Annotated in this window: 54 protein-coding genes, 1 tRNA gene and 3 pseudogenes (2 of these 58 cut by a window edge); 21 read left to right on the top strand and 37 right to left on the bottom strand. The window is 60.0% G+C overall.

Annotation, left to right across the window (positions count from 1 at the left end):
* Positions 1-708: the beginning of an aldehyde dehydrogenase family protein gene (locus tag HHJ18_RS03210; RefSeq protein WP_296911453.1), read on the bottom strand. Its footprint begins 765 nt before the window's first position; 708 of the gene's 1,473 nt are visible here — the first part of the coding sequence; its start codon is at positions 706-708; its stop codon lies off the left edge, out of view.
* Positions 709-907: 199 nt separating this feature from the next.
* Here HHJ18_RS03210 and HHJ18_RS03215 point away from each other — a divergent pair.
* The 5 genes and pseudogenes from HHJ18_RS03215 to HHJ18_RS03235 all read left to right on the top strand — a co-directional run bounded on the left by HHJ18_RS03215 (position 908) and on the right by HHJ18_RS03235 (position 2,890).
* A pseudogene (locus tag HHJ18_RS03215) lies at positions 908-1,269 on the top strand (DUF1428 domain-containing protein).
* A 68-nt stretch (positions 1,270-1,337) separates the two neighbouring features.
* Positions 1,338-1,613, top strand: coding sequence for a hypothetical protein (locus HHJ18_RS03220; RefSeq protein WP_296911455.1), 276 nt, complete (start codon positions 1,338-1,340; stop codon positions 1,611-1,613).
* 106 nt (positions 1,614-1,719) lie between these two features.
* Positions 1,720-1,944, top strand: a complete 225-nt coding sequence (locus HHJ18_RS03225; RefSeq protein WP_296911456.1) for an AbrB/MazE/SpoVT family DNA-binding domain-containing protein — start codon at positions 1,720-1,722, stop codon at positions 1,942-1,944.
* On the top strand, positions 1,941-2,390 hold the full coding sequence (locus HHJ18_RS03230) for a type II toxin-antitoxin system death-on-curing family toxin (RefSeq protein WP_296911458.1): 450 nt from the start codon (positions 1,941-1,943) through the stop codon (positions 2,388-2,390). Before HHJ18_RS03225 ends, HHJ18_RS03230 begins: the two co-directional genes overlap by 4 nt.
* The gene (locus HHJ18_RS03235; RefSeq protein ID WP_296911460.1) at positions 2,387-2,890 is read left to right on the top strand and encodes a CreA family protein; all 504 of its coding nucleotides are present in this window, start codon (positions 2,387-2,389) and stop codon (positions 2,888-2,890) included. Before HHJ18_RS03230 ends, HHJ18_RS03235 begins: the two co-directional genes overlap by 4 nt.
* A 47-nt stretch (positions 2,891-2,937) precedes the next feature.
* On the opposite strand, the gene HHJ18_RS03240 is transcribed toward HHJ18_RS03235, so the two are convergent.
* The gene (locus tag HHJ18_RS03240; RefSeq protein WP_296911462.1) at positions 2,938-3,327 is read right to left on the bottom strand and encodes a cupin domain-containing protein; all 390 of its coding nucleotides are present in this window, start codon (positions 3,325-3,327) and stop codon (positions 2,938-2,940) included.
* 322 nt (positions 3,328-3,649) lie between these two features.
* Between HHJ18_RS03240 and HHJ18_RS03245 the strand changes: the two genes are divergently transcribed.
* The 7 genes from HHJ18_RS03245 (at position 3,650) to HHJ18_RS03275 (ending at position 9,071) form a co-directional block, all read left to right on the top strand.
* Entirely contained in the window at positions 3,650-4,564 is a 915-nt protein-coding gene (locus tag HHJ18_RS03245) for a DUF3014 domain-containing protein (protein WP_296911464.1), read from the top strand.
* Between the two features lie 213 nt (positions 4,565-4,777).
* A complete protein-coding gene (locus HHJ18_RS03250; RefSeq protein ID WP_296911466.1) occupies positions 4,778-4,972 on the top strand; it encodes a hypothetical protein in 195 nt (64 codons plus the stop codon).
* Between the two features lie 64 nt (positions 4,973-5,036).
* Positions 5,037-5,663, top strand: a complete 627-nt coding sequence (locus HHJ18_RS03255; RefSeq protein ID WP_296911468.1) for a CAP domain-containing protein — start codon at positions 5,037-5,039, stop codon at positions 5,661-5,663.
* A 172-nt stretch (positions 5,664-5,835) separates the two neighbouring features.
* On the top strand, positions 5,836-6,933 hold the full coding sequence (locus HHJ18_RS03260) for a response regulator (RefSeq protein ID WP_296911470.1): 1,098 nt from the start codon (positions 5,836-5,838) through the stop codon (positions 6,931-6,933).
* Positions 6,934-7,072: 139 nt separating this feature from the next.
* Entirely contained in the window at positions 7,073-8,035 is a 963-nt protein-coding gene (locus HHJ18_RS03265) for a DnaJ C-terminal domain-containing protein (protein ID WP_296911472.1), read from the top strand.
* A complete protein-coding gene (locus tag HHJ18_RS03270) occupies positions 8,032-8,364 on the top strand; it encodes a chaperone modulator CbpM (RefSeq protein ID WP_296911474.1) in 333 nt (110 codons plus the stop codon). Before HHJ18_RS03265 ends, HHJ18_RS03270 begins: the two co-directional genes overlap by 4 nt.
* Before the next feature lie 8 nt (positions 8,365-8,372).
* The gene (locus HHJ18_RS03275) at positions 8,373-9,071 is read left to right on the top strand and encodes a VIT family protein (protein ID WP_296911476.1); all 699 of its coding nucleotides are present in this window, start codon (positions 8,373-8,375) and stop codon (positions 9,069-9,071) included.
* A 299-nt stretch (positions 9,072-9,370) separates the two neighbouring features.
* Here HHJ18_RS03275 and HHJ18_RS03280 read toward each other — a convergent pair.
* Positions 9,371-9,973, bottom strand: a pseudogene (locus tag HHJ18_RS03280) (transposase); the annotation flags it as partial.
* A 282-nt stretch (positions 9,974-10,255) separates the two neighbouring features.
* Between HHJ18_RS03280 and HHJ18_RS03285 the strand changes: the two are divergent.
* From HHJ18_RS03285 to HHJ18_RS03295, 3 genes are all read left to right on the top strand, one after another.
* On the top strand, positions 10,256-11,113 hold the full coding sequence (locus HHJ18_RS03285; protein ID WP_296911478.1) for a carbon-nitrogen hydrolase family protein: 858 nt from the start codon (positions 10,256-10,258) through the stop codon (positions 11,111-11,113).
* Between the two features lie 100 nt (positions 11,114-11,213).
* Entirely contained in the window at positions 11,214-11,570 is a 357-nt protein-coding gene (locus HHJ18_RS03290; RefSeq protein ID WP_296911907.1) for a GFA family protein, read from the top strand.
* Between the two features lie 383 nt (positions 11,571-11,953).
* Positions 11,954-12,466 carry a TolC family protein gene (locus tag HHJ18_RS03295; protein WP_296911479.1) on the top strand — a complete coding sequence of 171 codons (513 nt, stop codon included), beginning with the start codon at positions 11,954-11,956 and terminating at the stop codon, positions 12,464-12,466.
* A gap of 314 nt (positions 12,467-12,780) precedes the next feature.
* Here the strand turns inward: HHJ18_RS03295 and HHJ18_RS03300 are convergent, their stop codons facing one another.
* The 11 genes and pseudogenes from HHJ18_RS03300 to HHJ18_RS03350 all read right to left on the bottom strand — a co-directional run bounded on the left by HHJ18_RS03300 (position 12,781) and on the right by HHJ18_RS03350 (position 24,939).
* Positions 12,781-13,425 (bottom strand): glutathione S-transferase family protein, encoded by a 645-nt coding sequence (locus HHJ18_RS03300; RefSeq protein ID WP_296911481.1) that lies wholly within the window; start codon positions 13,423-13,425, stop codon positions 12,781-12,783.
* Between the two features lie 87 nt (positions 13,426-13,512).
* Positions 13,513-13,992 carry a VOC family protein gene (locus tag HHJ18_RS03305; RefSeq protein WP_296911909.1) on the bottom strand — a complete coding sequence of 160 codons (480 nt, stop codon included), beginning with the start codon at positions 13,990-13,992 and terminating at the stop codon, positions 13,513-13,515.
* A 173-nt stretch (positions 13,993-14,165) separates the two neighbouring features.
* Complete coding sequence (locus HHJ18_RS03310) at positions 14,166-14,540, bottom strand: YciI family protein (RefSeq protein ID WP_296911483.1); 375 nt, start codon at positions 14,538-14,540, stop codon at positions 14,166-14,168.
* 741 nt (positions 14,541-15,281) lie between these two features.
* Positions 15,282-17,885 (bottom strand): ATP-dependent chaperone ClpB, encoded by a 2,604-nt coding sequence (gene clpB, locus HHJ18_RS03315; protein WP_296911485.1) that lies wholly within the window; start codon positions 17,883-17,885, stop codon positions 15,282-15,284.
* 163 nt (positions 17,886-18,048) lie between these two features.
* Positions 18,049-18,597, bottom strand: a complete 549-nt coding sequence (locus tag HHJ18_RS03320) for a molybdenum cofactor biosynthesis protein MoaE (RefSeq protein ID WP_296911487.1) — start codon at positions 18,595-18,597, stop codon at positions 18,049-18,051.
* 1 nt (position 18,598) lies between these two features.
* A complete protein-coding gene (locus tag HHJ18_RS03325) occupies positions 18,599-18,850 on the bottom strand; it encodes a MoaD/ThiS family protein (RefSeq protein WP_296911489.1) in 252 nt (83 codons plus the stop codon).
* Between the two features lie 33 nt (positions 18,851-18,883).
* Positions 18,884-20,158, bottom strand: coding sequence for a gephyrin-like molybdotransferase Glp (glp, locus tag HHJ18_RS03330; RefSeq protein WP_296911491.1), 1,275 nt, complete (start codon positions 20,156-20,158; stop codon positions 18,884-18,886).
* A gap of 68 nt (positions 20,159-20,226) precedes the next feature.
* A pseudogene (gene mobB / locus HHJ18_RS03335) lies at positions 20,227-20,778 on the bottom strand (molybdopterin-guanine dinucleotide biosynthesis protein B); the annotation flags it as partial.
* A gap of 84 nt (positions 20,779-20,862) precedes the next feature.
* Positions 20,863-22,290, bottom strand: coding sequence for a threonine synthase (gene thrC / locus HHJ18_RS03340; RefSeq protein WP_296911493.1), 1,428 nt, complete (start codon positions 22,288-22,290; stop codon positions 20,863-20,865).
* Positions 22,290-23,624, bottom strand: coding sequence for a homoserine dehydrogenase (locus HHJ18_RS03345; RefSeq protein ID WP_296911911.1), 1,335 nt, complete (start codon positions 23,622-23,624; stop codon positions 22,290-22,292). The genes thrC and HHJ18_RS03345 overlap by 1 nt, the downstream gene beginning before the upstream one ends.
* A 49-nt stretch (positions 23,625-23,673) precedes the next feature.
* Positions 23,674-24,939, bottom strand: coding sequence for a pyridoxal phosphate-dependent aminotransferase (locus HHJ18_RS03350; protein WP_296911495.1), 1,266 nt, complete (start codon positions 24,937-24,939; stop codon positions 23,674-23,676).
* Between the two features lie 222 nt (positions 24,940-25,161).
* On the opposite strand from HHJ18_RS03350, the gene HHJ18_RS03355 reads away from it, so the two are divergent.
* From HHJ18_RS03355 to HHJ18_RS03365, 3 genes are all read left to right on the top strand, one after another.
* A complete protein-coding gene (locus HHJ18_RS03355) occupies positions 25,162-25,560 on the top strand; it encodes an Mth938-like domain-containing protein (RefSeq protein WP_296911497.1) in 399 nt (132 codons plus the stop codon).
* A gap of 120 nt (positions 25,561-25,680) precedes the next feature.
* Positions 25,681-26,157 carry a peroxiredoxin gene (locus tag HHJ18_RS03360; protein ID WP_296911499.1) on the top strand — a complete coding sequence of 159 codons (477 nt, stop codon included), beginning with the start codon at positions 25,681-25,683 and terminating at the stop codon, positions 26,155-26,157.
* 164 nt (positions 26,158-26,321) lie between these two features.
* A complete protein-coding gene (locus HHJ18_RS03365; protein WP_296911501.1) occupies positions 26,322-28,007 on the top strand; it encodes a PhoH family protein in 1,686 nt (561 codons plus the stop codon).
* Positions 28,008-28,108: 101 nt separating this feature from the next.
* Here HHJ18_RS03365 and HHJ18_RS03370 read toward each other — a convergent pair.
* From HHJ18_RS03370 to uvrB, 10 genes are all read right to left on the bottom strand, one after another.
* A tRNA-Val gene (locus HHJ18_RS03370) sits at positions 28,109-28,183 on the bottom strand.
* Between the two features lie 17 nt (positions 28,184-28,200).
* A complete protein-coding gene (gene dnaQ, locus HHJ18_RS03375) occupies positions 28,201-28,950 on the bottom strand; it encodes a DNA polymerase III subunit epsilon (RefSeq protein ID WP_296911503.1) in 750 nt (249 codons plus the stop codon).
* A 73-nt stretch (positions 28,951-29,023) separates the two neighbouring features.
* Complete coding sequence (gene fdx / locus HHJ18_RS03380) at positions 29,024-29,362, bottom strand: ISC system 2Fe-2S type ferredoxin (RefSeq protein ID WP_296911505.1); 339 nt, start codon at positions 29,360-29,362, stop codon at positions 29,024-29,026.
* A 39-nt stretch (positions 29,363-29,401) separates the two neighbouring features.
* A complete protein-coding gene (gene hscA / locus HHJ18_RS03385) occupies positions 29,402-31,264 on the bottom strand; it encodes a Fe-S protein assembly chaperone HscA (RefSeq protein WP_296911507.1) in 1,863 nt (620 codons plus the stop codon).
* Between the two features lie 32 nt (positions 31,265-31,296).
* The gene (hscB, locus tag HHJ18_RS03390) at positions 31,297-31,815 is read right to left on the bottom strand and encodes a Fe-S protein assembly co-chaperone HscB (protein WP_296911509.1); all 519 of its coding nucleotides are present in this window, start codon (positions 31,813-31,815) and stop codon (positions 31,297-31,299) included.
* 91 nt (positions 31,816-31,906) lie between these two features.
* Positions 31,907-32,230 (bottom strand): iron-sulfur cluster assembly protein IscA, encoded by a 324-nt coding sequence (gene iscA / locus HHJ18_RS03395; protein WP_296911511.1) that lies wholly within the window; start codon positions 32,228-32,230, stop codon positions 31,907-31,909.
* Positions 32,231-32,288: 58 nt separating this feature from the next.
* On the bottom strand, positions 32,289-32,675 hold the full coding sequence (iscU, locus tag HHJ18_RS03400) for a Fe-S cluster assembly scaffold IscU (protein ID WP_296911513.1): 387 nt from the start codon (positions 32,673-32,675) through the stop codon (positions 32,289-32,291).
* 80 nt (positions 32,676-32,755) lie between these two features.
* Positions 32,756-33,973 carry an IscS subfamily cysteine desulfurase gene (locus tag HHJ18_RS03405; protein WP_296911514.1) on the bottom strand — a complete coding sequence of 406 codons (1,218 nt, stop codon included), beginning with the start codon at positions 33,971-33,973 and terminating at the stop codon, positions 32,756-32,758.
* Positions 33,974-34,057: 84 nt separating this feature from the next.
* The gene (gene iscR / locus HHJ18_RS03410; protein ID WP_296911516.1) at positions 34,058-34,594 is read right to left on the bottom strand and encodes a Fe-S cluster assembly transcriptional regulator IscR; all 537 of its coding nucleotides are present in this window, start codon (positions 34,592-34,594) and stop codon (positions 34,058-34,060) included.
* Positions 34,595-34,797: 203 nt separating this feature from the next.
* Positions 34,798-36,951: an excinuclease ABC subunit UvrB gene (gene uvrB, locus HHJ18_RS03415; RefSeq protein WP_296911518.1), complete on the bottom strand. Its 2,154-nt coding sequence runs from the start codon at positions 36,949-36,951 to the stop codon at positions 34,798-34,800.
* A gap of 194 nt (positions 36,952-37,145) precedes the next feature.
* On the opposite strand from uvrB, the gene HHJ18_RS03420 reads away from it, so the two are divergent.
* Entirely contained in the window at positions 37,146-38,342 is a 1,197-nt protein-coding gene (locus HHJ18_RS03420) for an amino acid aminotransferase (RefSeq protein ID WP_296911912.1), read from the top strand.
* Positions 38,343-38,466: 124 nt separating this feature from the next.
* Here HHJ18_RS03420 and ygiD read toward each other — a convergent pair whose 3' ends face one another.
* Positions 38,467-39,321 (bottom strand): 4,5-DOPA dioxygenase extradiol, encoded by an 855-nt coding sequence (ygiD, locus tag HHJ18_RS03425; protein WP_296911520.1) that lies wholly within the window; start codon positions 39,319-39,321, stop codon positions 38,467-38,469.
* Positions 39,322-39,666: 345 nt separating this feature from the next.
* On the opposite strand from ygiD, the gene phaZ reads away from it, so the two are divergent.
* The gene (gene phaZ / locus HHJ18_RS03430; RefSeq protein WP_296911522.1) at positions 39,667-41,217 is read left to right on the top strand and encodes a polyhydroxyalkanoate depolymerase; all 1,551 of its coding nucleotides are present in this window, start codon (positions 39,667-39,669) and stop codon (positions 41,215-41,217) included.
* Positions 41,218-41,268: 51 nt separating this feature from the next.
* Entirely contained in the window at positions 41,269-41,982 is a 714-nt protein-coding gene (gene rsxB, locus HHJ18_RS03435) for an electron transport complex subunit RsxB (RefSeq protein WP_296911524.1), read from the top strand.
* 23 nt (positions 41,983-42,005) lie between these two features.
* Here rsxB and HHJ18_RS03440 read toward each other — a convergent pair whose 3' ends face one another.
* The 12 genes from HHJ18_RS03440 to scpA form a co-directional block, all read right to left on the bottom strand.
* Positions 42,006-42,446: a CBS domain-containing protein gene (locus tag HHJ18_RS03440; RefSeq protein WP_296911526.1), complete on the bottom strand. Its 441-nt coding sequence runs from the start codon at positions 42,444-42,446 to the stop codon at positions 42,006-42,008.
* Between the two features lie 63 nt (positions 42,447-42,509).
* Entirely contained in the window at positions 42,510-43,565 is a 1,056-nt protein-coding gene (locus HHJ18_RS03445; RefSeq protein WP_296911528.1) for a 2-oxoacid:ferredoxin oxidoreductase subunit beta, read from the bottom strand.
* Positions 43,562-45,412 carry a 2-oxoacid:acceptor oxidoreductase subunit alpha gene (locus tag HHJ18_RS03450; RefSeq protein ID WP_296911530.1) on the bottom strand — a complete coding sequence of 617 codons (1,851 nt, stop codon included), beginning with the start codon at positions 45,410-45,412 and terminating at the stop codon, positions 43,562-43,564. The genes HHJ18_RS03445 and HHJ18_RS03450 overlap by 4 nt, the downstream gene beginning before the upstream one ends.
* Complete coding sequence (locus HHJ18_RS03455) at positions 45,409-47,283, bottom strand: FAD-dependent oxidoreductase (RefSeq protein ID WP_296911532.1); 1,875 nt, start codon at positions 47,281-47,283, stop codon at positions 45,409-45,411. Before HHJ18_RS03455 ends, HHJ18_RS03450 begins: the two co-directional genes overlap by 4 nt.
* 306 nt (positions 47,284-47,589) lie before the next feature.
* Positions 47,590-48,627, bottom strand: a complete 1,038-nt coding sequence (locus HHJ18_RS03460; protein WP_296911534.1) for a D-cysteine desulfhydrase — start codon at positions 48,625-48,627, stop codon at positions 47,590-47,592.
* Between the two features lie 118 nt (positions 48,628-48,745).
* A complete protein-coding gene (locus HHJ18_RS03465) occupies positions 48,746-50,272 on the bottom strand; it encodes a methyl-accepting chemotaxis protein (protein WP_296911543.1) in 1,527 nt (508 codons plus the stop codon).
* A gap of 133 nt (positions 50,273-50,405) precedes the next feature.
* On the bottom strand, positions 50,406-50,894 hold the full coding sequence (locus tag HHJ18_RS03470; protein WP_296911545.1) for a VOC family protein: 489 nt from the start codon (positions 50,892-50,894) through the stop codon (positions 50,406-50,408).
* A 168-nt stretch (positions 50,895-51,062) separates the two neighbouring features.
* The gene (locus tag HHJ18_RS03475) at positions 51,063-53,111 is read right to left on the bottom strand and encodes an acetyl/propionyl/methylcrotonyl-CoA carboxylase subunit alpha (RefSeq protein ID WP_296911547.1); all 2,049 of its coding nucleotides are present in this window, start codon (positions 53,109-53,111) and stop codon (positions 51,063-51,065) included.
* 1 nt (position 53,112) lies between these two features.
* Complete coding sequence (locus tag HHJ18_RS03480) at positions 53,113-53,340, bottom strand: hypothetical protein (protein WP_296911549.1); 228 nt, start codon at positions 53,338-53,340, stop codon at positions 53,113-53,115.
* A 9-nt stretch (positions 53,341-53,349) separates the two neighbouring features.
* The gene (locus tag HHJ18_RS03485; RefSeq protein ID WP_296911551.1) at positions 53,350-54,882 is read right to left on the bottom strand and encodes an acyl-CoA carboxylase subunit beta; all 1,533 of its coding nucleotides are present in this window, start codon (positions 54,880-54,882) and stop codon (positions 53,350-53,352) included.
* A gap of 49 nt (positions 54,883-54,931) precedes the next feature.
* Positions 54,932-55,969: a methylmalonyl Co-A mutase-associated GTPase MeaB gene (meaB, locus tag HHJ18_RS03490; RefSeq protein ID WP_296911552.1), complete on the bottom strand. Its 1,038-nt coding sequence runs from the start codon at positions 55,967-55,969 to the stop codon at positions 54,932-54,934.
* Positions 55,966-56,843: the final stretch of a methylmalonyl-CoA mutase gene (gene scpA, locus HHJ18_RS03495; protein ID WP_296911554.1), read on the bottom strand. It continues 1,291 nt past the right edge of the window; the window shows 878 of its 2,169 coding nt (coding positions 1,292-2,169); its start codon lies off the right edge, out of view — the gene reads right to left on this strand; the stop codon is at positions 55,966-55,968. The genes meaB and scpA overlap by 4 nt, the downstream gene beginning before the upstream one ends.

Consider the following 56,843-nt stretch of genomic DNA (forward strand, 5'->3'; position numbering starts at 1 on the left):
CGGCGCGCACGACGCATCGATGAGGCAAGGCGATTTGCCGCCCAGCTCCAGCGTGGTCGGTGTCAGATTGGCTGCCGCAGCCGCGGCGACTTTTCGGCCCACTGCGGTCGAGCCGGTAAAGAAGAGATGGTCAAACGGCAGGCTGACAAATTCGGCTGAAAAACCGCCGTCGCCCTGCACCACGCACAACTCCTCTGGCGCAAAGACCTTTCCAATCAATTCGGCCAGCAGCGCCGAGGTCTGCGGCGTCAACTCGCTGGGTTTCAGCATCACACGGTTGCCCGCTGCCAGCGCCGTGATGACCGGGCCCAGCGCCAGCTGCAGCGGGTAATTCCAGGGCGACACCACACCCACCACGCCCAGCGGCTGGCGCTGCAGATAGGCGCGCGAAGGCTGAAGATACAGTGGCGTGCGCACCTTCACCGGCTTCATCCATTGGGGAAGCTTTTTAAGCGTGTTCGACAGCAGCGTACGCAGCACAAACAGGTCGGCAATCTCGGTCAGCTGCGCCGAGCGCACGCCAAAATCGGCATGCACAGCCCGCGCCAGCGCGCCGGCGTTGTCATCCAGCAAGGCCTTGACGCGCAGCAAGCGGTCGCGGCGCAAAGCCAGCGGCACTTCTACCTGGGCGCGGCTGGCGCGCTGCTGGGCATCAAACAGCAGACGCAGGCTGGCAAGGGGTGGGATGGCGGGCGTGGAGGAAGTCATCCGGGGATGATAGAGGCCGCGGTGCGCCCTGCGCCAGGCTGCGCTGCCCTGCCCTGCCCTGCTCACAAAGCGATGCATTTTTGTGCCCACCCGCCGGCTTGAACGGGGCTATAAACGGGCTGAACTGGCTGGCAACCATTTCAAGTGCGGCGCAGCCGCCCGTTCCTGTGCAACACCAACGCGCTTAAGGAGACACCGCATGGCCCGCTACATTGATGGATTCGTGCTGCCCGTACCCAAAAAAATGTCGATGCCTACCGCCGTATCGCGCGCAAGGCCGGCAAGGTCTGGCGCGAACATGGCGCACTCGAGTACATCGAATGCCTCGCAGACGATGTGAAGCCGGGGAAGGTCACCTCCTTCCCGCAGAGCGTCAAGCTCAAGGCGGGCGAGACCGTGGTGTTTTCATGGATCGTTTACAAGTCGCGCAAGCACCGCGACAAGGTCAACGCCAAGGTGATGAAAGACCCACGCCTCGCCGCCATGATGAACTCGAAGAAGCTGCCCTTTGACGCCAAGCGCATGTTTTGGGGCGGCTTCAAGACCCTCATCGAACTGTGAGTCGGCCGACCCGCTGGGGCGCCGCAGAAGGCCGCAGAGCGCTATCACTTAAATAGCTACTCGCGCCCGTGTCTATTGGGCTAGAGGCCGATTTAGCTCCTAATCCAGCGACCCAGGCCAGCCTTGACGCCAGCGCCACACTTCAGCCCTGGCCCCATATCCTGCCCGAGCAGGTGCGCGCCCTGGCCCAGATCCTCGCCAGCAGCACCGGCCCGCTGGCCCTGCCAGCCATCGAAGCGCGCTTCAAAAGCAAAGGCCCGTGGAAAAAGGGTTTGCCCCGCATCCTGGATACGCTGGAAGCGCTGGGCCGGGCGCGGCGCGAGAGGGATGGCTGGCGCAGTTGAAAAAGGCTGGGAAAAAGCCCATATGGCCACTTGCAGCTATCAGTCAAACGTTTGACGCAGCCACACCTTCAGTTTAGTATTACATCTGTAATAACGTAAAACCATCATGCACACTCTCAAACTCACCCAAATCGGCAATTCTGTAGGCGCAATTTTTCCCAAGGAACTACTCGCGCAGATGCGGCTGGAGAAAGGCGACGAGTTTTATGTGACCGACACGCCCGACGGTCTGCGCATCACGACGCACAACCCTGACTTTGAAGAGCAGATGCGGGTTGGCCGCGAGATCATGAAGGAACGGCGTGCTGTGCTGCGCGAGTTGGCCAAATGACGGCGGCCTGGCGCTGGATCGACCGCGCAGTATTGATTGCCGTGCATGAGATGCAACTGGCGGAACACGGCGGCGCCGCCGGTTTGCGCGATGAAACCTTGCTCGACTCCGCGCTGGGCCGGCCGCTCAACCTGGCCGCTTATGGCGAACCCGATGCTGCCGCACTGGCTGCAGCCTACGGTTACGGCATTGCCCGCAACCACGCTTTCATTGACGGCAACAAGCGCACCGCGCTGGTGGCGGCCGAGTTGTTTCTTCGCCTTAACGACTGGCGCCTTGTGGTGACTGATGCGGATTACGTGCTCACCATGCTGGCCGTCGCCTCGGGCGACATCACTGAAGAAGAATTCGCCGCCTGGCTGCGCGCGCATGCCAGCGTGCGCCCAAAAGGCTCAGGCCTCCCCCAGCCCCCTGCTGTCCACTCCAAACCCAAGGCCTTCCCATGACCCTCAGTTCCGTTCAACGATTCAAGCCCAGTCACTACGCTTTGGCCGTCGCGCTGCTGCTGACCGCCTGCAGCCGGGCCAGCAGCGAGCAGGTCGGCGCGGTCGACACGGTGTTCAAGTTTCTCGGGCCTGACCACAAGATCGTGGTCGACGCCTACGACGACCCCAAGGTGAGCGGCGTGACCTGCTACGTATCGCGCGCCAAGACCGGCGGCATCAAGGGCGGGCTGGGCCTGGCCGAAGACAAGGCCGAAGCCTCGATTGCCTGCCGGCAAACCGGCCCCATCAGCTTTGGCGCCAAGCCGCTGGACAAGCAGGAAGAGATGTTCAGCGAGCGCATCTCGCTGATCTTCAAGAAGCTGCGCGTGATACGCATGGTTGACAGCAAACGCAACACGCTGGTCTACCTGACTTACTCTGACCGCATCATTGAGGGCTCGCCGCAAAACAGCGTGACGGCCGTGCCGGTGCCTGCGGGGACGGTGATCCCGGTGAAGTGAGGGATGAAGTCATGCGGCGTCAGAATCTGCTCGCACCGCTTTGAGGGCTAGCTTTGCACAGACTCAACTTCCTCAGTCTTGAAATCTGCCGGCATAACGACTTCAAGCAGTTCAAGGTCGGGGCTGTGGCCAACCTCGCGGTGCCGAATCCCGGGCGGTTGGTACACGCAAGAGCCGGCCTCAAGCCGCACCAGGCCTTGCCCTTCGTACTCGAATTCGATCCAGCCCTTCAACACGTAGACCAGCTGAAATCTGGCGCTGTGGCGATGCGGCTGGCTTGAGAAATCGATCCCCGCCGCGGCGCGGATGACGTGGGCATCGACCAGGCCGCCGGTCGCCTGTTTGATGCCGAGATCTCGGTATTCGAAGAAAGAGCGCAGACCGCGCTCAAAGCTGGCACCTTGCGCGTGTGTGGCGACAAAATTTTGACTGGTCATGCTGATCTCGATCCGGTGTGAATAAACCCTGAGCGTCAGGCCAGCATCTTGAGGGCGCGGGCCCGCTCTGCGTGATTGTGCGCAAGTGCAGGCCCGAGTCAAGCAAAGGCGATCACCGCCTGACGCGTCGCCACGCTGATCTGGCATTTTTTAGAGCAAAAACTGGCCATAACCCAATATCGGTGGGTGCAAGCAGCTATCAAAACAAGAGCACCTAACCTGCCGATCATCGCCTCGCCGGCAGGGCTTTTCCGCAGTGTTAGCATGAAAAGCCAGCCACAGCAGCCTCATGGCAGCAGATTGCACACATAGTCAAACGACCATGAAAAAATATGCACCCACCTTGTTCACAACCTTTTACACGGTCTTAGTCATCGCCGTCATCGCCATCAGCGCCGGCGGGTATTACTGGTGGCAACAGCGCGCGCGGCCGGCCGTTATACACATCCCCGTTGCTACCGCGCCGACCGCACCGATTTTGCCCGCGCCATCAGACCAAGCACCCCCCGCAGCATCAGAGTCCGCAGCTTCTGAGCAGGCCATCCAGTACCCGATTGACACCGATGCGGCCGCGTCCAGCCCGCCACTGCCCGCGCTGGCAAAGGCAGACTCTTTTGTGAGCGCAGCCCTGACCGAGTTGCTGGGGCGCAAGAACGTGCTGACCTTTTTTCTGCTCGACGGTTTTGCCCGGCGCGTGGTAGCCACCACCGACAACCTGGCGCGCGAGCACGCGGCGCCTGCCCTCTGGCCAGTGACGCCAACACCGGGGCGCTTCACCACGCTGGCAGCTGGCAGCGCGGCCACCACCACCATCAGCCCGAACAACAGCCAGCGCTACACCCCGTTGGTGCTGTTCATCGAGTCGGTCGATGCCGCGCAGGCCGTCAAGCTGTATGCCCGGCTCTACCCGCTGTTTCAGCAGGCCTACGAAGAGCTCGGCTACCCGCGCCGCTATTTCAACGACCGGCTGGTCGCCGTTATCGATCTGCTGCTGGCCACCCCGGTGCCGGCCGGCCCGCCCGAAGTGAGCCTGGTTGAAGTCAAAGGCCCCGTCCCCTCGGTGCGGCCCTGGGTGCGCTACGAATTCACCGATCCGAAGTTCAGATCGCTGACGGCCGGACAAAAAATGCTGCTGCGCACCGGGCCGGACCATCAGCGGCGCCTGAAGGTCAAGCTGACGGAAATCAGGCGCCTCATCAGCGCTGCCGCGCCGGCGGCGGGCACGGGCCGGCCGTGAGGCGCAGCGGTTGCGCGCCGCCGGCATTCACCGCACCCGGCGTTTCAGCCGGTCGGGGCCGGCCGCCGCCTCACTTCCGTAACTAAATATGCCTCTAGCCCAATAAGGACGGGCGTAAGCAGCTATTAAAACAGGAGCAACCAAGCCCCTGCCGTGCGCTTTGCACGCAGCCGCCGGACCAGCCCGGCAAAGGTGCGCCGCTATCATGAGCCGATGAAAGTTGTTGGCACGATGATGAGCGCACAGAGCGCTTGGCGCCGCGCAGCGGGGTCTTTGGCGCTGGGCATGCTGCTAAGCGTCAGCGCACAGGCACAGGCGAGCGCGACCGACCACCCCGCGCTGCTGCGCGCACTCAACACGCTGCGCCAGCAAGGCTGCAAAGGACGGCCCGGCCGCGCCGCTGCGTGAAAACCCCAGCCTCTCACGCGCCGCCGCACTCGTCGCGGGTGGCAGCAAGTTCGCTGACGCGCTGATGGCTGCCGACTACCGCGCCGTGCGGGCCGCGCAGGTCACGCTGCGCAGCACCACCGTGGGCGCCGCACTGGCGCGCGGTGCGGTCGGCAAGTCATGCAGCGCCATCATGCAGGGCGGGCTGGCCGAGGCCGGTTTTCACCAGCGCGGCAGCCAAACCTGGATAGTGCTGGCCGCGCCCTTCTTGCCGCCCGCCACGGCGCAGGCCGGCAACGCGCAGGCACGGGTGCTGGCCCTGGTGAACCAGGCACGCGCCAGGCCGCGCCGCTGCGGCAACGAGTCTTTCGCGGCGGCCGGCCCGGTCCGGCTCAACACCACGCTGCAGGCCGTCGCCGGCGGCCACGCCGCCGATATGGCGCGCTACGACTACTTCAGCCACACCAGCCGCGACGGCGGCAGCATGGTTGAACGTGCCAGCCGCGCCGGCTACCCACGGCGCGCCCTGGCTGAGAACATCGCCGCCGGCCAGTTGCAGGCCGACACGGCCATGCGAAGCTGGCTAGACAGCCCCGGCCATTGCGCCAACATCATGGCGCCGGCGTTCAACGAGATGGGCGCAGCCTTTGCTGTGAACAGCAAAAGCAGCCTGGGAATTTACTGGGTGCAGCTGTTTGGCGCGGCGCGCTAGGGCTGGTCCCGCAACCAAGCCGCCACCAGTCAGAAAGCGGCGCAAGTCAGCGACCACCTGCGGCCGCGTTGGCGCCCTGTAACATGGTGCCCCCAGGATGCTTGGCCCCGCCCGGACTTCAGGCAGCACACGTCCACCCAAAAAACCATAACAAGCCTCCAAGGAATACCGCATGCCCGTGATTGTCGTGATGGAAGATGACGCCGACATCAGAACCCTGATGGTGCATTTGCTAACCCACGAAGGCTACGAGGTGCTGGCCGCAGGCAACGGCAGCGAGGGGCTTCAATTGGTCGAGAGCCACCATCCCGACCTCATCATCAGCGATGTCCAGATGCCCGGCATGACGGGCTTCCAGGTGCTCGATTCGGTGCGGCAAAGCCCCGCCCTCGCCGCCACCCCGGTGATCCTGCTGACGGCCCTGCAAGACCGGGTTCATGTGCGTCACGGCATGACGGCCGGCGCTGACGACTACATCACCAAACCGTTCGAGCCCAGCGAACTCACTCTGGCGGTTGACGCCCAGCTCACCCGAAGCGCCGGGCAGAGCGCGCGGCAAGACGAGGCCGTCACCACGGCGGTGAAGGTGGCGCTTGAGAGGTTGTACGAGAAGCGCCTGGTGCAAGAACTGGGCGATGGCTGGCCAGCCGCGGAAGGCAGCGCCAGCGACGAAACATTCGCCCACGCGACGGTACTGTTTGTTGACATGGCCAACTACAGCGCGCTGACTGAGCAGTTGAGCGGTGCCGAGCTTAGCGAGCTGGTTAAAACGTTTTACGGTAGCGCCGGCGATACCGTTCACCTTTTCGGCGCACGCCACATGCAGTTTGTCGGCGAAGGACTGCTGGCAGTTTTCGTCGAGAGCAACGACACGCAGTCGGTCAACCATGGCCTGCGCGCCAGCCGGGCCGCGCTCGGACTGATCGACTCGGCGCAGCGCATGCGCCACTATTTGCAGAGCCGGTTTGCGGACCGCCAGCTGCCGCAGTTCCAGGTTTCAGTGGCCTTGCACAGCGGCCCGGTCGTGCTGGCCCGCATGGAAGACCCCCTCAACGGTGCGCCAACCCAGATCCTGCCGGTAGGCGACGCGGTGAGCGCCACCTTGCTGCTGCAAAAGCAGGCGCAGATGCTCGGCTGGGCCATCGTCGCCAGCAAGACCATGCTTGCCAGCGTCCAGGACATGGTCAAGACCGGGCGGCATGCCGCTGTGTCGCTGCCCGGCCGCTTGCTGCCGGTCGAAGCCGCCGAGCTGCTCAAAATCGGTGTTTGAGCATCGGGTGGGAAGTCCCTGCATATCGCTGCGCGTAACAAGAGCGGACATTGGCGCACATTTCCTACACCCTGCACACGGGCTTTCCGTTACCGTCAAGGCAGAGGTGCAATCACTTCGCATCTCCTGAAGGTTTTTCATGGAATTCAAGGACTACTACACAACCATGGGCTTGACGCGCGACGCGGCGCCCGAGGACATCAAGCGGGCCTACCGCAAGCTGGCGCGCAAATACCACCCCGACGTCAGCAAGGAAAAAAACGCCGAGGCGCGCTTTAAGGAAACCGCGGAAGCGTACGAGGTACTTGGCGACCCGGAAAAGCGGGCGGCTTACGACCGGCTGGGCGCCGACTACCGAGCCGGCCAGGAGTTCCGTCCGCCGCCTGAATGGAACGCCCGCCAGCAAGCCGGCGGCGCGGCTTTTAGCGCAGGTGGGGACGCTGACCACAGCGACTTTTTTGAGTCGCTGTTCAAAGGCATGGGCGGGGCGGCTACGGGGCGCGGCGGCCGCGGCGCGTCGTTCGACATGCATGGCCACGACCAGCATGCGCGCATCCAGATCGACATTGAAGATTCCTACCGCAGCGCCAGCCGCACGCTGCAGCTGCGTGTGCCCGAGGCGGACGACAGCGGACAAGTGCGCTTGCAGGAGCGCACGATTGAGTTTGCGATTCCCAAGGGAATACGCGCCGGCCAGCACATCCGCCTGGCCGGACAGGGCGCGCCCGGCATCGGCCAGGGCAGCCCGGGCGACCTGTACCTTGACGTCGAGTTTTTACCGAACCGGCTGTACCGCGCCGACGGCGCCGATGTCTACATGGACCTGCCGGTTGCGCCCTGGGAAGCCGCACTCGGCGCCGAGGTCGAAGCGCCAACGCCGACGGGCCGGGTCGAGGTCAAAATCCCGGCCGGCTCGGCCGCCGGCCGCAAGCTGCGGCTCAAGGGGCGCGGCCTGCCGGGCAAGACCCCCGGTGATTTTTACTTTGTACTGCAGCTGGCCCTGCCGCCGGGCGACAGCGAATCGGCGAAGAAAGTTTATGCAGACATGGCCGTGGCGTTTAAGGCGTTCAAGCCGCGCGCCCACCTGGAGGACCCCACATGACATCCAACGCCACGCAAGCGCAACTCATAGGCTTCATTCTGGAGGAGCAGACCGAGCTGAGCCTGGACGACATCTGCCGCGCCTGCGCCGTGCCGCCCCACCTGATCATCGAACTGGTGCATGAAGGCGTGCTGGCGCCAGCGGGTGATTCCCTGCGTGCCGCACCCGATCAGTGGCACTTTAGCGGCGTGCACCTGCAGCGCGCCAGGGTCGCGCTGCGCTTGCAGAACGACCTTGGCGTGAACCTGGCGGGCGCTGCACTGGCGCTGGAACTGCTGGATGAACTGGAACAGCTGCGCACGCGCCTGCGCAGGCTTGAAGGGAACTAAAAAACGCCATGCCGCGCAGCACGCACCCCGAACTGCATCGCACCGAACGCATAGGCTGGCTGCGCGCCGCCGTGCTGGGGGCCAACGACGGCATTGTGTCAACGGCCAGTCTGATGGTGGGCGTGGCGGCTGCCAGCGCGGGGTCCGGGGCGTTGCTGCTGACAGGCGTGGCCGGGCTGGTAGCCGGCGCCATGTCGATGGCGGCGGGCGAATATGTGTCGGTCAGTTCACAGTCAGACACCGAGCAGGCCGACCTGGTGCGCGAGCGCGCCGAACTGGTGGCCTCGCCCGAATCCGAACATCGGGAGCTGGCCAGCATTTACGTGACGCGCGGCCTGACGCCCGAACTGGCGACGCAGGTGGCGCAGCAGTTGATGGCGCACGACGCCGTGGGCGCCCATGCGCGCGACGAACTCGGAATTTCGGCGGCCGTGAGCGCGCGGCCGGTGCAGGCGGCACTCACCTCGGCAGCCACCTTCGCCGCCGGCGCCGCCCTGCCCTTGCTGACCGCCGTGCTGGCCCCTGCGGCGCAGCTGGTGCCGCTGCTGGCGGGCACCTCGCTGGTGTTTCTGACGGCGCTGGGCGCACTGGCCGCGCGTGCTGGCGGCGCTCCGGTGCTCAAGGCGGCGCTGCGCGTGGCCTTCTGGGGTGCGCTGGCCATGGGCATTACGGCTGGGGTGGGCAGGTTGTTTGGCGCTGTGGTTTGAATTCCTCCGAGAACTCACCTTACGGTGTTTGCAAAATAGTCGGATTCTTCCTCGTAAATATGGCTGTAGCCCAAAGAGTATGGGCGTGAGTAGCTACTTATTTGATAGCACTTTTTCCTTTTTCGAGTGGACTGGCTGGGGTAGCCCGGCAGCTAGTCACTTTTCTTTTGCTTCGCCACAAGAAAAGTAACCCAAAGTTCACGTGGTGGGGGTTCGCTCACTTCGCAATGCGAAGTTATGCGAACACCAAAAGGCCACCCTGCTGACTACGTCCTTCGCTCCGCTACGGGCTGTGGTGGTCAAGTTAATTCGGACACATCAATAGGTAGTGGAGTTGCGTTGGGTGACAAGTTCCCCAGTTTGGAAGGCAGGCGCTCGCAGTTGTAAAAGCCAACGATGTAGTCAGCCACATCGGTCATTACTTCGCTGTGGTTGGCATAGTCTTTTTGCCAGACTCGCTCCATCTTCAGATTCAGAAAGAATCGCTCCATGACGGCGTTGACGGCGTTGACGTTCCTATGTCAAGCAGAAGACGCCGAGTCTTTCAAATCAGCCAGGATGAGTGGGTACAGCTCACGAACGATGTAGCGCTTGAGGCAACGGTATATCTCCTTCTTTGATAGCCCTTCACCCGTGCGTTTTTCGACGTAATCCCGGGTGCGCGCGTCACTTCGCATACGAACCATTGCAATCGTCCACAAGGCGTTGTTTGCTTGGCGATTTCCGCCGCGATTGAGTCGATGACGTTGGACTTTTCCAGATGATGCCTGCAGAGGACTGGTTCCGCAAAGTGCCGCCAACGCTGCTTCGCTGTGCAACCGGGCGGGGTTATCGCCAGCGGTTATCAGCAAGGTGGAGGCCGCTTGCGGACCGACACCGAATCGAGAGAGCAGCCTGGGAGCGGCTTTCTTGGTCAAGCGAGCCAATTCTGCGCGAATGCAAGTTTCAGCCTGGGTGATCCGGATGTACTGGCGAAGCGGCTGTCAGATGCAGGGTTCAAGGATGTCCGCATCGAGCGTGTCGTTGCCCCGGTCCGCTTGGACTCCGCCCTCGATTGCCTTCAGTTTGAGCACGACGGCAGGTTCGAAGGCCCCAGCGAGATGCTCGTCGCTTCGGCGACTAAATAGCATTCAGGCAATCCTGCCGGAGTCATCACCGGTTGATGTTTCAAAAGGAGAAATACCATGCCCAAAATCGCTGTAATTCAAGAACCTCCGGTCTATCTGAATCTGAGTAAATCGATGGACAGAGCGGCCGACTTGATTGCCAATGCCGCGAGCAAGGGGTGTGAGCTGATTGTGTTTCCCGAAGCCTGGCTTGCGGGTTACCCCAACTTCGTCTGGCGTCTTGCGCCGGGCATCGGAATGGGGAAAACCGATGAGCTCTACGCGCGCTTGCGCGCCAACTCGGTTGACCGTAGCAAAGAGGGGTTTAGACCATTGCAGGAGGCCGCAAAGGAGCATAGAGTTGCCATTTTGCTGGGGTATCAAGAGATGGACGGCTTGGGAAGCAGCAGCACGATCTTCAACAGCTGCGCGATTATTGATGCGGACGGGCGACTGGCCAACAATCATCGCAAGTTGATGCCCATCAATCCAGAGAGGATGTTTTGGGGTTTTGGCGACGGCTCTGGCCTGAACGTCGTTGACACCGCGGTGGGCAGGATCTGCACGCTGATTTGCTGGGAAAACTACATGCCGTTGGCGCGGCATATTGCGTGCGAAGGTAGCTGCTGGGTCATTGGATGTGCAACGTCGCTGGAAGCCTCTGACATCCCGGACGGCGTTCCCCATCTGGATGAGCTGTTCCCGAACAAAGACGAATGGGTGAACCCTGGCGATGCGGTGGTTTACAAGCCATTTGGCGGCATTGTGGCCGGCCCCATGCATAAGGAAAAGGGGCTTCTCATTGCAAAGTTGGACGTCGCCGCTGTTCAGGCGTCACGCCGGAAGTTCGATGAGAGCGGGCATTACGCCAGGCCCGATGTTTTCAAGCTGTACGTGAGTCGCACCGCGATGCGGCCAGTCGATTTCACGAATTAGGGCAATCAACAAAAAGGAAATAGCCATGTCAACGAATACATACACAGGCCAGTGCTTCTGCGGTGCGGTCAAGTTATCCGTTGTGGGGACACCCGAAGGAATGGGTTACTGCCACTGTCAGTCCTGCAGATCGTGGTCAGCATCCCCGGTCAATGGTTTTACCCTCTGGCGCCCTGGCGCCGTCGAGATCACACAGGGTGCCGAACATGTCGGAGAGTTCCATAAAACGGCTCAGAGTCACCGAAAGTTCTGCACCAAATGCGGGGGTCACCTTATGACCGATCACCCTGAAATGGGGCTCATCGACGTTTATTCCGCCATGCTTCCTGACATGGAGTTCAAGCCAGGACTTCATGTTCACTATGCCGAAAAAGTTCTTTCGCTAGCTGATGGCCTGCCAAAGTACGCAGACATGCCCGCAGAACTTGGCGGCTCTGGTAAAGAATTGGCGGATTGAAAATGACCGCTGATTCCGTTTCTAAATCATTCGTGAACGCGAAGGCGAAGCGACGACAGTACAAACGTACAGCTAGCGAAGCCGACAAAGTGTACGGATGATTTAGAAATGGAATGACTAGAACTGAATTGCGTAGCCGGAAAGCTGCCGGTTGCCAGGATCCGCTCCCGTTTGCAATGCGGGTACTCATCAAGCGCCCCAGCAACTCTTGAAGTCGCCAGACCGATCATTTGTCTCGGCCGACGGTGCGCGGGTACATGCCGGACACGGCCATCGGCTGGTCGCCGACTACGAAGCGCGCCACCGCGCGGTGTTATCAGCCACCAGCACGCGCCGATGTGGCAGCCGGGGCCGCACAGCTCGGCCTTGGTGACAAGGCAATCTTGGGCTCGACCCTGGGGGTGGATCAGCGCGCAGACCTCGCACTCGCCGCCATCTGGCACAGCGTAGTAGCCGGCCATGCAGCGCTAATGGCAGGCTTTGATTCAAACTGGGGCAAGTACCTGCCGTCCAGTCTGTATCGCCATGCCGAGCGCCATCGCCCTTTTCATGCATCAAATCGGCCTATAGGCCATAAGGGACGGGCGCAAGCAGCTATCAATAGCATAGCAGATGGAGCGCGACCCGCCACCGCGCGCGTGCATTCATCCAGCGTTGGCCGAAGGCTGGGGGGCGCCGAACGCCTGCTGACCGCAGCCACCAGCGCGCAGGAAGCGGCGCAAATGGTGCGCCTGCGTTTCGACTCGGGGGTGACCGACTTTCTGATCGTGCTGGACGCCGAACGCGAAGTGCTGAACAACCGCGACCAGATGGCGCAGGCGCAGGCGCAGACCGACACGGCGACGGCGCTGGTCAGCGTTTACCGGGCGCTGGACGGTGGCTGGGCTGCGCAGTGACCGGGCGGCTGGGCAACTCCAGAGCGGCCAGCCGGTACGCTGCGCAAGTTGTTCTACGTCCTGCTGGGCAAATATTAAATCCGGCTTTTCTCGGTCCGGTTAAGACTGACTCCAAACTGTCGAATATTGAAACTGCCTGCTCCCGACCGGTGACTCAAGGTTACAGGCTTAGGTCAGCTATGCGGCCGCGATTTCGATGGCCCCGGCCCCGGCCATCGACCATTAGCGGACATATGAGTTCTGCGCAAAGGCGGGTGCCGAACCCACCTTGCCAGCGCCTGGAACCCAGCAGGGCGGGTTCTGCGGCGCATGTATCAAGCTGCATCTGCCGCATCAAAGTGGGCCATCTGGTCTGCGTATGCCTTCACGAAGGACGGGCGAGCCGTGGCGCGCGCGACATAGGCATGACAGGCGGGAAATCCCGTCAGCCCATCGAACCGATCAACAAGGCGCAGCACATCCGCCATGAGTATGTCGGCAACGGAGAACGCCCCGGTTAGCCATTCGCGACGTGATAACACGGCTTCCATATGCTGGAGCCGGGCCTTGAGGAACTGGTCAAAGAGCTTTCTTCCCGGTGTCTCGATGGTATCGCCGGTAAACTTGAATAAGGAAAAGGGAAGGCTAGCCATTTCGACTGAGTTGAGCGCTGCGAACAGCCATTGAATAACCTCGCTGCGACCACGCGGATCGACAGGCATCAGCGCGTCACTGCGCTCGGCTAGATGAAGCAGGATCGCGCCGCTCTCGAAGATCGAGATGTCTCCGTCGGTCAACCAGGGCACTTGGCCGAAGGGCTGGTACGAGAAATGCCCGGCATCTCGATTGCGAAATGGCACGCTCTCAACGCGATAAGGCAACCCGGCTTCTTCCAGTCCCCAACGCACCCGTATGTCACGCACGTAGCCGCGCGGCATTTCGGGAACCCAATCGAAAGTGGTGAGAATCAGATCGGTCATTCGGCGCTCCTTAGGAAAATTGATAACTTATCGACGAAGCTTCTCCAGGCTTCCTCGTCACTTTCGCGCGCCTCTTGGTTACATGTGTCAGCCCTGCCGCGCCGCCTCTATCGCGGCAATATCGATTTTTCTCATCGTCATCATTGCTTCGAACGCGCGCTTGGCCACCGCGCGATCGGGGTCAGTCACCGCCGCGATGAGGGCGCGTGGAGTGATCTGCCACGACAGGCCCCATCGATCCTTGCACCAGCCGCACTCGCTTTCCTGCCCGCCATTTTTGACGATCGCGTTCCACAAGCGGTCGGTTTCGGCCTGGTCGCCGGTCGCGATCTGAAACGAGAACGCCTCGCTGTGCTTGAACTGCGGGCCGCCGTTCAACCCGAGGCAGGGGATGCCTGCCACGGTGAACTCAACGGTGAGGACATCGCCTTGCTTGCCGGCGGGATAGTCGCCCGGCGCGCGGTGGATGGCACCCACCGCGCTGTCGGGGAAAGTTTCGGCATAGAAGTTTGCGGCGTCGACGGCAGTGCCGTCGAACCAGAGACAGATCGTATTTTTGCTGGTCACTTCTTTGCTCCTGAAAAGTTGAGAACCTAAAGGCGGGAAGGCGTAAAACAGGGAATCAACCAGTTTCATGCATCAACTAGACTTACAGCCCAATAGACACGAGCGCGAGCAGCTATTAAATGCATAGCAAGTACAGCGCGCTTATCTTCACGCTCACATCAGCAAGCCCGCAACTAGGGTGTGAACTCGGCGCCGAAATCGTCGGCCTCGGACGCGCGGCGAATTTCCATCTCAGAGTCGCCTTCCATCGGGTCGGGGCAGCGCCCTGACCCATTCGACGCCTCTTCCATGGACTGGATTTGCCACAGCCAGAATTTGGCGACGAGTTCCTTGGTCTGCGTGAACGGCCCGTCGATCACGGTCTGCTGCTTGCCTGAGAAGTGCACCCGTTTGCCCTTCGCGCTCGGGTGCAGTCCTTCCCTCGCAAGCATCACGCCGGCCTTGACGAGTTCTTCATTGAAGTTGCCCATTGCTGCAAGCAGCTCCGTGCTGGGCATTTCGCCGGCTTCTGTCTGGCTCGTCGCTTTCACGATGACCATCGCACGCATGGTCTTTCTCCTTGAATCGCTTGTGGGAGCCGCACCGGCTCCGAAGTCATTCGGGATCAACGGGCGGCCCTGACACTACGACGAATTGAAATGCCTGAAATCGACACGCCCTTCGAAAGATTTTGCGCGCAAACACCAAGGCGCTCATGAACACGACGACCCTTTCGCAGCTATTGCGCCCTTATCCCATTGTGTTCTGTGGGATCAGCTCGCGAACCTTGCACTCGCCGCCGTTGGGCACGGCCTAGTGGTCGGCCATGAAGCGCTGACTGCCGGCCTCAATTCAACCTGGAGCAAGTCCCTGCCGTCCATTCTGTACCGCCATGCCGAGCGCTACCGCCTTTTCATGCATAAAACAGGCCTCTAGCCCACAAGGGATGGGCGCAATCAGCTATCAATAGAATAGCAAAATCCGCGCACCAAGCCAACGAGTGCGCGCTCCTGTCAGGGGTTTGGGGCGGGACTCACGCCACATCTTCGTTGCCCGGGCAGTTCGAGCCGCCAGGGTATCCATTGAGCGCAAAACCGATCAGGCGAAAAAGCGACGCGTGTGCAACAGCTGATTTGCCCGCCGCCTGTCAGGTGACCCGATCGCAACCCCTACGGAGCGCGGCGCTGAACTGGTTTGAGCAGTTGCCAATGCACCGCCGCATTCCTGACCTTACGGCATAAAATTATGCCTCTAGCCCAATAAAATCGGGCGCAAGCAGCTATTAATTTCATAGCATCCTGCGAGGCGACTCAAGCCGCCACGGGCGCACCAAAGCTGAACACCCCGGGCGCGCGAATCGGGTCCACTTCCACCGGGATGACGCTCTTGGGCAAAAACCGGCCTTCCAGCAGCAGTTTGGACAGCGGGTTTTCGATGCGCTGCTGAATTGCCCGCTTGAGCGGCCGGGCGCCATACACCGGGTCAAAACCCACCTTGGCCAGCTCGGCAATCGCGGCTTCGGACACTTGCAGCGTGAGCTCCATTTTCTGCAAACGTTCTTCCAGCACCTTGAGCTGGATTCGCGCGATCGATTCGATGTTTTTCGCGTCGAGCGCATGGAACACCACGGTCTCATCAATGCGGTTCAAAAATTCCGGACGGAAATAATTTTTCAGCTCGTCCGTCACGGCGTCCTTGATCTCTTCGGTCGGCCGCCCCACCATCATCTGAATAATCGGCGAGCCGATGTTGCTGGTCATGACGATCACGGTGTTCTTGAAGTCCACCGTGCGGCCCTGGCCATCGGTCAGGCGGCCATCGTCGAGCACCTGCAGCAGCACGTTGAAAACGTCCGGGTGGGCTTTCTCGATCTCGTCGAGCAGCAACACGCTGTAAGGCTTGCGGCGTACCGCTTCGGTCAGGTGGCCGCCCTCTTCGTAGCCGACATAACCGGGCGGCGCGCCTATCAGGCGGGCCACCGAATGCTTTTCCATGAACTCGCTCATGTCGACGCGGATCAGGTGGTCTTCGCTGTCGAACAGAAATCCGGCCAGCGCCTTGCACAGCTCGGTCTTGCCGACGCCCGTGGGGCCCAGAAACAAAAAGGAGCCGGTCGGCCGGTTTGGATCGCTCAGGCCGGAGCGCGAGCGGCGAATCGCGTTGGCGACCGCGCCTATGGCTTCGTCCTGCCCCACCACGCGCTCGTGCAGCTTGCCTTCCATCAGCAACAGCTTGTCGCGCTCGCCTTGCATCAGCTTGCTGACCGGAATGCCGGTGGAGCGTGCCACGACTTCGGCGATTTCTTCGGCGCCTACCTGCGTGCGCAGCAGCTTGGGGGCGCTGCCAATGATCTTTTCGGACTCCACCGCCTGCGCCGCCTTCAAGCGTTTTTCCAGCTCGGGCAGCTTGCCGTATTGCAGTTCGGCGACCTTGTTGAAGTCGCCCTTGCGGGTGAACTCTTCAATCTGGAAGCGAATGCGGTCAATTTCTTCCATGACGTCTTTGGAGCCGAGGGCCTGGGCCTTTTCGGCCTGCCAGATTTCGTCCAGGTCTGAAATTTCCTTTTGCAGCTTGACGATTTCTTCCTCGATCAGGCCAAAGCGCTTTTGCGAAGACTCGTCTTTTTCGCGGCGCACGGCTTCGCGCTCAATTTGCAGTTGAATCAGCCGGCGGTCCAGCCGGTCCATCACCTCGGGTTTTGAATCGCGCTCAATGCTGACCTTGCTGGCCGCTTCGTCAATCAGGTCAATCGCCTTATCGGGCAAAAAGCGGTCGGTGATGTAGCGGTGCGACAGTTCGGCCGCGGCCACGATGGCCGGGTCGGTGATCTGCACGCCGTGATGCAGCTCGTATTTTTCTTTCAGCCCGCGCAGGATGGCAATCGTCGCTTCAACCGATGGCTCGCCGACCAGGATTTTCTGGAAGCGGCGCTCAAGAGCGGCGTCTTTTTCAATGTATTTGCGGTACTCGGCCAAGGTGGTGGCGCCCACGCAGTGCAGCTCGCCACGCGCCAGCGCGGGTTTGAGCATATTGCCGGCGTCCATCGCCCCTTCGGCCTTGCCGGCGCCCACCATGGTGTGCAGCTCGTCGATAAAAACGATGGTCTGGCCTTCCTCTTGCGCCAATTCCTTGAGTACGGTTTTCAGGCGCTCTTCAAATTCGCCCCGGAACTTGGCGCCGGCCACCAGGGCCGCCATGTCGAGCGACAACACGCGTTTGCCTTTCAGCGAATCGGGCACCTCGCCGGCCACGATGCGCTGGGCCAGGCCTTCGACGATGGCGGTCTTGCCGACGCCAGGCTCGCCTATCAGCACTGGGTTGTTCTTAGTGCGGCGCTGCAGCACCTGGATGGCGCGGCGGATTTCATCGTCGCGCCCAATCACCGGGTCGAGCTTGCCGAGGCGGGCGCGCTCGGTCAGGTCCATGCAGTATTTCTTGAGCGCTTCGCGCTGGCCTTCAGCGTCGGCGCTATTCACATTCTGACCGCCGCGCACGGCATCAATCGCGGCTTCCAGCGCCTTGCGGGTCAGGCCATTTTCTTTGGCGATGCGGCCCGCGTCGCTCTTGCTGTCGGTCAGGGCCAGCAAAAACAGCTCGCCGGCAATGAACTGGTCATTGCGCTTGATGGACTCCTTTTCAGTCGCCTGCAGCAGCTTGGCCAGGTCGGGCCCGACCTGAATCTGGTCCTGTCCCTGCACTTGCGGCAGCTTCTTGACGGCGACGTCGGCTGCCTGCATCAAGCCCTTGATGTTGACGCCGGCGCGCTCCAGCAGCGCGCGCGGCCCGTCGTCCTGGCGCAGCATTGCGGCCAGCAGGTGGACGGGCTCGATGTAGCCATTGTCATTGCCGAGCGCCAGCGATTGCGCGTCGCCCAAGGCTTCCTGAAATTTGGTGGTCAGTTTGTCTTGCCGCATGAAGTCACTCCGGGTGGAAATCAAAAAAGGTTTGTCCTTTTCGATCTTGGGGCTTTTCTTCGGCTTTGCAAGGCGCGCCGGGCGGCCGAGCCAACTTGAATCGACCCGATTTGATGAAAATCAAACTCCGGGCGCGCGGCGCTGGCCCAGCTCGAGCCTTGGCTCAGATGTTGCAGGCGCTGATGCCCCATTTGGCCAGCGCCGCGTCGTCGCTAGCGCGGGCATCGACCCAGCGCGCGCCTTCGGGCGTTTGCTCTTTTTTCCAAAACGGCGCCTGGGTTTTCAGGTAGTCCATCAAAAATTCGCAGGCCTGAAAGCTCTGGCCCCGGTGCGCCGACGTCACCGCCACCATGACCACCTGATCAAGCGGCTGCAGCAGCCCGACCCGGTGAATGACGCGGGCGCCAAAAATGTCAAAGCGCGCCATCGCCTCGTCAATCATGGCCTCAATGGCCTTTTCGGTCATGCCGGGGTAGTGCTCGAGTTCCATCGAGAGAACCGTCTCTTTCGCCGCCGGCCCGCCCTCGGGCGAAAGCGCCCCCTCAAGGGGCAGCGCAGTACACGAAGTGACTAGCGCGGGGGCCACACTCCTGTCACGGACGGTGCCGATGAAACTGCAGACCGCCCCCACGCGCTTGTCATTTTTGCGCAGCACTTCAATCTCGGCAGCCAGATCAAAATCTTCGGTCTGAATCACGGCGCGGGCGCTCATCTCAGCCTCCTGTGACCGGCGGGAAAAACGCCACTTCGCAGTCATCAGTCAACGCGGCTGACTCGTCGCTCATGACCTGGTTGAGCGCCATGCGGACGGATTTGCCGCGCGCCAGGCCGGCGGCATGCGCAGGGCTGGCCGCCAGCAGTTCATCACGCAGGGCAGACAGGCTGGTGGCCGAGGTTTCGCGCAACTCGCAGCCCTGGCCTATGGCTTCGCGGATGGAGGCAAAATATTTGACGGTGATTTTCATGGGAACTCATGGGAATTGTTAGGCCAAAACTTTTTAGGCCAGAAATTCTGAAAACGCAATAAACCGCACCAGGTCGCCGTGCGCAATCGCCTGGTCAGGCGGGTTGTCGACCAGCCCGTCTCCCCAGACCGCAGACGTGAGTACGCCTGAGCTCTGGTTGTCGAACAGCGCCAGCCCGCCCGTGGCATCGTGCTTGACGCGCAAGAATTCGCGGCGCTTATCGGCTCTGGCCCAATCAAAATGGGCGGTCAGTGCTATTGATTTAATAGCAAGCCGGGTGCCGCCCTGGAGCTTGAGGAGGAAGGGCCTGACCAGCAGCAGGAAGGTGACAAAGCTGGAAACCGGGTTGCCTGGCAGGCCGATGAAGTGGCTGGCGCCGATTTTTCCATACGCAAACGGCTTGCCCGGCTTCATGGCGATCTGCCAGAGCTTGAGATCGCCCAGCGCCTGCACGGCTGGCTTGATGTGGTCTTCTTCACCGACCGAGACGCCCCCGCTGGTCAGAATCAGGTCGTGCTGCTGGCTGGCGCGCTCCAGTGCGGCCACGGTCGCATCCAGCCGGTCGGGCACGATGCCCAAATCGGTGACTGTGCAGCCCAGCCGTAGCAGCAGCGCCCGCAAAAAGAATCGGTTGGAGTTGTAGATGGCGCCGGGCTTCATGTCAGCAGGTGCCACGTCGCCGGGCATGACCAGTTCGTCGCCGGTAGAAAACAGCGCCACCCGCACGCGCGCAGCCACCTGGAGCTGGTCAAAGCCGATGCTGGCCGCCAGGCCTAGCGCCGCGGGCGTGAGGCGCTCACCGCGGCGCAGCACCGCAGAGCCGCTGGCGACATCTTCACCGCGGCGGCGAATCCACTGGCCAGGTTTGGGGTGCAGCCGGATGCGAACGCCCGGGGATTCTGCAGCGCCGGCGTCCAGCGTTTCACAGTCTTCCTGCATCACCACGGCATCGGCGCCGGGCGGGATGGGCGCGCCGGTGAAGATACGCGCCGCCGAAGCCGGCGCCAGCGGGTGGCCACTGCTGCCGGCGGGAATGCGCTGGTTGACCTGCAAAACGGTGGTGAAATTTTCCCAGTCGGCGCAGCGTACGGCGTAGCCATCCATGGCGCTGTTGTCGTGCGCTGGCACGTCCAGGCTGGACAGCAGGTCTTGCGCCAGCACGCGGCCGTCGGCATCAAAAGTGGAGACGGTTTCAATACCCGGCAGGGGTGCCGCTTGGGCCAGCAGCTCGGCCAGCGCCTCTTCCAGAGGTTTGAGAGACTTGCGGGGCGCACGTTCGGGTGCTGCTGGCATGTCAAATTTAGTCATGGCGGGTGTCGGTATCTGGCGGGCGCAGACTGGAGTGAACCGGACTTGTCTAGCCCGGTGGCTCGGTATTAGCCAAAGCGTTCTTCAAACGAGTATTCAAATCTATCCTGATTGTTGAGCAGGTACTCGGCCACGGCGTCTGGATTGTTCAAATCCAGCACCGGACGCAAGGTTGCTGCGGGCAGGCGCTCGGGCGCATCGGTGGCAATGGCGACGATGAAGTCATCGTCCATGTAGCGGGCCGGCTTGCCGGCATAGTCGGCCGAAGGCGCGCGCCAGACTTCAATCTTTAGCAGGTCGCTGTCCTTGAAGCCCTCGACCAGAACCCAGTCCACGCCCTCGTAAAGCTCGGCAATCAGCTGGTGAACCGTCAGCTGTGAAGGCTTTTCAAACTCGCGCATCAGCGCCAGCCGATGCGGCGAGGCCACCACCACCTCAAAAGCGCCCGCCTCGCGGTGACGAAAGGTATCCTTACCCGGGTGGTCCACGTCAAAGCTGAGGTGTGCGTGCTTGACAACCGACACCCGCAGGCCACGTAGCTTGAGCGCAGGAATCAGCTTTTCGACCAGCGTTGTTTTGCCGGAGCCCGAGTACCCGGCAAATCCGACAACTTTCATGCGGTGACTTTCAGGCGTTGTGTTTTACTATCAATTACATAGCTGCTTGCGCCCGCTGTATATGGGCTAGAGCTCGATTTAATCGATTTATTGGACATGATCGGCAATGTAGCGCTTGATCACCGCCACGTCGGCCGGCAGCAGCCTGACGCGCTTGGGCAGGGCCTCGATGCCTTCAAAGCGGGCCGGCCGATCCGGCGATCTGCCCAGCGCCTCCTCAATCGTGGCGGCAAACTTGATGGGCAACGCGGTTTCCAGCACGATCATGGGCACACCTGCTTGAATCTGCTCGCGCGCCACCTTCACGCCATCGGCGGTGTGCGTGTCAATCATGCTGCCAAAGCGCTGCCAGGTATCTCGAATGGTCGCGAGGCGGTCGGCATGGGTGCTCTTGCCGCTAACAAAACCGTAGCGCTGGGCTGCAGATTTGAAAGCCGCATCAGCGCTCAGATCAAAACTGCCCTGGCTGGCCAGCTGGTCGTAAAACAGCGCCTTGGTTTTGGCGCCGTCGCGGCCCAGCAAGTCAAACACAAAGCGCTCAAAATTCGAGGCCTTGGAAATGTCCATGGACGGACTGGATGTTTCATGCGTGTCGGCGCTGCTGCGGACACGGTAAACGCCGGTGCGGAAGAACTCGTCGAGCACATCGTTCTCGTTGGTTGCGACCACCAGCTTGTCTATCGGCAGGCCCATGCTGCGCGCCACATGGCCGGCGCAGACATTGCCAAAATTGCCCGAGGGAACGGAAAAACTGACCTTTTCGGTGTTCGACTTTGTGGCCTGAAAATAGCCCGAAAAGTAATAAACCACCTGCGCCATCAGCCTCGCCCAGTTGATCGAATTGACCGTGCCTATTTTGTATTGGCGCTTGAAATCCAGATCGTTGGAGACCGCCTTGACGATGTCCTGGCAGTCGTCAAACACGCCATCAATCGCGATGTTGTGGATATTTTCATCCTGCAGGCTGAACATCTGCGCCTGCTGAAACGGGCTCATGCGGCCGTTGGGCGAGATCATGAAGACGCGCACGCCTTTTTTGCCGCGCATGGCGTATTCGGCGGCGCTGCCGGTGTCTCCGCTGGTGGCACCCAGGATATTGAGCTCTTCACCGCGACGCGCCAGTTCGTACTCAAACAGGTTGCCGAGCAGCTGCATGGCCAGGTCCTTGAAGGCCAGCGTCGGGCCGTTGGACAAAGCCTCCAGGTACAGGCCGTCTTCGAGCTTCCTCAAAGGAACGATTTCCTGGGTTCCAAACACGGCTTCTGTATAAGTCTTTGCGCAGATCGCCTTCAGGTCGGTTGGCGGGATGTCGTCGATATACAGCGACAAAATTTCAAACGCCAGATCGGCGTAGGACAGACCGCGCCAGCGGGTCAGCGTCGCCGCGTCAATCTGCGGATAGTGCTCGGGCAGATACAGGCCACCATCGGGCGCCAAGCCTTCCAGCAGGATTTCGCAAAAGCGCTTGCGCTCGGTCGTGTCGGTTGATGTGGCGCGCGTGGAGAGGTAGCGCATCAGGCGAGTTCCTCTTTGCGGATGCGGGTGATGGGCGACAGTACGGTGGGCAGCGCCTGCATCTGCGCCAGGGCTTGGTTCATCTTCGCTTCCACACAGTCGTGCGTGAGGATGATCAGATCGGTTTGCGTGGCGCCTTCGCCGCCCACTTCATCGGCTTCGCGCTGCAACATGGCATCGATGCTGATGCCCAGCGCCGCCAGAATGCCGGTGACTTTGGCCAGCACGCCGGCCTGGTCGGCCACGTTCAGGCGCAGGTAGTAGCTGGTCACCACGTCGCTCATAGGCACGATGGGCAGGTCGCTCATCGCCTGGTTGAAGGTGTCGGGCTGAAACGCCAGGTGGGGCACGCGGTGCCCGGGGTCTGCCGTGTGCAGGCGCGCAATGTCGACCAGGTCGGCAATGACTGCGCTGGCGGTCGGCTCGCTGCCGGCGCCCTTGCCGTAGTACAGCGTGGTGCCGACGGCATCACCCTGCACCACTACCGCGTTCATCGCGCCTTCAACGTTGGCGATCAGTCGTTTGGCCGGCACCAGGCTGGGGTGCACGCGCAACTCTATGCCGCCCGCGGCGCGCTTGGTGATGCCCAGCAGCTTGATGCGGTAGCCGAGTTGCTCGGCGTAGCGGATGTCCTGCGCCGCCAGCGTCGTGATGCCCTCGACATACGCCTTATCGAACTGCACCGGAATGCCAAAGGCGATGGCCGACATCAGCGTGACCTTGTGGCCGGCGTCGACACCCTCGATGTCGAAGGTCGGGTCGGCTTCGGCATAACCCAGGCGTTGCGCTTCCTTGAGTGCCACGTCAAAGTCCAGAGCCTTGTCGCGCATCTCGGACAGGATGAAGTTGGTGGTGCCGTTGATGATGCCGGCGATCCACTGGATACGATTGGCGGTCAGGCCTTCGCGCAGCGCCTTGATGATGGGAATGCCGCCGGCAACGGCCGCTTCGAACGCGACCATGACGCCCTTGCGGTGCGCCGCGGCAAAAATCTCGGTGCCATGCACGGCCAGCAGTGCCTTGTTGGCGGTGACCACATGCTTGCCGGCCTCAATCGCCTCCAGCACCAGGGCCCTGGCAATGCCGTAGCCGCCAATGAGCTCAACCACGATGTCGATGTCGGGGCTGGCGACCACCTGGCGGGCATCGCCCACCACCTGCACGCCCTCACCCACCAGGGCCTGGGCGCGCGCCACGTCAAGGTCGGCGACCATGGTGATCTCGATAGCGCGGCCGGCGCGGCGCAATATTTCCTGCTGGTTGCGCCGCAGCACGTTGAAGGTGCCGCTGCCCACAGTGCCCATGCCCAGAAGGCCGACCCGGATCGGGCTCAAATTCATCGTCGTTGTTTTTAGGGTCACCTGGAAGTCCTGCCTGTCTTGGTTACTGCTTGCTGCCCGCTAAAACGAGCGGGGGAAATTGACGGTCTGATTGCTTGCTGCGGTAATTTTCGAGAAATTGGGCAATGCGCTTGATGGCCTCGCGCAGGTCTTCCTCGTGCGGCAAAAAGACGATGCGAAAATGATCGGGCGACGCCCAGTTAAAGCCGGTTCCCTGCACCAGCATGACCTTGGTCGCCTTCAACAATTCAAGGAAAAACAGCCGGTCGTCCGTTATCGGATAGACCTTTGGATCGAGCCTGGGAAACATGTAAAGCGCAGCGCTGGGCTTGACGCAACTGACCCCGGGAATCGCGGTGATCAGCTGGTACGCCAGGTCGCGTTGCCGACGCAGGCGTCCGCCCTCGCACGTCAGGTCATTAATGCTTTGGTAGCCGCCCAGGGCGGTCTGGATTGCCCACTGACCCGGCACGTTGGAGCACAGCTTCATGTTGGCCAGCATGTTGAGGCCTTCGATGTAGTCCTGTGCCGACTTTTTAGGCCCCGACACCACCAGCCAGCCGGCGCGGTAGCCGCAAGAGCGGTAACTCTTGGACAGTGAATTGAAGGTCAGCGTGAGCACGTCCGTCGACAGGCTGGCGATGGCTGTGTGCTTGACGTCATCGTAAAGCACCTTGTCATAGACCTCGTCCGCCAGAATCACCAGGTCATATTCACGCGCTATCTCGACGATGCCCTTGAGCAGTTCGTCGGAATACAGCGCGCCGGTCGGATTGTTCGGGTTGATGACGACGATGGCTTTGGTTCTTGGCGTGATCTTGGCGCGAATGTCGGACAGGCTGGGCATCCAGCCGTTGTCTTCGTCGCACAGGTAATGCACCGGCGTGCCGCCCGACAGGCTGGCGCTGGCCGTCCACAAGGGATAGTCAGGCGCGGGCAACAACAACTCGTCGCCGTCGTCAAGCAGCGCATTGGTAGCCATCGCGATCAGTTCGCTGGCGCCGTTGCCCAGGTAAATGTCGTCGAGCAGCACTCCTTTGATGCCCTGCTTCTGGGTTTCGTGCATCACCGCCTTGCGCGCCGCAAAAATGCCTTTACTGTCCGAATAGCCGGCCGAGGAAGGCAGGTTGCGGATCATGTCTTGCTGGATTTCCTCGGGCGCATCGAAACCGAACGCCGCCAGGTTGCCCAGGTTGAGTTTGATGAGCTTTTGCCCCTCTTCCTCCATCTGTTTGGCGGCGTCCATGATGGGGCCGCGGATGTCGTAGAGCACATTGGCCAGTTTGGCTGATTTGGTGATCGGTTTCATGAGGCTGTTTTTCTGGATAGTCGGGCAAAGACTGCGGTGGTCGTGGTTCGGGGAATTGTCCCGATTACCATGGCGGTCATTGGGAAGAAACACCGGCACTGCAACAAAAAATTCAGGCGGAATCTATAATTTGACCACATAAAAAGCGCTTTTTCCTGGCAATTGGCCTGCCAAAAGCCTTTGCCCCTTGCCATTTCTGGCCTCTACAACACCTGACTGCCCATGAAACTTCAACCAGACCGTCTCGATGTTCAATCCATCCTGGGTTACGGTCCCGGCTGGATAGGCCTGGGCAGCAACGGCGTGGCTGAAAAAATCGAGCGCAGCATTGTGATTGGCTCACGCGGGGAGAAATTTGACTGGAATTGCGCGCGCTTTGAGGACCTCACCGCGGAGCACTTCGCACAATTGGCGCAGACACAACCCGAACTGGTTATTTTTGGCAGTGGGACGCGCCTGCGCTTTCCTCCGCCCGCCTTGTTGCGCGCACTGATGGAAAAGCGCATCGGTCTTGAAACCATGGATACGCTGGCGGCCTGCCGCACTTACAACATCCTGGCGGGCGAGGGACGGCAGGTGCTGGCCGCCCTGCTGATCGAGCCTGCGGGACATACAGCCTGAAACACTTCGTCTTTCAGAGTAAAATCTAGGGTTGCGCTTGGTAGCAGACCCGGGACACCTATCGGAACGTTGCCAAACGCCCAGGCTAATTACAACTACTTTCGTCAGGGTCCACTCAGTATGGCAGTCGTCGTCAATAAACCACTCCCCGAATTTGAAGCGAACGCCACAGGCGGTATCAAGGTGTCGAACCAGACACATCTGGGCAACGTCGTTGTCCTGTATTTTTATCCCAAAGACAACACCCCCGGTTGTACCACCGAAGCCATGCAGTTTCGCGACCGATACAAGGACTTTGTGAAGGCTGGCGCAACCGTCTTCGGGGTATCGCGCGACAACATGAAGTCCCACGACGAGTTCAAGTCCAAGCTGGAACTCCCGTTCGAGCTGATTGCCGATACCGAGGAAAAAATGTGCCACATGTTCGGCGTGGTCAAAAACAAGATTATGTACGGCAAAAAGGTCAAGGGCATTGAGCGCAGTACCTTTTTGGTCGGCGCCGACGGCCAGCTGAAAGAAGAGTGGCGCGGCCTGAAAGTGCCAGGACATGTCGACGATGTACTGAAGGCCGTCAAGGCCTTGAAAAAGACCGTCTGAACCCTTGCGGGGGCGCATGAGCAACAGCCGGTTGCCCTGTCACTTGAGTTGTGCATAATGAAGTCATGTTGTTGACCTCCGCAACCGCGTTCATAAAAAGCCGCCCTGGTCTCCAGGCGGCTTTTTTACTTCTGAAAGCTTCTTTTTAAAGAGTTTTAAGCACTATGCCCCTGCCTCCTGCCCCGACCAAACGTGCCGCCCTACTCTCCCCCGATGCGCTCGACGCGCCGGCCCGCTCATCCGCCAAGGTGTCACGAAAGACGGACAACTCTGAATTGGCCCAAAAGCCGTCTCCAGTGCTCAATCTGTTTGACAGCCGGCTCTCCGGAAGTGCCGAGCATCCGGCCGCTTTTAAAGGAAAAGAGCCTTCCAGCTTAACAAAGACGGGCGTTGACAGCTACCAAAAAGAGAGCTTATTGCGACGGCAACCAGCCTTACGACCCAAGAAAACCAAACACGCAGGACCGGCCAAGCTGTTTGTGTTGGACACCAATGTGCTGATGCACGACCCGATGTGCTTGTTTCGTTTTGAAGAGCACGACATCTTTCTGCCCATGATCGTGCTCGAGGAGCTCGACGGTCATAAAAAAGGGATGACTGAAGTCGCCCGCAATGCCCGCCAGACCAGCCGCACCCTTGATGCACTGGCTGGTGCCCAGGGTGCCGACATCGCCAAGGGTCTTAAGCTGGACACCACCGGGCACCGTGAAGCCGGCGGCTGCCTGTTTTTCCAGACCAAGCCGCTGGATTACACGCTGCCCATGAGCCTGCCGCAAGGCAAGGCCGACAACCAGATACTCGGCGTGGTGGAGGCGCTGCGCAAGGAATACGCGCCGCGCGAGGTAGTCCTGGTGTCCAAGGACATCAACATGCGCGTCAAGGCGCGTGCTCTCGGCTTGATGACCGACGACTACCAGAACGACAAGGTGCTGGAAGACGGCGACCTGCTGTACTCCGGCTCGCTGGCCCTGCCGACTGACTTCTGGACGCGTCAAAGCAAAACCATTGAGAGCTGGCAGCAAGGCAGCCACACCTTCTACCGCATCACGGGCCCCATCGTGCCCAGCCTGCTGATCAACCAGTTCGTATTTTTTGAAACGCCTGGAGAGCCACCGCTGTATGCCCGCGTCACTGAAATTCAGGCCAAAACGGCCGTTCTGAAAACCTTGAAGGATTACACCCATCTGAAAAACGCCATTTGGGGCGTCACCATGCGCAACCGTGAGCAAAACTTTGCGATGAACCTGCTGATGGACCCGGAAGTAGACTTTGTCACGCTGGCAGGTACGGCCGGCACCGGCAAAACGCTGATGGCGCTGGCCAGCGGCCTTACGCAGGTGCTGGATGACCGCCGTTACACCGAAATCATCATGACACGCGCCACGGTATCGGTAGGCGAGGACATCGGCTTTCTGCCCGGTACCGAAGAGGAAAAAATGGGGCCGTGGATGGGCGCGCTCGACGACAACTTGGAAGTGCTGGGAAAAACCGACGGCGGCTCTGGCGAATGGGGACGCGCCGCGACCAACGAGCTGATCCGTTCACGCATCAAAGTCAAAAGCATGAACTTCATGCGCGGCCGCACTTTCCTGAACAAGTACGTCATCATTGACGAGGCGCAAAACCTGACGCCCAAGCAGATGAAGACCCTGATCACGCGAGCCGGTCCGGGCACCAAGATTGTCTGCATGGGCAACTTGGCGCAAATCGATACACCCTACCTCACCGAAGGCTCTTCAGGAATGACTTTCGCGGTGGACCGCTTCAAGGGCTGGCCGCATGGTGGGCATATCACGCTGGCGCGCGGAGAGCGTTCCCGCTTGGCCGATTTCGCCAGCGAGGTGCTTTGAAACTGATCGGAACTTTCTGCGGCTGAAATGCTGCAGGCAATAAAAAAGGCCAAGTCGAATGACTTGGCCTTTTTTTAATCTCTTTATTTTTTTCGAAATTTTGGTGGGCGGTGCAAGTTTCGAACTTGCGACCCCTGCAGTGTGAATGCAGTGCTCTACCCCTGAGCTAACCGCCCTATCGGTTAGTTCCGCATTATATGCTGTTTAAGGCCATCGTTCCCGATAAAGCACCCGTCGTGTCGCCGTGCACCTTACGCCAAACTGTTTTTCCCTTGCTGGCCTTGTCAATATCAGCCAGTAATTTCTCGTGATCGGCTATTTCCCGGCCGTTGGCCATCAGCAGGGGCAGATCGAACACGCTCAGATCCATAGGCGCTACGATGGCGCCGTCTTGTGTGTTGCCGCCCACTTCCATCATCAGGCTGTTTTGTCCGCGTGTGAGGTTGATGTAGACGTCTGCCAGCAGTTCTGCATCGAGCAAGGCTCCGTGCAAGGTACGACCCGCATTGTCGACCTCCAGTCTGGAGCACAAGGCGTCCAGCGAGTTGCGCTTGCCTGGGAACATCTCCTTGGCCATCATCAGACTGTCGGTGACCTTGGCCACGCAATGCTTGAGGGGCTTGCGGCCGATAAGCTCCAGCTCCTTGTTCAAAAAGCTCACGTCGAAGGGTGCGTTGTGGATGATGAGCTCGGCGTCCTTTAGGTACTCCAGCAGCTCAACCGCCACGGCAGCAAACTTGGGCTTGTCTTTCAGGAACTCATTGCTGATGCCGTGCACCTTGTACGCATCTTCGTGGCTGTCGCGCTCGGGATTGAGATAGAAATGCTTGTTGTTTCCGGTGAGCTTGCGGGCGAAGAGCTCGACACAGCCGATTTCGATGATGCGGTCGCCGTTTTCAGCGGAGAGACCAGTGGTTTCAGTATCCAGAACAATTTGGCGCATAACCCGAATTATCGCTCTGTGCTTTCGCCGCCCGCAGTGAAGAAAAAGGAAAAATCCCAAGTCGCGCGCAAGATCAGTGCTTTTCCTTGGCGTGGTTGATGGAATATTTTGGAATCTCAACCGTCACGTCGGTCTGCGCCAGAAAAGCCTGGCAACTCAGGCGCGATTGGGGTTCCAGCCCCCATGCGCGGTCTAGCAGGTCTTCCTCGCTCTCGTCGAGTTCGTTCAGAGAGTTGAAGCCTTCGCGCACCACCACATGACAGGTCGTGCAGGCGCAACTCATGTCGCAGGCATGTTCGATATTGATCTTGTGATCGAGCAGCGCCTCGCAGATGGAGGTGCCTGCGGGCGCCGTGATTTCAGCGCCCTCGGGGCAGTATTCAGGATGCGGCAGTATTTTGATGATGGGCATGGGTGTCAATCTAACTTTTTTGTGCCTGGTGGTCTTTTCTCAGAGCGCTTCGATGCTTTTCCCGGCCAGGGCCTTCTGGATGCCACGGTTCATGCGCTGCGCGGCAAAAGCTTCAGAGCCTTGAGCCAATGCATGGGAAGACGCTTCAATGGTGGCCGCGTCGCCATGCGCTCGCGCGTCGCCTAGAAGAACTATCAAACTATCGATCTGCGCGCGCTCGTTGGGACTCAGCAGATTCGCGTCGGCAGCCAACGCGCTCCGCGTGGCCAAAATCATGCGGTCCGCATCGACCTGAGCCTCGACCAGCGCGCGCGCCTGCATGTCTTGCTGGGCCGTTGAAAAGCTCTCTTGCAGCATGCGGGATATCTCTTCGTCCGACAGGCCGTAAGAAGGTTTGACGTCGATACGCGCTTCTACCCCACTGCCCTGCTCCCTGGCGTTAACGCTAAGCAATCCATCGGCGTCGACGGTAAACGTCACGCGTATGCGCGCAGCACCGGCAACCATGGGTGGAATGCCGCGCAGCTCGAAGCGGGCTAGACTTCTGCAGTCGGCCACCAGATCGCGCTCACCCTGAAGCACATGCAGGGCCAAGGCAGTCTGACCGTCCTGGTAGGTGGTGAAGTCCTGCGCCATCGCTGTCGGTATGGTCTGGTTGCGCGGCACAATGCGTTCGACCAGCCCGCCCATGGTTTCAATCCCCAGCGAGAGCGGAATCACGTCGAGCAGCAGCAGTTCGGCGCCGGTGTGGTTGCCCGACAGCTGGTTGGCGGAAATCGCCGCACCCAATGCAACTACCTCATCCGGATTGAGGTTGGTCAAGGGCTCACGTCCGAAAAAGCTGCCGACCGCTTTACGCACCTGCGGCATGCGGGTGGAACCACCTACAAGCACCACGCCATCGATGGCATCCTTGGCCAGTTTGGCATCACGCAAGGCCTTGCGCACAGCCTGCAGCGTGCGTTGTGTGAGGTGGGCAGTGGCGCTCTCAAAATCAGCCGCTTTCATTTCAAAATTGACCGACGCCTTGGCCAGTCGAACTGAAAACGGCGCTGACTCTGCCGCCGACAGTGCCTCCTTGCAGGCACGCGCCGCGTGCTGTACAGCGGCCTTGTCCGAGGGCGTCAGGGTGTCCGCCGCCAGACCGGCTTTGGCCAGCACCCACTCCACCAAGGCGCGGTCATAGTCGTCACCACCGAGCGCGGAATCACCGCCGGTAGCAACCACCTCAAACACGCCCTGCGTCAGGCGCAGGATGGAAATATCAAAGGTACCGCCGCCCAGATCGTAGATGGCATAGACGCCTTCGCTGGCATTGTCCAAGCCATAGGCAATGGCTGCCGCGGTGGGCTCATTGATCAAGCGCAGCACATTCAGGCCGGCCAGTTGCGCCGCATCTTTGGTCGCCTGGCGCTGGGCCTCGTCGAAGTACGCGGGAACCGTGATCACGGCCCCATAAATATCATCACTGAAGGTATCTTCAGCACGATGGCGCAACGTGACCAGAATTTCGGCGCTAATCTCTACCGGGCTTTTTTCGCCGGCGACGGTTTGCAGCGTGACCATGCCGGGCTTGTCACTGAATTGGTAGGGCAGCTGAGCGCGGTTGCCGATGTCTTCAATGCCCCGCCCCATCAGGCGCTTGACCGAGGAGATGGTATTGCGCGGGTCCTCAACCTGGGCGGCCAAAGCCGCATAGCCAACCTGGCGCTGATCAGCGTCAAGGTAGCGCACCACGCTTGGCAGAATCACCCGGCCCTCGGCATCGGGCAGGCATTCGGAGACACCATTGCGCACACTGGCTACTAGTGAATGGGTGGTACCGAGGTCAATGCCGACGGCGACGCGTCGCTGGTGCGGGTCTGGCGTCTGGCCGGGTTCGGAGATGTGCAGGAGTGCCATGGCGCTTTGTTTATAGAATTTCTTGTAATGCCCTATTGTCCCAGTTGGTCGATGCGGGCATCCACCTCACTGGAAAAACGCTCGATGAACATAAGGCTTCTAACTTGCTGGGCGGCCGCCGCAAAGTCCTTGTTGATGTCGAGCATCTGCTCTATTTTTGATAGCTGCTCGCGCCCGCTATCATTAGATAGTGACGCTATTTCCTCCAAATCCTGAACGGTCTTTGCGTCCTCCAACGCTTCACGCCACTGCATTTGCTGCATCAAAAAATCGATTGGCATGGCCGTATTTTTTTCGGCCTGAATGGGTGCGCCGTGCAACTCGCATAAATAGCCGGCGCGGCGCAACGGATCTTTAAGGCGCTGGTAGGCCTCGTTGATGCGCACCGACCATTGCATGGCGATACGCTGGGCGGCTACGCCTTGGGCGGCAAACTTGTCAGGGTGCGCTTCGCGTTGCAACTCTTTCCAGCGCGTATCCAGCACCGCGCGGTCCTGCGCAAACTGCATGGGGATCTGAAAGAGTTCAAAGTCGGTGGATTGGAGGTTCATGTCAAGAAAAAGCCGCCGGCACGTTCAGTGAAGGCGGCGCTGTGAGGACGGCTTACCGCTACCGGCTCAGCAGGCCTAAGCATTTGACGCGTCAAACGCGGAAGCTCTCGCCACACCCACAGCGGTCGCGCTCATTCGGATTGATGAACTTGAAGCCTTCGTTCAAGCCTTCCCGAACAAAGTCGAGCTTCGTGCCGTCGATGTAGGCCATGCTTTTAGGATCCACCAGCACTTTCACGCCGTTGTCTTCGAACACCACGTCTTCGGGCGCAATCTCATCGGCATATTCAAGCTTGTAGGCCAAGCCTGAGCATCCCGTGGTCTTGACGCCCAAGCGCACGCCCACACCTTTGCCACGCTTGCTCATATAGCGAGTCACGTGGCGGGCAGCAGCATCGGTCAGAGTAACGGACATTTAAATCACTCAAAAATTTAACAGGTCAACGAGCGCGCGCAGGCCTTGGCGGCTTGCTTCAGTGGGCGTGTTTTTGCTTGTAGTCGTTCACTGCGGCCTTGATGGCGTCTTCCGCCAAAATAGAGCAGTGAATTTTGACCGGCGGCAACGCGAGTTCTTCGGCAATGGCGCTATTCTTGATACTCGCCGCTTGATCCAGCGTTTTGCCCTTGACCCACTCGGTCACGAGTGAGCTGGAGGCAATCGCCGAGCCGCAGCCATAAGTCTTAAAGCGTGCGTCTTCGATCACGCCGGTGCTCGGATTGACCTTGATCTGGAGCTTCATCACGTCGCCGCACGCTGGTGCCCCGACCATGCCAGTGCCTACCGTGTCGTCGCCCTTTTCAAAAGAGCCGACGTTGCGGGGATTTTCATAGTGGTCTACCACTTTTTCGCTGTATGCCATGATTTGCTCCTGAGTTCTTGCTGCCTGCTGTTTACCGGCAGGTGGTTTCAAAGCCACCGGCCACCTGAATGCCTGTTTTTTTAATGCGCTGCCCAATGGATAGTGGACAGGTCAACACCATCCTTGAACATCTCCCACAGAGGAGACAGTTCACGCAGCTTGGCCACGTTTTCCTTGATGGTGGCGACGGCGTAATCGATTTCTTCTTCAGTTGTCCAGCGGCCAATCGTCATGCGCAGACTGCTGTGCGCCAGCTCATCACTGCGACCCAAGGCGCGAAGCACGTAACTCGGCTCCAGGCTGGCCGATGTACAGGCTGAGCCGCTCGACACAGCCAGACCCTTGATGCCCATGATCAGCGACTCGCCTTCTACAAAGTTAAAGCTCATGTTCAGATTGTGTGGGACGCGTTTTTCGACATGACCATTGAGAAACACCTCTTCTACATCTTTCAACCCAGCCAGCATGCGCTCATGCAGTGCCAGGATGCGCTTGTTCTCATCATGCATCTCGGCCTTGGCAATGCGGTAGGCCTCGCCCATGCCCACGCACTGGTGTGTCGGCAAGGTGCCAGAACGCATGCCGCGCTCATGTCCGCCGCCATGCATTTGCGCCTCCAGGCGTACGCGCGGTTTGCGACGCACGTAGAGAGCACCGATGCCTTTGGGACCGTAGGTCTTATGCGAGGTCAAGCTCATCAGGTCGACCGGCAAGGTCGCCAAATCAACGTCTACCCGACCCGTCGCCTGGGCGGCATCCACATGGAAAATAATGCCCTTCTCGCGGCACAAGGCGCCGATGGCGGAAATGTCCTGGATCACGCCAATTTCGTTGTTGACGAACATGACGCTGACCAAAATGGTGTCAGGCCGAATCGCCGCCTTCAGCGCCTCCAAATCAAGCAGCCCATCGGTCTGCACGTCCAGGTAGGTGACTTCAAAGCCCTGCCGCTCCAGCTCGCGACAGGTATCCAGCACCGCCTTGTGCTCGGTCTTTACCGTGATGATGTGCTTGCCCTTGGTCTTGTAAAAATGGGCCGCACCCTTAAGCGCCAGGTTGTTGGACTCGGTCGCACCGCTGGTCCAGACAATCTCGCGCGGGTCGGCGCCAATCAGATCGGCAATCTGTTCACGCGCTTTTTCTACTGCGGCTTCGGCTTCCCAACCCCAAGCATGGCTGCGCGAAGCGGGGTTGCCAAAATGCTCGCGCAACCAGGGGATCATGGCATCCACCACCCGGGGGTCACACGGGTTGGTGGCGCTGTAGTCCATGTAAATGGGGAAATGTGGAGTATCCATTTTGGCTAGCTTTTTATTTATTAGGCTGGCTGGCAGCTCAGAGACATGAGGTCAATGCAATTCAAACAAAACCCGTCTGGCCATTTAAGATTTCGAAAATGCATTGCCCAGGGCAAATACCGAATTCGGCGCATTGACGCGAATGGGCTTGACCACAGGCGCGGCGAAAATGGCTTTTTTCACTTGCGGCGTGTTCTCGATCACCACACCTTTGGCGAGCTGGTCATCCACCAGTTTTTGCAAAGTTACCGAATCCAGAAACTCCACCATGCGGCTGTTCAGCGAGGCCCACAACTCATGGGTCATGCAGCGGCCGCCTTCACCAGCGCAATTTTCCTTGCCGCCACATTGGGTGGCATCGATCGGCTCGTCTACCGAAACAATAATGTCGGCTACCGTGATTTCCGAGGCTTTACGGCCCAAGGTGTAACCGCCGCCGGGGCCGCGGGTAGATTCCACCAATTCGTGCCGACGCAGCTTGCCGAACAGCTGCTCCAAGTAAGACAAGGAAATTTGCTGGCGCTGGCTAATCGCCGCCAGTGTGACTGGGCCGTTGTTTTGGCGCAGTCCTAAATCAATCATTGCAGTGACCGCAAAGCGGCCTTTGGTCGTGAGGCGCATAACAAGCTCCTTAAATTTGGCTTGACCGTCTTTTCACCCACTGAAAGCTTGATGCTCCCAAGGGAACTCTTCCTCCAGCCACCGAAACCGGTCAACCGGTGTTCAAAGGGCATTTTTTGTTATCTGGGTATCTTGACTATTTCAGTCAAGTATAACACGGACGCCATTTTACAGTCCGTGGCGCTCCGAGTACGGGGGAAACCCTAGGTCGATGCCGTGCCACCGGAAATCGCTACCACGTTGTCAACGCCCGGTGCGCCAAAAGCCTGCTCTTTCAGAACATGCAGCTGATCGCGCACCCTGGCGGCCTTTTCAAATTCCAGGTTCTTGGCGTGCTCAACCATCTGTTTCTCCAGCCGCTTGATTTCACGCGCGACGTCTTTTTCACTCATGTCTTCCACCAGCGCTTTCTGCATCTCCAGCTTTTCGGCTTCCTTGCCGGATTTTTCGCTGTAGACGCCGTCAATCAGATCCTTGATGCGTTTGACCACGCTGCGCGGGGTGATGTTGTTCTCAACATTGAAAGCGATCTGCTTGTTGCGTCGGCGCTCGGTTTCATCCATGGCCTTTTTCATGGAGTCTGTAATGCGGTCGGCATACAGGATGGCACGGCCGTTCACGTTGCGGGCAGCGCGGCCAATGGTCTGGATCAGGCTGCGCTCGGCTCTTAAAAAGCCTTCCTTGTCGGCATCCAGAATTGCCACCAGCGATACCTCGGGAATATCCAGCCCTTCGCGCAGCAGGTTGATGCCCACCAGCACGTCAAACGCCCCCAGACGCAGGTCGCGCAGAATCTCCACGCGCTCGACCGTCTCCACATCGCTGTGCAAATAGCGCACCTTGACCCCGTTTTCGCTGAGGTAATCGGTCAGTTGCTCGGCCATGCGCTTGGTTAGCGTGGTGATCAGCACCCGCTCGTTCTTTTCGACCCGGATGCGGATTTCCTGCAACACGTCATCCACCTGGTTCGTGGCTGGCCGCACTTCTACCTGCGGGTCGACCAGCCCGGTCGGCCGCACCACCTGCTCCACCACCTGCCCGGAATGTTCCTTCTCGTAGGCGGCCGGCGTGGCCGATACAAAAACAGCCTGCCGCATCTTGGACTCAAACTCTTCAAACTTAAGGGGCCGGTTGTCCAGCGCACTGGGCAGGCGAAAGCCATACTCGACCAGCGTGGTCTTGCGCGAACGGTCGCCGTTGTACATGGCGTTGAGCTGGCCAATCATGACGTGGCTTTCGTCAAGAAACATCAGCGAGTCCTTGGGCAGGTAATCGCACAGCGTGGACGGCGGCGAGCCCGGCGGCGCGCCGCTAAGGTGGCGGGTGTAATTTTCAATGCCTTTGCAGTGGCCGATCTCGCTGAGCATTTCCAGGTCAAAGCGGGTGCGCTGCTCAATCCGCTGGGCCTCGACCAGCTTGCCCTGGGCGACAAATTGGCCGACACGCTCGGACAGCTCCAGCTTGATGGTTTCAACCGCGGCCATGACCTTGTCGCGCGGCGTCACGTAGTGGCTTTTTGGATACACCACAAAGCGCGGAACCTTCTGTCGGACGCGTCCCGTCAATGGGTCAAACAGCTGCAAAGACTCGATCTCGTCGTCAAACAGTTCGATGCGTATGGCCAGTTCCGAATGCTCGGCCGGGAAGATGTCGATCACGTCACCGCGCACCCTGAACGAGCCGCGGGAAAAATCCTGATCGTTGCGCTTGTACTGCATGCGGATCAGGCGCGCAATGACGTCGCGCTGCCCGGTCTTGTCGCCCACCCGTGCAATGAAGCGCATCTGGGTGTAATCCTCGGGCGCACCAATGCCGTAAATGGCACTCACCGTGCCGACAATGATGGTGTCGCGCCGCTCCAGCACGCTTTTCGTCGCCGACAGCCGCATCTGCTCGATGTGCTCGTTGATGGCGGAATCTTTTTCAATGAAAAGGTCGCGCTGCGGCACATAAGCCTCGGGCTGGTAGTAGTCGTAGTAACTGACGAAGTACTCCACCGCGTTTTTTGGGAAAAACTCGCGAAACTCGCTGTAAAGCTGAGCCGCCAACGTCTTGTTGGGTGCGAACACGATGGCCGGTCGACCCAGGCGCGCAATCACGTTGGCCATGGTGTAAGTCTTGCCGGAACCCGTCACGCCCAGCAGGGTTTGAAAGACTTCGCCGTCGTTAATGCCTTCCACCAGTTTTTCAATCGCCTGCGGCTGGTCGCCCGCCGGCAGGTAGGGTTGAAATAACTCAAAGGGCGAGCCTGGGAAGCGGACGAATTGGCCGACGCCGTTTGCGCCAGTTGCGCCCCCGACATCCACTGAATCGGCGATGGCTTCCGGTGCTACTTCCATGTTCACTGCCACGTTCATATCTCCTTGCATAGAACCTCGATCAAGCCCCGTTAAAATTCAAGTCAATCTATCAGAGTACGACATCCGGGCGAAAACGGGAATTGCAAGCCCTTATCACCCCCCTATTGCCCTGGCAGCAGCTCGCTGCTGGCGCGGCCCTTCTTTTTTTGACTAGTTTTTTTACTTTTTGAGGATATTTCATGTCTTTGCCAATGACCTTATTCAGCGCCGTCGAAATGGCCCCGCGTGACCCGATTCTGGGCCTCAACGAACAGTTCAACGCCGACCCCAACCCTGCCAAGGTCAATCTTGGCGTGGGCGTGTATTACGACGACAAGGGCAAGCTACCGCTGCTGCAGTGCGTGCAGGCCGCCGAAAAGCAGATGATGGAAACACCCAAGGCACGCGGCTACCTGCCAATTGATGGCATCGCCGCCTACGACACGGCTGTCAAAGGCCTGGTGTTTGGCAGCGACAGCGAGCCCGTCAAGGCTGGCCGCGTCGCCACTGTGCAGGGCATAGGCGGCACCGGCGGGCTGAAGGTGGGCGCTGATTTCCTCAAACACCTGAACCTTGATGCCAAGGTGCTGATCAGCGACCCAAGCTGGGAAAACCACCGCGCGCTTTTCACCAATGCCGGCTTTAGCGTTGCAAGCTATGCGTATTACGACACGGCCACGCGCGGCATCAACTTCGTCGGCATGCTTGCGGACTTGAACAGCGCCGCCGCCGGCACCATCGTGGTGCTGCACGCCTGCTGCCACAATCCGACCGGCTATGACATCAGCGCAGCCCAATGGGATCAGGTGATTGCAGCGGTCAAGGAAAAGAATCTGGTGCCTTTTCTGGACATGGCCTATCAAGGCTTTGGCCAAGGCATCGCCGAAGACGGCGCTGTCATTGGCAAGTTCGTGGCTGCGGGCCTCAGTTTTCTGGTGTCCACCTCGTTTTCCAAAAGCTTCAGCCTCTACGGCGAGCGCGTGGGCGCCCTGAGCGTGCTGTGCAGCAGCAAGGAAGAAGCCGAGCGCGTGTTAAGCCAGCTCAAGATCGTGATTCGCACCAACTACAGCAACCCGCCGATTCACGGCGGCACCGTCGTTGCCATCGTGCTCAACACGCCCGAGTTGCGCGTCATCTGGGAAAAGGAACTGGCTGAAATGCGCGTGCGCATCAAGGCCATGCGCCAAAAGCTCGTGGATGGCCTCAAGGCTGCCGGCGTGAAGGCCGACATGAGCTTCATCACCAGCCAGATCGGCATGTTCAGCTACTCCGGCCTCAGCAAAGACCAGATGGTGCGCCTGCGCAGCGAATTTGGTGTCTATGGCACCGACAGCGGTCGCATGTGCGTGGCAGCGCTGAACAGCAAGAATATTGACTACGTGTGCGCCTCAATTGCCAAGGTCATGTAAGCCCTTCGAACCAGGCACTGAAAAGGCCGTTTTCGAACGGCTTTACCTATTAAATAAGCCTCTAGCCCTATAAGTACGGGCGCTAGCAGCTATCAATTTAATAGCGGCTGTAATGCGAAATAAATCAACCCCAAACCACCGAGCGCATCGATATCGAGCCGCCCTGAAAGTTGGTATTGAAAAACCGCATGGGCTCCCTGGCATCAACCGCGCCGGCACCATACAGCAGGGGTAAAAAGTGCTCATGGCTGGGGTGCGCCATTTTGGCCACTTGCCCGAGTTTTTGAAAACTCTGCAAGGCATTCAGATTGCCCTGCTGCAGATAGCCGCCAATGGTCTGGTCGAACTCCAGCGCCCAGTCATAAGCCTGGCTACCGCTGGCGCCGCGCTGCATCTCGCGCAGGTTATGCACAAGGTTGCCGCTGGCCACAATCAGCACGCCCCGGTCTCGCAAGGCCTTGAGCTGCCTGGCCAGCGCGTAATGGTCTTCTGGCGCACGGCCGTAGTCCATGCTGAGCTGAATCACCGGAATATCGGCCTGGGCAAACATGGGCTTCAGCACCGACCAGGCGCCGTGGTCCAGCCCCCATTCATTCATATCCAGCCCCAGGGGACAGGCGCCGCGCTGCCTGACCAACTGACTAATCACTTGCGCAGCCGCCGGATCGCCGGGCGCGGGGTACTGCTGGTCGTATAGATCCTGCGGGAACCCACCAAAATCATGAATGGTTTTGGGCGTGGCCATGCCGGTCAGCCACCAACCTTCGGTCAGCCAGTGGGCAGAGATGCACAAAATAAGCTGCGGCCGTGCCCATTTCGAGCCAAATTCAGCCCCCAGCGCCTGCCAACTGCGTCGGTACTCGTTGTCGCCCAATGCATTCATGGGACTGCCGTGGCCAAGAAACAGCACCGGCATTCTTTCTGATTTTTTGAGGGAGGCCACGCGCTCTATGGCGTTGGCATCGTTGCCTGGAAGCATTTTTTTCCTGTAACTAGTTAGGGCAATTTCTCAAGCCTGCAAAGGGCCGGTATGCTTTCCAATATAAGCGCTGCCTGAGCCAAAGCAAGTCTAGCGGCACGCCGGTAAGGCCGTTCATCTATAAAGAGCCAGCGAAGCTTGTTTGTGAGCGATCCGTCGCCACTTAAAATCGCAATGGTCGAGAAAACATCCGATGACCAGGCAGGCGGGGTGCCTACACCACGAATGGGTAAAAAAACACTCTGAATTAGTCCTTGTCCTCTATGCGAGTCAGCTTGTTCCCTGCTATGCTGCACTGCAACATTTTACTATTCCGCTCATAACTTACAGAAACCAGGTTGACCCATGCTTTATAAAGTATATGAAACCCAGCGCACCTTGATGGAGCCCTTTGTTGACTTTGCGCAGGCAGCTGCAAAAGTCTACGGCAACCCCTTATCGCCTTTTGGCAAAAATCCGTTCGCCCAGCGCTTGGCGGCCGGTTACAGCCTGCTGTACCGCTTGGGTAAAGATTACGAAAAGCCAGCCTTTGGTATTCAAACGGTCGATGTCGACGGCACCAGCGTGGCGATTCACGAGCGGGTGGAACTCGACAAGCCTTTTTGTGAATTGCGCCGTTTTAAACGTTTCTCGGACGACCCGGCCACGCTGACCAAGCTCAAGGGCCAGCCGGCTGTCCTGATCGTGGCACCCTTGTCGGGCCATTACGCCACACTGCTGCGCGATACCGTTCAGACCATGCTGAAGGACCACAAGGTCTACATCACTGACTGGAAGAACGCCCGCACGGTGCCCTTGTCCGACGGCACCTTCCATCTCGACGACTACGTCAACTATGTGCAGGAATTTGTCCGCCACCTGCAGGCCAAATATGGCAATTGCCACGTCATCAGTGTGTGCCAGCCCACCGTACCGGTGTTTGCCGCCATTTCGCTGATGGCCTCGCGCGGCGAAACCACGCCGCTGTCCATGGTGATGATGGGTGGCCCTATCGACGCACGCCGGTCGCCGACGGCCGTCAACAATCTGGCCACCACCAAGCCTTACGAATGGTTCGAAAACAATGTGATTTACCGCGTGCCAAGCAACTTTCCCGGTGCAGGCCGGCGCGTTTACCCAGGTTTTCTGCAGCACACCGGCTTTGTCGCCATGAACCCTGACCGCCATGCCAACAGCCATTACGACTACTTCCAGGACCTGATCAAGGGTGATGACGCCAGCACCGAAGCACACCGCAAGTTTTACGACGAATACAACGCGGTGCTCGATATGGACGCCGACTACTACCTCGACACCATCAAAACCGTGTTCCAGGAGTTCAAACTTGTCAACGGCACCTGGGATGTTAAATCCGTTACGGGCAAGGCCGAGCGCGTGAAGCCAGCCGATATCAAGACCACCGCTGTCATGACGGTGGAAGGCGAGCTTGACGACATATCGGGCGCCGGGCAGACCAAGGCAGCACTCGACATGTGCAGTGGCGTTCCCGCCGGCAATAAAAGGCACCTTGAAGCGAAAGGCGCCGGCCACTACGGTATTTTCAGCGGTCGCCGCTGGCAAAATATCGTCTATCCCTCCGTCAAAGCCTTCATTATTGACCATCATCAGGCCGCAGCCCAAGAAAATCGGGCGTCATCAGCTATTAAAACCATAGCAGCACCAGCTCCCGTAGTCCTGCCAAAACCGGCAGTGGAAGCGGTGCGCGTCGCGGTTGCAAAACCGCTGGCGCAAGCGACAAGCAAGCCCACTGCAAAGCCTGTAGAAAATCCGGTGGCAAAAGCGGTCGTGAAGGCCGCGGCAAAATCTGCTCCGAAGGCCGCTGCGCAGACCAGAGTACAGGCTGCCGCCAAGCCTGCTGCCAAGGCAATAGCCAGAAAGACCCCGCGCGGCAAGTGATTGGAGCAGGCGGTGCGTCTGAAGGGGTTTGACCGATAGGACAATAGGTGGGTGAACGCCATCCCCCAAAGCCTTCTTTTTGACCGCATCAACGCCGCGCTGCCGCAAACGCAGTGCGCGCGCTGCGGTTACCCTGACTGCGCGGCTTACGCGCTAGCCATCGCCTCGGGCGGCGCGGCCATCAACCAGTGTCCTCCCGGCGGCGCTGAAGGCGTGAAGCGGCTGGCAAGCATCACCGGTCAGCCCGCCCTGCTTCTGAACTCCGTCAACGGCAGTGAAGGCCCGCGCAGCGTCGCCATCATCGATGAAGCCTGGTGCATAGGCTGCACGCTGTGCATCACAGCCTGCCCGACCGACGCGATCTTCGGCAGCAACAAGATGATGCATACCGTGATCGAGCCTTACTGCACCGGTTGCGAGCTGTGCATTCCGGTCTGCCCGGTCGACTGCATCAGCCTGGAAAATGTCACGGGAACGCAGACCGGCTGGCAAGCCTGGTCGCAGCATCTGGCTGACCTGGCACGTGCTCGCTATGCGCTGCACAGCGCCAGAGCGGCACCACAAACTATTGAAGATATGGAGGATGGCGACGGCCGTGACAAACAGACGCTGAAGCCACCGGTCGATCAGCCCACGTCGTCCTTGCCCACGGAGCCGCTGGCGTCGGAAAAAAGACGCAGCACCATAGCAGCTGCGCTGGCACTGGCGCGTGAGCAGCGAGTTGCGCTGGCACCCAGAAAACCGGCCGCCGACAAGCCACGGTAACAACCGCCGGCAAGCTTTATCAATTAGCCGAGCGCGTCGTTAACCTGCTCATGAAACTCCGCCAGGCCAACCGCGGTGCCGATTTCCCGAGGCAGCGCGTCACGCACCGAGAAGACGCCCAGAATTTTTGAAGCCGAACCCATGATAGGCAGATGCCGAAAGCCGCGCTCAATCATGATGAGAACCGCATCGGCCACCCGCGTTTCCGGTGGCACGCAATGGGGGTTGCGCGTCATCACGTCAGACACCAGGGTTGTTTCCGGATTGAGCGCCTTGGCAAGCACGCGCGTCATCAGGTCGCGCTCGGTCACGATGCCCAGCAAGTTGCCCGGTGTATCGACTATCAGTACGCTGCCGCAATTGGCTCGCGTCATGACGCAGGCGGCCTCCCACACGCTGGACTGCGGCCCCAGGCTTAGGACATGCTTTTGCGACATGGATTGGAAAACAGTGCGTTCCGGCATGTAGTTGCTCCTTTCAATTAACGATTTAAATCCTGTGCCTGGTGAGCCTTGCGCCTGATGTTGTCAGCGCAAGGCCGCGTTGATCTTTTCCAGTGCCTGGGCGCCCGGACAAAGCTGCGCCACACCCAGCGCATTCAAAGGCTTCTCGCTGGTGTTCAGCGACCTGTGCAAATCGGTGGCCAGCGGGTCCAGGTAAAGCAGGCCCGTGACAATCTCGCCGCGTGCCTGGTGCGCCTGCATGTAGCTCATGGCCGCGTAACGGTCGGTCGGGTCGTAGTCCGGGTGCAGCTTGCGCAGACGCAGCATGGTGCCGTCGTGCTGCTTCACCTCCACCGCCTCGCCCGGTCCGTAGTCCGTGCTGATCTCGCTGTGCTGCGGGATAAAGTCGATGCGGCTGACGGCCTCGTTGTGCTGACGCACGTAGTCATAACTCTTGGTGCTGCCCCCGTGGTTGTTAAAGGTCACGCAAGGACTGATAACGTCGATGAAAGCCGCTCCGCCGTGCGTCATGGCCCCCTTGATCAGCGGCACCAGCTGCGCCTTGTCGCCCGAAAAGCTGCGCGCCACATAAGTAGCGCCCAACTGCAGCGCCAGCCCCACCAGGTCGACCGGGCTGTCGCTGTTGATGACACCCTTTTTGCTCTTGGATCCGCTGTCGGCAGTGGCTGAAAACTGGCCCTTGGTCAGCCCATAGACGCCGTTGTTCTCCACGATGTAGGCCATGCACACACCCCGGCGCATGGCGTGGGCGAACTGGCCCAGTCCGATGGATGCCGAGTCGCCGTCGCCCGAGACGCCCAGGTAAAGCAAGTCGCGGTTGGCCAGGTTGGCCCCGGTCAGCGCCGAGGGCATGCGGCCATGCACGGTGTTAAAGCCGTGCGAGGCGCCCAGAAAATAGTCGGGTGTCTTGCTGCTGCAGCCAATGCCCGAAAGCTTGGCGACGCGGTGCGGCTCGATGTCCAGCTCCCAGCAGGCCTGGATGATGGCGGCCGATATGGAATCGTGCCCGCAACCGGCGCACAGCGTGGAAATGCGGCCTTCGTAGTCACGCCGCGTATAACCGACCTTGTTGGTGGTCAGCGTGGGGTGGTGCAGCCGGGGTTTGGCGATATAGGTCATGCGGGTTCCTTGTGCCGGGGCAGCTCGGCGGGCCGGGGTGCCGCCGGCTGCACACTCTGGCGAATAGCGCGGGCGATGAAGCGCGCGGTAATCGGCGTGCCGTCGTAGTGCAGCACACGTACCAGCCGCGCCGGGTCAACGTCAAGTTCATTGACCAGCATCGAGCGCATTTGCGCGTCGCGGTTCTGCTCAACCACGAACACCTTGTCATGCCCGGCGATGAAGCGATTCACCGATTCGGGAAACGGAAACGCCTGCAGTCGCAGCGCATCGACGTGTACGCCCTCTTCGTGCAGCACGTCCAGCGCCTCGCGCATGGCCGGGCTGGTGGAGCCGAAATAGATCACGCCCCACGGGGTTGCCTGCGCCGCGACACGCAGCACCGGCTGCGGCACCAGACTGGCTGCGGTCTTGAACTTGCGCAGCAGGCGTTCCATGTTGTAGACGTAGTCCACACCTTTTTCGGAGTAACGAGCATAGGGGTCGCGCGTCGTGCCGCGGGTAAAAAAGGCGCCTTTGCTTGGATGGGTACCCGGCAAGGTGCGCCAGGGGATGCCGTCGCCGTCCACGTCCTTATAGCGGCCAAAATCCTTGCCGGCTTCAAGCTCTGCCGCCGTCATGACTTTGCCGCGGTCATAGTCGCGCGCGTCATCCCACACAAAAGGTTTGCACAGGCGCTGGTTCATGCCGATGTCCAGGTCGCTCATCACAAAGATCGGCGTCTGCAGGCGATCAGCCAGGTCCAGCGCTGCGGCCGCGTGCTCAAAGCATTCATGCGGGTCTTGCGGAAACAGCAGCACATGCTTGGTGTCGCCGTGCGAGGCATAGGCGCACGAAAGCAGGTCGGACTGCTGCGTGCGCGTCGGCATACCGGTAGACGGGCCACCGCGCTGCACATTGATGATGGTCACCGGAATCTCGGCAAAGTAGGCCAACCCGATGAACTCCGTCATCAGCGATACGCCCGGCCCGGAGGTGGCGGTGAAGGCCCGCGCTCCGTTCCAGCCCGCGCCCACCACCATGCCAATGGACGCCAGCTCGTCTTCGGCCTGCACGATGGCGTAGTTGTTGCATCCGGTGGCAGCGTCCACACGGAACTTGTCGCAATATTTCTGAAACGCCTCAGGCACCGAAGACGAGGGCGTGATCGGATACCAGGCGGCCACCGTCGCCCCGCCATAGACGCAGCCCAGCGCCAGCGCGCTGTTGCCGTCGGTAAAAATCTGGTCCCCGACCTTGTCGGAGCGGCGCACGCGAATGCCCAGCGGAGCCTCCAGATGCTGCTTCACAAAGTCACGCCCCAGGTGCAGCGCCTGGATGTTGGAGTCCAGCAGTCGCTCCTTGCCCTTGTACTGCTCGGCAAAAAGTTTTTCAAAGACATCGGCCTCCACCTCCAGCAGCACTGACAAGGCACCCACGTAGATGATGTTCTTGAACAACTGGCGCTGCCGCGGATCGTCATAGGCCGCATTGCTGATTTCGGTCAAGGGTATGCCGATGACATGAACGTCCTTGCGGAATTTTGACTCAGGTACAGGCCTTGTGCTGTCATAAAACAGGTAGCCGCCGGGCTCGATTTCGGCCACATCGGCGTCCCAGGTCTGCGGATTCATGGCCACCATCATGTCGACGCCGCCGCGCCGGCCGTGGTAGCCTTTTTCGCAGACTCTGGCCTCATACCAGGTGGGCATGCCCTGGATGTTGCTGGGGAAGATGTTGCGCGGGCTCACTGGCACGCCCATGCGCATCACGGCCTTGGCGAACAGCTCGTTGGCCGATGCCGAACCGGAGCCGTTGACGTTGGCGAACTTGATGACGAAATCATTGATGGCGGTGATGCGTTTCATGCGGTCTCCGTGGAAAGCATGGGAAGCGAGGGCACTGGGCGACTGGAGGGCTGCGAATCGCGGCTGTCCGGTCCGGCCTGCGCGGTATTTAGCAAAAATTTCTGCATGTCCCACGCGCCGGTGGGGCAGCGTTCTGCACACAGGCCGCAATGCAGGCACACGTCCTCGTCCTTGACCATGATGTTGCCGGTCCTGAGCTCGGCAGAGACCATCAGGTCTTGCCCGGTATTGCGCGCCGGCGCTTTCAGCCGCGTGCGCAAGTCAGCCTCTTCGCCATTGGTGGTGAAGGTGATGCAGTCCATCGGGCAGATGTCCACGCAGGCATCGCATTCGATGCAGGTGTCGCGGTTGAACACTGTTTGCACATCACAGTTCAGGCAACGGCTGGCTTCCTTGAAGGCCGTGCCGGCATCAAAGCCCAACTCTACTTCTACCCGAATGCTCGCCAGTGCCAGCTCGGCCTTGGCCCAAGGCACCTTGTAGCGCGTGTCAACCGACACATCGTTGTGGTAACTCCACTCATGAATGCCCATCTTCTGCGACATCAGTTGCGTCAGCGACGCCGGACGCTGCGCCACCGATTCGCCCTGCAGTAAACGGTCGATCGACACCGCCGCCTCGTGCCCGTGCGCCACGGCGCTGATGATGTTCTTCGGTCCGAACGCCGCATCGCCGCCAAAAAAAACCTGCGGCAGGCTGGCTTGAAAAGTGGTCTTGTCCAGCACCGGCAGACCAGAGCGTTCAAACGCGATGCCGCAGTCGCGCTCGATCCAGGGGAAAGCGTTCTCCTGTCCAACAGCAAGCAGCACCGTGTCGCAGGCAAAAAACACCTCAGCCTCGCCCGTGGCAAGCAGTTTGCGCTGGCCCTGCTCGTCATAGACCGCGCGCACCTTCTCAAAGGTCATGCCCAGCAGCTTGCCGTCCTGGTGCTGAAAGCTCTTGGGAACGTGAAAATTGATGATGGGAATGCCCTCGTGCGCGGCGTCCTCTTTCTCCCAGGGCGAGGCCTTCATTTCCTCAAAACCGCTGCGCACGATGACTTTCACGTCAGAGCCGCCCAGGCGCCGCGCCGAGCGACAGCAGTCCATCGCGGTATTGCCGCCACCCAGCACGATGACGCGCGCGCCCACGCTGGTGATGTGGCCGAAAGAGACCGACGCCAGCCAATCGATGCCTATGTGAATGTGCGCGGCGCCCTCCTGGCGCCCCGGCAGATCGAGTTCCCGCCCGCGCGGCGCGCCGCAGCCCACAAACACCGCGTCATAGCCCTGCGCCAGCAAGCTCTTCATCGATTCAATCCGCCGGCCGCTCTTGAACTGCACGCCCAGATCCAGCACATAGCCGGTTTCCTCGTCAATCACCTCCTCGGGCAGGCGAAAGTGCGGGATCTGCGAGCGCATGAAGCCGCCCGCCTTAGCCTCGCCATCGAACACCGTCACCTCGTAGCCCAAAGGCGCCAGGTCGCGCGCCACCGTCAGCGACGCAGGCCCGGCACCGACGCAGACCACGCGTTTGCCGTTGCGTGGCGCCAGCGCGGGCATGCGCGCCTTGACGTCGCCCTTGTGGTCCGCCGCCACGCGCTTGAGGCGGCAGATCGCCACCGGTTCGGGGCGGGAGGGCGGCGCGCCGTCGGCGCCATTGTTTTCTTCGACCCGGCCGCGCCGACAGGCCGGCTCACAGGGCCGGTCACAGGTGCGGCCCAATATCCCGGGGAAAACGTTGGACACCCAGTTGATCATGTAGGCATCGCTGTAGCGACCCTGCCCGATCAGCCGTATGTATTCAGGAACGGGTGTGTGGGCCGGACAGGCCCATTGACAGTCGACGACCTTGTGGAAATAGGCCGGTTGGGTGGTGTTGGTGGGTTGCAAAGTGCCTCCTTGAGCTGCCCGGCACCGCAAACAGCGCGCCAGCCAGTCAACAGCCTAAACCTTCACACCCCCAATGCACTCCGGAATTCCCCGAAAACTGGGGTTTTCATGACCCACATCAAGAAATTCGGCCCTGTGCAACCGACGCCATTCGTGCAGCGGTCAGTTTAGCTATAATTTTGATAGCTATTTACGCCCGTCTTATATGGGCTAGAGCACTAAAACATCAACTTTTATGCGATCGAGGCGGTGCGGACTGCGCAGCACAAAGGAAAAGCTTGAAGTGCCCGCCAATGGCTGATGACTTCAGGCCGGCAGCCCAGTCAGGCCCAGCACCTCGGGCTCGTAGGCATGCAGCGAAGGCGCGCCACCGGTGTGGATGAACAGCACGTTTTCATCGCGCTTGAAGTAGCCCTGGCGCGCCAGCCCGATCAGGCCGGCCATGATTTTTCCGGTGTACACCGGGTCCAGCAAGATTGCCTCGGTGCGCGCCAGCAACTGCACGGCTTCGACCATGGCCGCGTTGGGCATTGAATACTTGGGCCGCCACCAGTCGCCAAAACTCAGCACCGCCTCGCGAGGAATCGTCAGTTTCAGGCCCAGCAAGTCGGCCACGGCCTGCGCTTCTTGATGCACCAGCGGGTCCTGGTCGACCGGGTCGCGACTCACGCCGATGCCGATCAGCGGGATGTTGATGTGGTTGCCCAGAAAGCCGGCCAGCAGGCCACCATGCGTACCCGAGCTGCCCGAACCCACCACGATCTTGTCAATTTGCACACCCTGCTCAAAAAATTGCTGCTGCAGCTCCTGCGCGCAGGCCACATAACCCAAGCCACCGATGGCGTTGGAGCCACCGCCCGGCACGATGTAGCCTTTGCGGCCTGCCCCGGCCAGGTCATCCGAAACCTGCTGCATAGCTTGCAGCATATTGGTGCCGGCGGGCACTACGGTGATGGCTTCAACGCCGAGCAGGCGGAACAAAAAGTTGTTGCCGCTGGCGTCAAGCCTGTAGCTGTTCGGCACGCGCTCTTCAATCACAAAGCGGCACTTCATGCCCTCCTTGATGGACGCCGACAGCGTGGCACGGCAATGGTTGGACTGTGGTGCGCCGCAGGTGATCAGCGTGTCGGCGCCCTGCGCCAGCGCGTCGGCCACCAGAAACTCCAGCTTGCGCGTCTTGTTGCCGCCGGGCGTCAGGCCCAGCATGTCGTCGCGCTTGATCCAGACATTGGGGCCGCCAGACGGTCCACAGGAGTTGCGCAGGGCTTGCGTGAAATTGGGTAAAAACTCCAGCGGCGTGACGCCCTGGGTGTAACGGCGGCGCGGGAAACGGCTCAAATCCATGAAACGGTACTCCAGTTGGGTTCAGTCAATGACAAGGCTTGCGCTTCCATTAAAACCGATCTCGTTCCGCCTGCGAAAGCAGCGCCGAAACCGGCGAATCAAGCACCGTAGCGTGGTGTCAGCTCAGTATCAGATTCTTGTAAACACCGCAGCCCACGAACCAGTCGTCCAGCTGCTCCACAAACGACATCTTGGTCTGCACTTTACCGGTCGTCGGGTTGGTGATCTCGTATTCAACCCAGCCCGGCTCCAGGCTGGCCTGATCGATGATGGATTGGAGCAACTGGTTGCCATCGATGCCCGCAATGTCCTGGACCCGCGTGCCCACCTTGGCCGGGTTACCGCCAAAAGCCAGGTAGCAGCCTGCGCGATCAAGGGCAAAAACGTACATGTCGCGGTCATGAAAGCCCTTGGCAGGGTTGCTCAGATCCCGCAGAAAAGCCTCTTTCGAAGTCTGGTTTCGGTGCGCCATGGCCCGCTCGACCAGCTCGACCGCCTCTTCGGCCGAGCCCTGCTGCAGCCTGAACGACGCCACTGACTGCACCAGCGTGCTGGCGCGCCCTTCCAGATTGATAGCCTGCGTGACCGCGCGCGTCACCATGCCGGCATTGCGCTGCGTGATTTCGTCGAGCTGGCGCACCGCCGATGTGATCTCGCGCAAACCGGTACTTTGCTCGGTGCTGGAAACAGCGATCTGCGACATGTTTGCCGCCACTTCCCGGATACCGGCGACGACTTGCTCAATCGTGCTGCCAGCTGCCCTGATTTTCTGCACACTGTCGGAGATATGGCTGCTCGATACACCGATCAGCAAGCGAATTTCCTTGGCCGACTCGGCCGATCGCTTGGCCAGCGAGCGCACTTCACTGGCCACCACGGCAAAGCCCCGGCCCGACTCACCGGCACGCGCCGCTTCTACCGCTGCGTTGAGCGCCAGAATATTGGTTTGAAACGCCAGCCCATCGATGACGCTGACAATTTCGTCCATGCGCTTGGCGCTGCCCTGCACGGCCTCGACCGCATCAATCGCCTCGACCATGATGGCCGCCCCGCCGTTCGCCACCTGGCGGACCTCAGCGGCTTGTGTGTTGGCATGGCTGGCGCTGCTCGCGTTGGCGTGAACGGTGGAAGACAGTTGCGCTACGCTGGCGGCAGTCTGCTCCAGGCTGGCCGCCTGCTGCTCGGTGCGGTCAGACAGGTCACGGTTGCCGATGGCCAGGCTTTTACCCGAATGCGCCACGAAGGCGGCGTTGCTGCGAACGTTGGCCACCATGCCCGACAAGGTGCGGCTGAGCCGGCCCATGGCAATACTCAAGCTGCCCAGTTCGTCCTGACTGCGGTTTACAGCCAGGTTCAGACGCAAATCGCCGGCCACCATTTTTTCTGTCGCAACGATCAGTTGGCCCAGATCCTGCGCCACGCTGCGGTAAAGCGCCCCTAAGAAATAGATTAGCAGGGTCAGCCCGACGCCATTGGCAATCGCCACGCGAATGAAGCCGGTGCTGGGGTTGACATCCCCCAACAACTGCCAGGCCACAACCAGCAGCGGAACAACGCAGACCCCTGCAAGCAGCATCAACTTGCCTGCAAAACGCATGCGGCGCATCAACCAGATGCCGGGATTCAACAGCTTGCCAAATAACATTTGTTTCTTCCGCAATCAAGCGCATTCAAGGGTAGAGCGTGACCACGGCGCTTTACATCGGCCGACAGCTACCTCACGAAAAAAGCAGTGTGGCTTAACACCTTTTGGCTTGATTCAGCAAACAAACGACTGTTCAGCCGCCAGTTTGGGCGCCAAGTTGGGCACGGAATGCGCCGATCACTTCGGCTGGTGCCTGCACCAGTTCGATCAAGACGCCCTCGCCCGCAATGGGAAACTCTTCGCTGGGCTTGGGATGCAGAAAGCAGATATCAAAGCCTGCCGCGCCCTTGCGAATGCCGCCGGGCGCAAAGCGCACTCCCTGGGCCGTCAGCCACGCCACCGCCTTGGGCAAGTCGTCAATCCACAGGCCGACATGGTTGAGCGGCGTGGTGTGGACGGCGGGCTTTTTGTCGATATCCACCGGCTGCATCAGGTCCACCTCGACCTTGAACGGACCACTGCCAATGACGCAAATGTCTTCATCGACATTCTCGCGCTCGCTGACAAAATTGCCAGTGACTTCAAGCCCCAGCATGTCGACCCACAAGGTACGCAGACGGTCCTTGCTGGTGGCGCCAATGGCGATTTGCTGGATACCGAGGACTTTGAAGGGACGTGTCATTTTATTTTCCTAGACGAACAATCAACTGCTGCAAGGCAGCCCAAAGTGACAAGCGTGAGGGTTTTCTACAAGCAGGGGCCGCGGAACCGGCTTTGCCGGGCCGCAGGCGCAGCGGCCCCCTCGGGGGGGCAAGAAGCTACGCGAAGCGAGCGACCGTGGGGGCCATATTCATGCAAACTCCACAATCGGCTGGTCCACGCTCAGGCTTTCGCCTTTTTGCGCCAGCACCTTGTCGACCACGCCATCGGCCGTGGCAAACAGCACGTTTTCCATTTTCATGGCTTCAATCACGGCCACGCGTTCACCGGCCTGGACTTTTTGCCCCACCTGCACCGCCACTTCAACCAGCAGGCCGGGCATGGGCGACAACACGAAGCGGCTCAGATCCGGCGGCGCCTTGAACGGCATCAAGGCATGAAGCTCGGCGGCGCGCGGCCCCAGCACCATCGCATCGAGTTGCGTCCCGTTGTGAATAATGCGCACGGCCAGAGGATTTCTGCCCACGCCACGTTCGACCTGCGCCGCAAAAGGCTGGCCATTCACCGTGCCGCGAATACGCGCGCCACCCAAATGCCAGTTGCTACAAATTTCATAGCGCTTTCCGCCCGTTTCTATTGAGCTAGCGCCCGAAATAGCTTGAAAATCCCGGAGGATTGCGGGATGTGGCGTATTTACGCCGCCGGCACCCAGGCCAATCACCACGTATTCCTTGCCCACCGTCACGCCATGGCCCGGCATCTGGCCGCTGATGCCCGCGGCCCGGACCCGAATGCGGCGGTACACATAGGCGGCCAATGCCACCAGAAAACCGGGATCATCATGCGGCACATCTTCGGCACGGAAACCCTGGCTGTAATTTTCGGCAATAAACCCGGTGTTGAAGTCACCAGCTACAAACTTGGGGTGCGCCAGCAAAGCCGCCTGAAACGGAATGTTGCTGCTGACGCCGCGAATCACAAAGCGGTTGAGCGCATCACGCATCTTGGCAATCGCATCGTTTCTGTCGCTGCCATGAACGATCAGCTTGGCAATCATCGAGTCGTAAAACATCGAAATTTCGCCGCCGTCCTGCACACCGGTATCGACCCGCACGCCAAAAAGATGCTCGGTGTCGGCCGCAAACATGGTTTCTTTGGGCGGCTGAAAGTGCACCAGCCGGCCGATGGATGGCAAGAAGCCGCGAAACGGATCTTCGGCATTGATGCGGCATTCCATCGCCCAGCCATTGCGCTTGACCTGATCTTGCGTGAGCGGCAGCTTTTCGCCGGCGGCCACGCGAATCATTAGTTCCACCAAATCCAGCCCGGTAATGCATTCCGTCACCGGATGCTCAACCTGCAGACGGGTGTTCATTTCAAGAAAGTAAAAGCTTTGGTCCTTGCCGACAACAAACTCCACGGTGCCAGCGGATTGGTAGTTCACGGCTTTGGCCAGCAGCACCGCCTGCTCGCCCATGGCCTTGCGCGTCTCGCCGCTGATGAAGGGCGATGGCGCCTCTTCAATCACTTTCTGGTGACGGCGCTGGATCGAGCATTCGCGCTCATTCAAGTAGATAACATTGCCGTGGCTATCGCCCAGCAACTGGATTTCGATGTGGCGTGGTTCTTCAACAAATTTCTCGATGAACACCCGGTCGTCGCCAAAGCTGCTCTTCGCCTCGTTGCGGCAGCTGGTAAAGCCTTCCAGCGCTTCCTTGTCATTGAAGGCGACGCGCAAGCCTTTGCCGCCGCCCCCCGCGCTGGCCTTGATCATCACCGGGTAGCCAATGCCCTGGGCAATTTCAACCGCTCTTTCAGCCGTTTCAATGGCGTCGTTCACGCCCGGAATGCAGTTCACACCGGCCGCACCGGCCAGCTTTTTGGACTCGATCTTGTCGCCCATCGCCGCGATGGAGTGGTGCTTGGGACCGATGAAGACAATGCCCTCTTCTTCCACCCGCTTGGCAAAGCCGGCGTTCTCGCTCAGAAAACCGTAGCCTGGGTGAACGGCCTGTGCGCCCGTCTGCTTGCAGGCGGCAATGATTTTCTCGGCCTGCAAATAGCTGTCCCGGCTAGGCGCCGGGCCGATGTTGACGGCTTCGTCCGCCAGTTCGACATGGCGCGCGTACTTGTCGGCGTCGGAATAAACCGCGACGGTTTTGATGCCCATTTTGCGGGCGGTACGAATGACGCGGCAGGCGATCTCGCCCCGGTTGGCAATCAGAATTTTGGTAAACATTTCAGAACCCGTTTTCTTGAATGATTCGTTTCAGCTGTTGAATAGCTTCTTTACTAAAACGCAGACTCTGGCTTTTTTTCCCCGGAATTGCACGCCCTGTAGACCCATACGTGTCGAGTTGCAGAAGTTTTTCATCATCCAGAGTGATGATGGTGTAGCTGCATTCCACCGCTGAGTGTTGGGAAATCGTTTGAAGCGGCTTCAATTGAATGTTGGTAATTAATGCCATCTCAATCCTTCACAGCGGAATATTGCCGTGCTTGCGCCACGGGTTTTCTATTTTCTTGTCGCGCAGCATTACCAGCGAGCGGCAGATGCGTTTGCGCGTTTCATGCGGCAGGATCACATCGTCGATAAAGCCGCGGGCACCGGCAACGAACGGGTTGGCGAATCTAGCCTTGTATTCGGCTTCCCGGGCGGCCAGCTTGATCGGGTCGCCCTTGTCTTCGCGAAAGATGATTTCGACCGCGCCCTTGGCACCCATCACGGCAATCTCGGCATTCGGCCAGGCAAAGTTGACATCGCCGCGCAGGTGCTTTGAAGACATCACGTCGTAGGCGCCGCCGTAGGCCTTGCGGGTAATCACAGTAATTTTCGGCACGGTGCACTCGGCGTAAGCGTAGAGCAGCTTGGCGCCATGCTTGATGATGCCGCCGTATTCCTGTGAGGTGCCTGGCATGAAACCTGGCACATCGACAAAGGTGATGACGGGAATGTTGAATGCATCGCAAAAGCGCACAAAGCGCGCCGCCTTGATGGAGCTCTTGATGTCCAGGCAACCGGCCAGCACCAGCGGCTGATTGGCGACGATACCGACCGACTGGCCTTCCATGCGGCCAAAACCGATGATGATGTTCTTCGCGTACTCAGGCTGAATTTCGAAGAAATCGCCATCGTCAACCGTTTTGGCGATCAGCTCCTTCATGTCATAGGGCTTGTTCGGGCTCTCGGGCACCAGCGTGTCCAGGCTCATGTCCATGCGACTGGCCGGGTCGGCGCTGGGGCGAGCCGGTGCTTTTTCGCGGTTGTTCAGCGGCAGGTAGTTGTACAGCCGGCGCAGCATCACCAGGGCTTCAACATCGTTTTCAAACGCCAGATCGGCGACGCCGCTGCGGGTGGTGTGGGTAATGGCGCCGCCTAGTTCCTCGGCGGTTACTTCCTCGTGGGTCACGGTCCTGACCACTTCGGGGCCAGTCACGAACATGTAGGAGCTGTCTTTGACCATGAAAATAAAGTCGGTCATGGCCGGTGAATACACTGCGCCCCCCGCGCTCGGCCCCATGATCAGGCTGATCTGCGGAATCACGCCGCTGGCCATCACGTTGCGCTGGAACACGTCGGCATAGCCGCCGAGCGAGGCGACACCTTCCTGAATGCGTGCGCCGCCCGAGTCGTTCAGGCCAATTACTGGCGCGCCAACTTTCATGGCCTGGTCCATCACCTTGCAGATTTTCTCGGCATGGGCTTCAGACAGCGCACCGCCAAACACCGTGAAGTCCTGGCTGAAGACGAACACCAGCCGGCCATTGATCATGCCGTAGCCGGTCACCACACCGTCACCCGGAATCTTGTTGTCCTGCATGCCAAAGTCACTGCAGCGGTGCTCGACAAACATGTCCCATTCCTCAAACGTGTCCGCGTCCAGCAACACGTCCAGACGCTCGCGCGCCGTCAGCTTGCCCTTGCCATGCTGCGCATCGATGCGCTTTTGGCCACCGCCCAAGCGAGCCGCAGCGCGCTTTTTTTCCAGTTGTCGAAGAATTTCCTGCATGCTTGGCTTTCATTAGTCTCTGTAACCGCTATAAAACTCTGTTTGCTATCTATTTAATAGCTGCTTGCGCCCGTCCTGATTGCGCTGCAAGCAGATTTCGTGCTGCAGTTGAGGCTGGAAGCTGGCCGCTCTCCACCTGCGCAACCAGCGTTGGCAGCAAGGCACTGACCGCCGGGTCGTGCCGGAATGCCTGCTTCAGGCCCGCGTCAATGCGCTCCCACATCCAGCTGAGTGCCTGGTGCTGGCGGCGCGCGGCCAGTTTGCCGTTGGCGGTTTGCAGGCTTCTGAACTGCGTTACGACGGCCCAGAAGGCATCGACGCCTTTGTTATGCAGTGCGCTAAGCTGAATCACCTGGGGATGCCAGAAGTTGTCGTAGCTGGCTGCTTGTGCGGTGCCCATCGCGTTGTTGACCAGGCCAAACAAACGCATGGCAGACTTGATTTGCGCCTCGGCGCGCATGGCGGCGTTCGCGTCAATGTCGGCCTTGTTGATGATCACCAGGTCGGCCAGCTCCATTACGCCTTTCTTGATCGCCTGCAAATCGTCACCGGCGTTGGGCAGCTGCATCAGCACAAACATATCAGTCATGTTGGCAACCGCTGTTTCGCTTTGGCCGACGCCGACGGTTTCAACAATCACCACGTCGTAGCCGGCCGCTTCGCAAACCAGCATGGCTTCGCGCGTTTTTTCTGCGACGCCGCCCAGCGTGCCGCTTGACGGGCTGGGGCGAATGTAGGCTTGGCTTTGCACCGAGAGCTTTTCCATGCGCGTCTTGTCGCCCAAAATCGAGCCGCCCGACACGCTGGACGAGGGGTCTATGGTGAGCACCGCGACGCGTTGCCCCTGCGCGATGAGATAGAGTCCCAGCACTTCAATAAAGGTCGATTTACCGACGCCAGGGACGCCGCTGATACCTAGGCGGAAGGCCTGGCCGGTGTGCGGCAGCAGCGTTGTCAGCAGCTCGTCGGCTTGAGCGCGGTGATCGGCGCGGGTCGATTCGAGCAGCGTGATGGCTTTGGCGATGGCGCGGCGCTGCACGGCGGGCGCGCCGTCTAGTACAGCTTCCTCCAATAGGCGTGGGGTCACTTCAAGGCAGCCCGGATCTGCTCCAGCACATCCTTGGCACTCGCCGGAATTGGCGTGCCGGGTCCGTAAATGCCTTTGACGCCGGCTTCGTAGAGCATCTCGTAGTCTTGCCGCGGAATTACGCCCCCAACGAAAACGATGATGTCATCGGCACCCTGCTTTTTAAGCTCTTCAATGATTGCTGGAACGAGGGTTTTATGCCCTGCTGCCAGCGTTGAAACACCGACCGCGTGCACGTCATTTTCAATCGCCTGGCGCGCGCATTCTTCAGGCGTCTGAAACAGCGGCCCCATGTCCACGTCAAAGCCAAGGTCGGCAAACGCCGTGGCCACGACTTTGGCGCCACGGTCATGGCCGTCCTGGCCGAGTTTTGAAATCATCACGCGGGGGCGGCGGCCCTGGCTTTCGGCAAAAGCGTTGATTTCAGCCTTGAGGGTGTCCCAGCCTTCAGCCGAGTCATAAGCCGCGGCATACACACCAGTCACCTTTTGCGTATCGGCGCGGTGGCGCCCGTAAACTTTTTCCAGCGCATCGCTGACCTCGCCCACCGTGGCGCGCAGGCGTATGGCCTGGATGGTCAGGTCCAACAAATTTCCGGAGTTGTCTTCTGCTGCAAAAGTGATAGCAGACAACGCCCGTTCTACCTTGGCCGAGTCACGTTTTGATCGAATTTCGTGGAGCCGGGCGATCTGCCCGTCGCGCACGGCCACGTTGTCGATGTCGCGCGTCTCAATGGCGTCTTCAGTCTTCAGCTTGTACTTGTTGACGCCGACGATCACGTCCTTACCGCTGTCGATGCGAGCCTGCTTTTCGGCCGCAGCGGCTTCGATCTTGAGCTTGGCCCAGCCGCTGTCGACGGCTTTGGTCATTCCGC

This window comes from Polaromonas sp., from assembly GCF_012927455.1.
Lineage (GTDB): Bacteria > Pseudomonadota > Gammaproteobacteria > Burkholderiales > Burkholderiaceae_C > Polaromonas.

Coding starts and splice junctions, on each gene's coding strand:
- HHJ18_RS03225 (WP_296911456.1), top strand. CDS start 1,720: ATGCACACTCTCAAACTCACCCAAATCGGCAATTCTGTAGGCGCAATT.
- HHJ18_RS03230 (WP_296911458.1), top strand. CDS start 1,941: ATGACGGCGGCCTGGCGCTGGATCGACCGCGCAGTATTGATTGCCGTG.
- HHJ18_RS03235 (WP_296911460.1), top strand. CDS start 2,387: ATGACCCTCAGTTCCGTTCAACGATTCAAGCCCAGTCACTACGCTTTG.
- HHJ18_RS03240 (WP_296911462.1), bottom strand. CDS start 3,327: ATGACCAGTCAAAATTTTGTCGCCACACACGCGCAAGGTGCCAGCTTT.
- HHJ18_RS03245 (WP_296911464.1), top strand. CDS start 3,650: ATGAAAAAATATGCACCCACCTTGTTCACAACCTTTTACACGGTCTTA.
- HHJ18_RS03250 (WP_296911466.1), top strand. CDS start 4,778: ATGAAAGTTGTTGGCACGATGATGAGCGCACAGAGCGCTTGGCGCCGC.
- HHJ18_RS03255 (WP_296911468.1), top strand. CDS start 5,037: ATGGCTGCCGACTACCGCGCCGTGCGGGCCGCGCAGGTCACGCTGCGC.
- HHJ18_RS03260 (WP_296911470.1), top strand. CDS start 5,836: ATGCCCGTGATTGTCGTGATGGAAGATGACGCCGACATCAGAACCCTG.
- HHJ18_RS03265 (WP_296911472.1), top strand. CDS start 7,073: ATGGAATTCAAGGACTACTACACAACCATGGGCTTGACGCGCGACGCG.
- HHJ18_RS03270 (WP_296911474.1), top strand. CDS start 8,032: ATGACATCCAACGCCACGCAAGCGCAACTCATAGGCTTCATTCTGGAG.
- HHJ18_RS03275 (WP_296911476.1), top strand. CDS start 8,373: ATGCCGCGCAGCACGCACCCCGAACTGCATCGCACCGAACGCATAGGC.
- HHJ18_RS03285 (WP_296911478.1), top strand. CDS start 10,256: ATGCCCAAAATCGCTGTAATTCAAGAACCTCCGGTCTATCTGAATCTG.
- HHJ18_RS03290 (WP_296911907.1), top strand. CDS start 11,214: ATGGGTTACTGCCACTGTCAGTCCTGCAGATCGTGGTCAGCATCCCCG.
- HHJ18_RS03300 (WP_296911481.1), bottom strand. CDS start 13,425: ATGACCGATCTGATTCTCACCACTTTCGATTGGGTTCCCGAAATGCCG.
- HHJ18_RS03310 (WP_296911483.1), bottom strand. CDS start 14,540: ATGCGTGCGATGGTCATCGTGAAAGCGACGAGCCAGACAGAAGCCGGC.
- clpB (WP_296911485.1), bottom strand. CDS start 17,885: ATGCGGCAAGACAAACTGACCACCAAATTTCAGGAAGCCTTGGGCGAC.
- HHJ18_RS03320 (WP_296911487.1), bottom strand. CDS start 18,597: ATGAGCGCCCGCGCCGTGATTCAGACCGAAGATTTTGATCTGGCTGCC.
- HHJ18_RS03325 (WP_296911489.1), bottom strand. CDS start 18,850: ATGAAAATCACCGTCAAATATTTTGCCTCCATCCGCGAAGCCATAGGC.
- glp (WP_296911491.1), bottom strand. CDS start 20,158: ATGACTAAATTTGACATGCCAGCAGCACCCGAACGTGCGCCCCGCAAG.
- thrC (WP_296911493.1), bottom strand. CDS start 22,290: ATGCGCTACCTCTCCACGCGCGCCACATCAACCGACACGACCGAGCGC.
- HHJ18_RS03350 (WP_296911495.1), bottom strand. CDS start 24,939: ATGAAACCGATCACCAAATCAGCCAAACTGGCCAATGTGCTCTACGAC.
- HHJ18_RS03355 (WP_296911497.1), top strand. CDS start 25,162: ATGAAACTTCAACCAGACCGTCTCGATGTTCAATCCATCCTGGGTTAC.
- HHJ18_RS03360 (WP_296911499.1), top strand. CDS start 25,681: ATGGCAGTCGTCGTCAATAAACCACTCCCCGAATTTGAAGCGAACGCC.
- HHJ18_RS03365 (WP_296911501.1), top strand. CDS start 26,322: ATGCCCCTGCCTCCTGCCCCGACCAAACGTGCCGCCCTACTCTCCCCC.
- dnaQ (WP_296911503.1), bottom strand. CDS start 28,950: ATGCGCCAAATTGTTCTGGATACTGAAACCACTGGTCTCTCCGCTGAA.
- fdx (WP_296911505.1), bottom strand. CDS start 29,362: ATGCCCATCATCAAAATACTGCCGCATCCTGAATACTGCCCCGAGGGC.
- hscA (WP_296911507.1), bottom strand. CDS start 31,264: ATGGCACTCCTGCACATCTCCGAACCCGGCCAGACGCCAGACCCGCAC.
- hscB (WP_296911509.1), bottom strand. CDS start 31,815: ATGAACCTCCAATCCACCGACTTTGAACTCTTTCAGATCCCCATGCAG.
- iscA (WP_296911511.1), bottom strand. CDS start 32,230: ATGTCCGTTACTCTGACCGATGCTGCTGCCCGCCACGTGACTCGCTAT.
- iscU (WP_296911513.1), bottom strand. CDS start 32,675: ATGGCATACAGCGAAAAAGTGGTAGACCACTATGAAAATCCCCGCAAC.
- HHJ18_RS03405 (WP_296911514.1), bottom strand. CDS start 33,973: ATGGATACTCCACATTTCCCCATTTACATGGACTACAGCGCCACCAAC.
- iscR (WP_296911516.1), bottom strand. CDS start 34,594: ATGCGCCTCACGACCAAAGGCCGCTTTGCGGTCACTGCAATGATTGAT.
- uvrB (WP_296911518.1), bottom strand. CDS start 36,951: ATGAACGTGGCAGTGAACATGGAAGTAGCACCGGAAGCCATCGCCGAT.
- HHJ18_RS03420 (WP_296911912.1), top strand. CDS start 37,146: ATGACCTTATTCAGCGCCGTCGAAATGGCCCCGCGTGACCCGATTCTG.
- ygiD (WP_296911520.1), bottom strand. CDS start 39,321: ATGCTTCCAGGCAACGATGCCAACGCCATAGAGCGCGTGGCCTCCCTC.
- phaZ (WP_296911522.1), top strand. CDS start 39,667: ATGCTTTATAAAGTATATGAAACCCAGCGCACCTTGATGGAGCCCTTT.
- HHJ18_RS03440 (WP_296911526.1), bottom strand. CDS start 42,446: ATGCCGGAACGCACTGTTTTCCAATCCATGTCGCAAAAGCATGTCCTA.
- HHJ18_RS03445 (WP_296911528.1), bottom strand. CDS start 43,565: ATGACCTATATCGCCAAACCCCGGCTGCACCACCCCACGCTGACCACC.
- HHJ18_RS03450 (WP_296911530.1), bottom strand. CDS start 45,412: ATGAAACGCATCACCGCCATCAATGATTTCGTCATCAAGTTCGCCAAC.
- HHJ18_RS03460 (WP_296911534.1), bottom strand. CDS start 48,627: ATGGATTTGAGCCGTTTCCCGCGCCGCCGTTACACCCAGGGCGTCACG.
- HHJ18_RS03465 (WP_296911543.1), bottom strand. CDS start 50,272: ATGTTATTTGGCAAGCTGTTGAATCCCGGCATCTGGTTGATGCGCCGC.
- HHJ18_RS03470 (WP_296911545.1), bottom strand. CDS start 50,894: ATGACACGTCCCTTCAAAGTCCTCGGTATCCAGCAAATCGCCATTGGC.
- HHJ18_RS03475 (WP_296911547.1), bottom strand. CDS start 53,111: ATGTTTACCAAAATTCTGATTGCCAACCGGGGCGAGATCGCCTGCCGC.
- HHJ18_RS03480 (WP_296911549.1), bottom strand. CDS start 53,340: ATGGCATTAATTACCAACATTCAATTGAAGCCGCTTCAAACGATTTCC.
- HHJ18_RS03485 (WP_296911551.1), bottom strand. CDS start 54,882: ATGCAGGAAATTCTTCGACAACTGGAAAAAAAGCGCGCTGCGGCTCGC.